At 71.2% G+C, this 57,671-nt stretch carries 47 protein-coding genes (1 of these 47 running past the window's edge); 20 read left to right on the forward strand and 27 right to left on the reverse strand.

From position 1 onward, the window contains the following. Positions 1-74: 74 nt before the first annotated feature. From erm to metH, 5 genes are all read right to left on the reverse strand, one after another. A complete protein-coding gene (gene erm / locus ABEB28_RS36485; RefSeq protein ID WP_345732852.1) occupies positions 75-830 on the reverse strand; it encodes a 23S ribosomal RNA methyltransferase Erm in 756 nt (251 codons plus the stop codon). Positions 831-1,197: 367 nt separating this feature from the next. Beyond that, on the reverse strand, positions 1,198-2,871 hold the full coding sequence (locus tag ABEB28_RS36490) for a peroxidase family protein (RefSeq protein ID WP_345732853.1): 1,674 nt from the start codon (positions 2,869-2,871) through the stop codon (positions 1,198-1,200). Positions 2,872-3,155: 284 nt separating this feature from the next. Continuing rightward, a complete protein-coding gene (locus ABEB28_RS36495; RefSeq protein ID WP_345732854.1) occupies positions 3,156-3,920 on the reverse strand; it encodes a hypothetical protein in 765 nt (254 codons plus the stop codon). Positions 3,921-4,539: 619 nt separating this feature from the next. Next, the gene (locus ABEB28_RS36500; protein ID WP_345732855.1) at positions 4,540-5,238 is read right to left on the reverse strand and encodes an HAD family hydrolase; all 699 of its coding nucleotides are present in this window, start codon (positions 5,236-5,238) and stop codon (positions 4,540-4,542) included. Then, positions 5,235-8,798, reverse strand: coding sequence for a methionine synthase (metH, locus tag ABEB28_RS36505; protein ID WP_345732856.1), 3,564 nt, complete (start codon positions 8,796-8,798; stop codon positions 5,235-5,237). The genes ABEB28_RS36500 and metH overlap by 4 nt, the downstream gene beginning before the upstream one ends. A 381-nt stretch (positions 8,799-9,179) precedes the next feature. On the opposite strand from metH, the gene ABEB28_RS36510 reads away from it, so the two are divergent. Both ABEB28_RS36510 and ABEB28_RS36515 read left to right on the forward strand, forming a co-directional pair. Beyond that, positions 9,180-10,052 carry a PAC2 family protein gene (locus ABEB28_RS36510; protein WP_345732857.1) on the forward strand — a complete coding sequence of 291 codons (873 nt, stop codon included), beginning with the start codon at positions 9,180-9,182 and terminating at the stop codon, positions 10,050-10,052. A 234-nt stretch (positions 10,053-10,286) separates the two neighbouring features. Beyond that, complete coding sequence (locus tag ABEB28_RS36515; RefSeq protein WP_345732858.1) at positions 10,287-10,481, forward strand: DUF397 domain-containing protein; 195 nt, start codon at positions 10,287-10,289, stop codon at positions 10,479-10,481. A 10-nt stretch (positions 10,482-10,491) separates the two neighbouring features. On the opposite strand, the gene ABEB28_RS36520 is transcribed toward ABEB28_RS36515, so the two are convergent. Further along, on the reverse strand, positions 10,492-11,382 hold the full coding sequence (locus ABEB28_RS36520) for a helix-turn-helix domain-containing protein (RefSeq protein WP_345732859.1): 891 nt from the start codon (positions 11,380-11,382) through the stop codon (positions 10,492-10,494). 342 nt (positions 11,383-11,724) lie between these two features. Here ABEB28_RS36520 and ABEB28_RS36525 point away from each other — a divergent pair, with 342 nt between their 5' ends. From ABEB28_RS36525 to ABEB28_RS36545, 5 genes are all read left to right on the forward strand, one after another. After that, positions 11,725-11,967, forward strand: coding sequence for a hypothetical protein (locus ABEB28_RS36525; RefSeq protein WP_345732860.1), 243 nt, complete (start codon positions 11,725-11,727; stop codon positions 11,965-11,967). A 65-nt stretch (positions 11,968-12,032) separates the two neighbouring features. Then, positions 12,033-13,262 carry a sensor histidine kinase gene (locus tag ABEB28_RS36530; RefSeq protein ID WP_345732861.1) on the forward strand — a complete coding sequence of 410 codons (1,230 nt, stop codon included), beginning with the start codon at positions 12,033-12,035 and terminating at the stop codon, positions 13,260-13,262. Positions 13,263-13,333: 71 nt separating this feature from the next. Further along, positions 13,334-13,993 carry a response regulator gene (locus tag ABEB28_RS36535; protein ID WP_345732862.1) on the forward strand — a complete coding sequence of 220 codons (660 nt, stop codon included), beginning with the start codon at positions 13,334-13,336 and terminating at the stop codon, positions 13,991-13,993. Positions 13,994-14,106: 113 nt separating this feature from the next. Then, positions 14,107-14,850, forward strand: a complete 744-nt coding sequence (locus ABEB28_RS36540; RefSeq protein ID WP_345732863.1) for an ABC transporter ATP-binding protein — start codon at positions 14,107-14,109, stop codon at positions 14,848-14,850. Beyond that, complete coding sequence (locus ABEB28_RS36545) at positions 14,850-17,369, forward strand: FtsX-like permease family protein (RefSeq protein ID WP_345732864.1); 2,520 nt, start codon at positions 14,850-14,852, stop codon at positions 17,367-17,369. Before ABEB28_RS36540 ends, ABEB28_RS36545 begins: the two co-directional genes overlap by 1 nt. A 434-nt stretch (positions 17,370-17,803) precedes the next feature. On the opposite strand, the gene mshC is transcribed toward ABEB28_RS36545, so the two are convergent. Continuing rightward, positions 17,804-19,042: a cysteine--1-D-myo-inosityl 2-amino-2-deoxy-alpha-D-glucopyranoside ligase gene (mshC, locus tag ABEB28_RS36550; RefSeq protein WP_345732865.1), complete on the reverse strand. Its 1,239-nt coding sequence runs from the start codon at positions 19,040-19,042 to the stop codon at positions 17,804-17,806. 276 nt (positions 19,043-19,318) lie between these two features. On the opposite strand from mshC, the gene ABEB28_RS36555 reads away from it, so the two are divergent. Further along, entirely contained in the window at positions 19,319-20,788 is a 1,470-nt protein-coding gene (locus ABEB28_RS36555) for an amidohydrolase family protein (protein WP_345732866.1), read from the forward strand. Positions 20,789-21,017: 229 nt separating this feature from the next. Here the strand turns inward: ABEB28_RS36555 and ABEB28_RS36560 are convergent, their stop codons facing one another. The 5 genes from ABEB28_RS36560 to ABEB28_RS36580 form a co-directional block, all read right to left on the reverse strand. Next, positions 21,018-21,836, reverse strand: a complete 819-nt coding sequence (locus ABEB28_RS36560) for an SCO1664 family protein (protein WP_345732904.1) — start codon at positions 21,834-21,836, stop codon at positions 21,018-21,020. Then, positions 21,833-22,360, reverse strand: coding sequence for a DUF3090 family protein (locus ABEB28_RS36565; protein WP_345732867.1), 528 nt, complete (start codon positions 22,358-22,360; stop codon positions 21,833-21,835). Before ABEB28_RS36565 ends, ABEB28_RS36560 begins: the two co-directional genes overlap by 4 nt. A gap of 51 nt (positions 22,361-22,411) precedes the next feature. Further along, complete coding sequence (locus tag ABEB28_RS36570; RefSeq protein ID WP_345732868.1) at positions 22,412-23,134, reverse strand: histidine phosphatase family protein; 723 nt, start codon at positions 23,132-23,134, stop codon at positions 22,412-22,414. 201 nt (positions 23,135-23,335) lie between these two features. Continuing rightward, positions 23,336-24,172, reverse strand: coding sequence for an undecaprenyl-diphosphate phosphatase (locus tag ABEB28_RS36575; RefSeq protein ID WP_345732869.1), 837 nt, complete (start codon positions 24,170-24,172; stop codon positions 23,336-23,338). After that, positions 24,169-25,233 (reverse strand): LLM class F420-dependent oxidoreductase, encoded by a 1,065-nt coding sequence (locus ABEB28_RS36580; RefSeq protein WP_345732870.1) that lies wholly within the window; start codon positions 25,231-25,233, stop codon positions 24,169-24,171. Before ABEB28_RS36580 ends, ABEB28_RS36575 begins: the two co-directional genes overlap by 4 nt. A 123-nt stretch (positions 25,234-25,356) precedes the next feature. Here ABEB28_RS36580 and ABEB28_RS36585 point away from each other — a divergent pair, with 123 nt between their 5' ends. The 3 genes from ABEB28_RS36585 to ABEB28_RS36595 all read left to right on the forward strand — a co-directional run bounded on the left by ABEB28_RS36585 (position 25,357) and on the right by ABEB28_RS36595 (position 27,676). Beyond that, positions 25,357-26,325, forward strand: a complete 969-nt coding sequence (locus tag ABEB28_RS36585) for an aldo/keto reductase (RefSeq protein WP_345732871.1) — start codon at positions 25,357-25,359, stop codon at positions 26,323-26,325. 103 nt (positions 26,326-26,428) lie between these two features. Next, positions 26,429-26,629 (forward strand): DUF5703 family protein, encoded by a 201-nt coding sequence (locus ABEB28_RS36590; protein WP_345732872.1) that lies wholly within the window; start codon positions 26,429-26,431, stop codon positions 26,627-26,629. Positions 26,630-26,680: 51 nt separating this feature from the next. Further along, a complete protein-coding gene (locus ABEB28_RS36595; protein ID WP_345732873.1) occupies positions 26,681-27,676 on the forward strand; it encodes a M48 family metallopeptidase in 996 nt (331 codons plus the stop codon). A gap of 76 nt (positions 27,677-27,752) precedes the next feature. Here the strand turns inward: ABEB28_RS36595 and ABEB28_RS36600 are convergent, their stop codons facing one another. Next, positions 27,753-28,448, reverse strand: a complete 696-nt coding sequence (locus ABEB28_RS36600; RefSeq protein WP_345732874.1) for a hypothetical protein — start codon at positions 28,446-28,448, stop codon at positions 27,753-27,755. A 38-nt stretch (positions 28,449-28,486) separates the two neighbouring features. Next, entirely contained in the window at positions 28,487-29,821 is a 1,335-nt protein-coding gene (locus ABEB28_RS36605) for a M20/M25/M40 family metallo-hydrolase (protein WP_345732875.1), read from the reverse strand. Between the two features lie 271 nt (positions 29,822-30,092). Here ABEB28_RS36605 and ABEB28_RS36610 point away from each other — a divergent pair, with 271 nt between their 5' ends. Next, positions 30,093-31,016 (forward strand): hypothetical protein, encoded by a 924-nt coding sequence (locus ABEB28_RS36610; protein WP_345732876.1) that lies wholly within the window; start codon positions 30,093-30,095, stop codon positions 31,014-31,016. On the opposite strand, the gene ABEB28_RS36615 is transcribed toward ABEB28_RS36610, so the two are convergent. Next, positions 31,009-32,637, reverse strand: a complete 1,629-nt coding sequence (locus tag ABEB28_RS36615) for a flavin-containing monooxygenase (RefSeq protein ID WP_345732877.1) — start codon at positions 32,635-32,637, stop codon at positions 31,009-31,011. The two genes, ABEB28_RS36610 and ABEB28_RS36615, sit on opposite strands and share 8 nt — an antisense overlap. A gap of 117 nt (positions 32,638-32,754) precedes the next feature. Here ABEB28_RS36615 and ABEB28_RS36620 point away from each other — a divergent pair, with 117 nt between their 5' ends. Together ABEB28_RS36620 and ABEB28_RS36625 are read left to right on the forward strand one after the other, a co-directional pair. Beyond that, entirely contained in the window at positions 32,755-34,797 is a 2,043-nt protein-coding gene (locus ABEB28_RS36620; RefSeq protein WP_345732878.1) for an NAD(+) synthase, read from the forward strand. A gap of 1,767 nt (positions 34,798-36,564) precedes the next feature. Continuing rightward, positions 36,565-39,414 carry a helix-turn-helix transcriptional regulator gene (locus ABEB28_RS36625; RefSeq protein WP_345732879.1) on the forward strand — a complete coding sequence of 950 codons (2,850 nt, stop codon included), beginning with the start codon at positions 36,565-36,567 and terminating at the stop codon, positions 39,412-39,414. A 185-nt stretch (positions 39,415-39,599) separates the two neighbouring features. On the opposite strand, the gene ABEB28_RS36630 is transcribed toward ABEB28_RS36625, so the two are convergent. From ABEB28_RS36630 to ABEB28_RS36645, 4 genes are all read right to left on the reverse strand, one after another. After that, a complete protein-coding gene (locus ABEB28_RS36630) occupies positions 39,600-41,519 on the reverse strand; it encodes a DUF6328 family protein (RefSeq protein ID WP_345732880.1) in 1,920 nt (639 codons plus the stop codon). A gap of 338 nt (positions 41,520-41,857) precedes the next feature. After that, positions 41,858-42,832, reverse strand: coding sequence for a nitric oxide synthase oxygenase (locus ABEB28_RS36635; RefSeq protein WP_345732881.1), 975 nt, complete (start codon positions 42,830-42,832; stop codon positions 41,858-41,860). Between the two features lie 62 nt (positions 42,833-42,894). Continuing rightward, complete coding sequence (locus ABEB28_RS36640; RefSeq protein WP_345732882.1) at positions 42,895-44,448, reverse strand: aminotransferase class I/II-fold pyridoxal phosphate-dependent enzyme; 1,554 nt, start codon at positions 44,446-44,448, stop codon at positions 42,895-42,897. Continuing rightward, positions 44,445-45,005, reverse strand: a complete 561-nt coding sequence (locus tag ABEB28_RS36645; RefSeq protein ID WP_345732883.1) for a hypothetical protein — start codon at positions 45,003-45,005, stop codon at positions 44,445-44,447. The genes ABEB28_RS36640 and ABEB28_RS36645 overlap by 4 nt, the downstream gene beginning before the upstream one ends. A gap of 306 nt (positions 45,006-45,311) precedes the next feature. Between ABEB28_RS36645 and ABEB28_RS36650 the strand changes: the two genes are divergently transcribed. Beyond that, on the forward strand, positions 45,312-45,860 hold the full coding sequence (locus tag ABEB28_RS36650) for a hypothetical protein (RefSeq protein ID WP_345732884.1): 549 nt from the start codon (positions 45,312-45,314) through the stop codon (positions 45,858-45,860). A gap of 85 nt (positions 45,861-45,945) precedes the next feature. Next, positions 45,946-46,701, forward strand: coding sequence for an AAA family ATPase (locus ABEB28_RS36655; RefSeq protein ID WP_345732885.1), 756 nt, complete (start codon positions 45,946-45,948; stop codon positions 46,699-46,701). Here the strand turns inward: ABEB28_RS36655 and ABEB28_RS36660 are convergent. Further along, positions 46,677-47,717, reverse strand: a complete 1,041-nt coding sequence (locus ABEB28_RS36660) for a hypothetical protein (protein WP_345732886.1) — start codon at positions 47,715-47,717, stop codon at positions 46,677-46,679. The two genes, ABEB28_RS36655 and ABEB28_RS36660, sit on opposite strands and share 25 nt — an antisense overlap. A gap of 205 nt (positions 47,718-47,922) precedes the next feature. Here ABEB28_RS36660 and ABEB28_RS36665 point away from each other — a divergent pair, with 205 nt between their 5' ends. After that, entirely contained in the window at positions 47,923-49,380 is a 1,458-nt protein-coding gene (locus tag ABEB28_RS36665; RefSeq protein WP_345732887.1) for a glycosyltransferase family 2 protein, read from the forward strand. A gap of 144 nt (positions 49,381-49,524) precedes the next feature. Here ABEB28_RS36665 and ABEB28_RS36670 read toward each other — a convergent pair whose 3' ends face one another. From ABEB28_RS36670 to ABEB28_RS36680, 3 genes are all read right to left on the reverse strand, one after another. Beyond that, on the reverse strand, positions 49,525-50,031 hold the full coding sequence (locus ABEB28_RS36670; protein WP_345732888.1) for an RICIN domain-containing protein: 507 nt from the start codon (positions 50,029-50,031) through the stop codon (positions 49,525-49,527). A gap of 183 nt (positions 50,032-50,214) precedes the next feature. Then, on the reverse strand, positions 50,215-51,090 hold the full coding sequence (locus tag ABEB28_RS36675) for an NAD(+)/NADH kinase (RefSeq protein ID WP_345732889.1): 876 nt from the start codon (positions 51,088-51,090) through the stop codon (positions 50,215-50,217). 4 nt (positions 51,091-51,094) lie between these two features. Next, on the reverse strand, positions 51,095-51,895 hold the full coding sequence (locus tag ABEB28_RS36680; protein ID WP_345732890.1) for a methyltransferase domain-containing protein: 801 nt from the start codon (positions 51,893-51,895) through the stop codon (positions 51,095-51,097). A gap of 34 nt (positions 51,896-51,929) precedes the next feature. On the opposite strand from ABEB28_RS36680, the gene ABEB28_RS36685 reads away from it, so the two are divergent. Then, a complete protein-coding gene (locus ABEB28_RS36685) occupies positions 51,930-52,814 on the forward strand; it encodes a hypothetical protein (RefSeq protein WP_345732891.1) in 885 nt (294 codons plus the stop codon). A 122-nt stretch (positions 52,815-52,936) separates the two neighbouring features. Here the strand turns inward: ABEB28_RS36685 and ABEB28_RS36690 are convergent, their stop codons facing one another. Next, complete coding sequence (locus ABEB28_RS36690; RefSeq protein WP_345732892.1) at positions 52,937-53,596, reverse strand: FMN-dependent NADH-azoreductase; 660 nt, start codon at positions 53,594-53,596, stop codon at positions 52,937-52,939. Positions 53,597-53,723: 127 nt separating this feature from the next. Between ABEB28_RS36690 and ABEB28_RS36695 the strand changes: the two genes are divergently transcribed. Then, the gene (locus ABEB28_RS36695) at positions 53,724-54,230 is read left to right on the forward strand and encodes a MarR family winged helix-turn-helix transcriptional regulator (RefSeq protein ID WP_345732893.1); all 507 of its coding nucleotides are present in this window, start codon (positions 53,724-53,726) and stop codon (positions 54,228-54,230) included. Between the two features lie 21 nt (positions 54,231-54,251). Here ABEB28_RS36695 and ABEB28_RS36700 read toward each other — a convergent pair whose 3' ends face one another. From ABEB28_RS36700 to ABEB28_RS36710, 3 genes are read right to left on the reverse strand one after another with little or no spacing between them, the layout of a single operon-like run. Then, a complete protein-coding gene (locus ABEB28_RS36700) occupies positions 54,252-54,968 on the reverse strand; it encodes a thymidine kinase (RefSeq protein ID WP_345732894.1) in 717 nt (238 codons plus the stop codon). Between the two features lie 22 nt (positions 54,969-54,990). Further along, complete coding sequence (locus ABEB28_RS36705; RefSeq protein WP_376981331.1) at positions 54,991-56,346, reverse strand: MFS transporter; 1,356 nt, start codon at positions 56,344-56,346, stop codon at positions 54,991-54,993. Between the two features lie 15 nt (positions 56,347-56,361). Beyond that, the gene (locus ABEB28_RS36710) at positions 56,362-57,123 is read right to left on the reverse strand and encodes a glycerophosphodiester phosphodiesterase family protein (protein WP_345732896.1); all 762 of its coding nucleotides are present in this window, start codon (positions 57,121-57,123) and stop codon (positions 56,362-56,364) included. A gap of 147 nt (positions 57,124-57,270) precedes the next feature. On the opposite strand from ABEB28_RS36710, the gene ABEB28_RS36715 reads away from it, so the two are divergent. Beyond that, positions 57,271-57,671 carry the beginning of an Hsp70 family protein gene (locus ABEB28_RS36715; protein WP_345732897.1) on the forward strand. Its footprint extends 1,135 nt past the window's final position, so 401 of the gene's 1,536 nt are visible here — the first part of the coding sequence; it begins with the start codon at positions 57,271-57,273; its stop codon lies off the right edge, out of view.

Raw genomic sequence — 57,671 nt, forward strand, 5'->3', positions numbered from 1 at the left:
CCACCAGCAACGGCATATGGACGCTATCCACTCGCGGATAGCGTCCATTTGCCGTTCTGCACCCCCGTGCGGTGTCAGCTCAACGTGCGGTAGAGCGCCGCCCACTCCTGAGCGGTGAGCCGCCCGGGCAGGGTCGTCGGCAAAACCCCGTGCGCATCCAGCCAGCGCGTGACCACCCGTCCGGGGGCCATCCCGCGCAGAATCGCACCGACCCCGGCACCGCGGCCGGTGAACACCCGCCGCACCAGGGCCTGGTAGGCGGCTCGCTCCGCGTACTCCACCAGCGGGGTACCCCGCCGCTGCAGCACGAGCACTCCCCCGTCGACGCTGGGCACCGGTCGGAAGGCGCGGGCGGGCACGCGTCCGGCGAGCGTGAACGTGTACCAGGGCCACCAGGTCGCGGTGAGCATCGTGGTCGCCCCGGCGGCGGCGCGCTTGCGCGCCACCTCCCACTGGACGAGGAGCACCGCGGTACCCCACGCCCGCTGGCCCAGCAGGTGGCGCAGCAGCGGAGTGGTGATCCCGAACGGCACGTTGGAGACCACGTGGTGCGGCTCCGGCTCGCGGAACCGGAGCAGGTCGCCGCGGACGACCTCGACCCGATCGCCGAACCGCCGCTGGAGCGTGGCGGCCCGGCGCGGGTCCAGTTCGACCGCGACGACCCGGTGCCCGGCGTCGACGAGCGCGGCGGTCAGCGCACCGGCACCGGCACCGAGTTCGACGACCCGGCCGGCGCCGCGGGGCACCAGGTCGACGAGGTTCCGAACGACGCGGGGGTCGACGAGAAAGTTCTGGCCCAGCTCGTGCGGGCCGGCAAAAGATCGAGACATGGAACGTCCTGCGCATCGGCGGAAGGGGGCAGCTCCGTCGACGGCGGTACGCACAAGGCGTCCACAGGAATGGCGCGTTACCGGTCGGGGCCTGAACCAGCCACCGACCGGGGTGCGAGCACCGCCGTCAGGCGGTGCGCAGCCGAAGCGCCTGCGTATGCATGGCCGCACGCTAACCCAGCGGGCCGACGCACGGCGAAGGAATATCGCGACGGCCGTCCGGACACCCCTCGCCCCCGGACGGCCGCCGCGGGCTCACCCTCCCCCGTCGGTCACCCCGTGTCGAGCAACTCAGAGCCACCCGCCGTAAGTCAACCGCCCCCGTCGGGCACCCCGTGTCGAGCAACTCAGAGCGACCGCCCGGGAGTCAACCGCCCAGCGGGTTGAGCAGCTCGGGCCGACTGTCGAACGCGTACCGGAGCAGTTCGACCATCGTGAACGTCCCGGGGTTCGGGCCGAGCGTCGGCCGCCAGAACGGATCCCGGACGATCGAGATCTTGCTGCCCTCGATGGCGCGGTGGAAGACCTCGGCGACGATCCGCCCGCCGACGCCGGTCAGCCGTCCGCCGTTGAGCTCGGACTCGCGCAGCACGTAGAACCAGAGCGGCGTGCGCGTGGTCAGCTCGGTCTCCTCCTCCGGCGTGAGGTCGGTGAGCACCGCACCCCCGTTGCCGGTGAGCAGGGCGGCCGGCTTCAGCGGCTCGATCCCGAACAGCTCCGCCATCTGCTGCCCGCTGGCCAGCCGCAGCCCGGTGGCCCGGAGCAGGTTGCGGAACGCGAGGTTGCGGTGGTCGTCCTGGATCGGACCGGTGCCCCGCTGGCCGAACGACCCGGACGGGAGCCGCTTCAGCGGATCGACCAGCAGCGTGTCGATCGGCCGCGCGAGGTTGAACTCCTCCGGCGGCACGATCAGCCCGGGAATTCCCGCGTCGCTGAAGTCGAAGAGCCGGCGGAAGTCCGCGATCCAGTTGGTCGGCAGCCGGTCGAACCGTCCGGAGTTCGGGTCGTCCAGGTCCTCGAGCGACGCTCCGCCGGTGAAGTTCCCGCTGACACCGCTGAAGGTGAACAACAGGAACAGCGTGCCGGGTCCGAATCCGCCCACCCGGAAGATCCGGTTCCACTGGTAGGCGTCGCGGATCATGCTGTGCCCGAAGCGGTACGCGGCGACCGAGAACTCGATCGGCATCGTCGGCCGGTCACCCGAGATCGCCTCGGAGCCGACGTCCGCGTACGGGTCCTCGCTCCCGGCGACCTCGAAGAACCGCCGCCCGTTGGTGAAGACGTCCTCGACGATCTCGGCGTCGACGACACGCGGCAGGAAGTCCGTGCGGACCATCCACTGGTAGTGCCGTACGACCCGCTCGCGGGCCATCTCGAACAGCCGCCCGGTCGGCACGCCGTCGTCGGCCAGGTCGCTGACCACTCGATTGTGGAACCGCAGGAACGCGAGGTGGGTCTGCGCGATCGCGAGGTTCTCGTCGTTGCGCTCGTCCGGGATCAACGGTTGGCGTCGCTCCTTGCGGGTGGCGCCGATGCCGACCCGCGGCAGGTCGTACCCGTCGAGCGGCACGTTCGTCCCGGGGCCCGGGATCGGCTCGGTCGCGCCCATCTTGAGCGAGACCCCGTCGGAGTCGTAGTAGATCCGGTCGGCGGAGTCGGGTCCGCGCCCGTAGACCGCGTCCAGGTCCAGCGCCGGCGACCGGCCCTGGAGTAACTCCTCCACGGTGACCTCGGTGCCGAGGCCGGTCCGGGTGGCGTCCATCGTGAGGTCGTGGTCGATGAACTGGCCGAGGTACGTGTATCCGGCCGGGATCCGGTTCGCGGTCTGCTCGTCGGACTGCTCGGGACCGGCCGTCATCGCGTTCGCGAGCTTGCCGATCAGCGCCCGGCTGGTCGGCTCACCCGGTGGGCCGAGCCGGGAGAATCGGAACTTGCGCAGCGAGGCGGTGGTGGATGGTCGACGGCAATAAGGCTTGCCGTTCTCGTGGGTGAGGATTCCCTCGCCCAATACGTAAAATTCGTCACGTACGTGTCGCTTCATCCCCGTGAACTTCCTACGCGACAGCTCTGTGGCGTAGCCGCGACCGCTCGATCGCGGTGCTGGGCCGCGGTAACCGGCCCGCCGGGGCACCTGCCACCGGTGCCTCGCAGGGAGCGTGAGCCGGTGACGTACGGACCGCCGCTCCCGAGATCGGCGGCCTCGCCCCGAGGTGCGCCGTGGCTGCGAATGTAGTCCCGGTTCGCAACAAGCGACCCAGCCGACTGCTGTCGGCTTTCCGTCACCGCGTTTCTAGTCGACGCCGGGGAGCGCGCCGTTCGGAGAACTCAGCCCTTGGCCATCTGGATCAGGCCACGGATGACGCCGATGATGCCGAAGAGCATCGGGCCGTACGCGACGACGTAGGAACTGCCCGGGTCGGCGAACGCGTAGGTGCCGACCGTGAGAACGAGGCCGACGAGGAAGAGCACCGCGCTTCCGACGGCGAGCTTCGTGCCGGGACGGTGCCACAGGCCGGACGCGGCTTCGACGGGCGGTGCTCCCTGGACTCCCTGAGCGGCGAACGCCTGCCCGGCCTGGGCGGGGTGCCCCGGGTAGCCGGGGTGGCCCTGCTGGCCGGGGTAGGCGGGGTTGCCGGCCTGCGGCCCGTAGCCGGGCGGGCCGTACGCGGGCTGCCCGGGATATCCGGGGTGGCCCTGCGGACCCGGACCCGGACCCGGCTGACCCGGGTAGCCCTGCGGACCCGGGTAGCCCTGCCCGGGACCCTGCTGGCCTGGGCGCTGCTGACCCGGGTCCTGAGGGCCGGGGTACCCCTGCTGGCCGGGCTGGCCCGGCTGCGGACCGTAACCGGGCTGGGCCGGGTAGGCGGACGCGGGCGGACCGGAGTGGCTCGCCGCCGCCTGAGGCGCGCCCCAGCCCGGCGAGGATGCCCCCTGGTAGCCACCGGACGGGACACCGCTCACGGGGTGACCCTGTCCCTGCTGCGGCGGCCCGTAGCCCTGGTGCGGCGGCTGCCCCGCGCTCGGGTAACCGTTGACCGGCCGCTCGTGGCCCGGTAACGGCGCCTGGCCCCCGTACTCCTGCGGTTGCATCACGTCTCCCCGTTCAGCCGATCTCCGGGGGCACTGTAGTCCTCTCCCGACTCACCAGTCCCGCCCGGTGCCGTCCGCGCACCGACTTCCCGAAAGAGCACCTCATCTGAGGGCCCGAGAGGTGGCCTTCCCGAAAACCCGCCCGCGGGACGGCGCGAGCGGTGTGGCGCGAGCGGTGTGGCGCGAGCGGTGTGGCGCGAGCGGTGTGGCGCGAGCGGTGTGGCGCGAGCGGTGTGGCGCGAGCGGTGTGGCGCGAGCGGTGTGGCGCGAGCGGTGTGGCGCGAGCGGTGTGGCGCGAGCGGTGTGGCGCGAGCGGTGTGGCGCGAGCGGTGTGGCGCGAGCGGTGTGGCGCGAGCGGTGTGGCGCGAGCGGTGTGGCGCGAGCGGTGTGGCGCGAGCGGTGTGGCGCGAGCGGTGTGGCGCGAGCGGTGTGGCGCGAGCGGTGTGGCGCGAGCGGTGTGGCGCGAGCGGTGTGGCGCGAGCGGTGTGGCGCGAGCGGTGTGGCGCGAGCGGTGTGGCGCGAGCGGTGTGGCGCGAGCGGTGTGGCGCGAGCGGTGTGGCGCGAGCGGTGTGGCGCGAGCGGTGTGGCGCGAGCGGTGTGGCGCAGTGCGGACGACGCGTCAGCGCACGGTTCGGAGGACGGCGGCGAGTTCCGGCAGCCCGACGCCGACCAGTGACTCGCGCTGGACCCGGCGCGGCCCCACCGGCACCGGCGCTTCGCTCGGCACCACCAGGACCGGGCAGCCGGCAGCCTCCGCCGAGGCGGTGCCGTTCACCGAGTCCTCGATCGCGACGCAGTCCGCCGGCTCCACGCCGAGCAGCGCGGCCGCCCGCAGGTACGGCTCCGGGTGGGGCTTGGAGTGCGCCACCTCGTCCCCGCACACCACCGCGTCGAAGTTCTCCCGGCCCAGCGTGTCCAGCGCGACCTCGACCAGGTTGCGTCGGGTCGCGGTGACCAGCGCGGTCGGGATCCGCGCGTCCCGGACGGCGGCCAGCAGTTCCCGGGCACCCGGCCGCCAGACCAGCGCGGTCGTGAACAGCTCCCGCATCCGGTTCGACAGCCACGCCCCGCTGGTCTCGATGTCCAGGTCGGGACGGCCCAGGTCGGCGTGCAGGATCTCCATCGACAGCGCGAGCGGCGCCCCGATCATCGTCACTCGCGCGGCGTGCGACAGCTCCCCGCCGAGGTGCCGGGCCAGCTCCTCCAGCCCGATGTCCCACAGCTTCTCGCTGTCGAACAGCGTCCCGTCCATGTCGAACAGGACGCCGTCCGGCAGACGCGAGGCGACGATCTCGGCTTCCGGCAGTGGGGCGCTCACCGGGCGGCGAAGTACTTGGCTTCGGGGTGGTGCACCACGATCGCGGACGTGGACTGCTCCGGGTGCAGCTGGAACTCCTCGGACAGCTTGACCCCGATCTGGTGCGGCTTGACCAGCTCGAACATCTGCTCCTGCTGCTCCAGATCCGGGCAGGCCGGGTAGCCGAACGAGTACCGGGCGCCCCGGTACTGCAGGTCGAAGTAGTCCTCGACCTTCGTCGGGTCCTGTCCGGCGAACCCGAGCTCGGACCGCACCCGCGAGTGCCAGTACTCCGCCAGGGCCTCGGTGAGCTGCACCGACAGGCCGTGCACCTCGAGGTAGTCGCGGTAGTTGTTCGCCGCGAACAGCTCGTTGGCGTACTCGGCGATCCGGTTGCCCATCGTCACGACCTGGAACGCGACGACGTCCGTCCGGCCCTCAGCCGTCGCGGTCTCCCGCGAACGGAAGAAGTCCGACAGGCAGAGCCGCCGGTCGCGGACCTGCCGCGGGAAGCGGAACCGCACGCGCTCGGCCGACGCCGGGTCTTCGGACTCCAGCACGATCAGCTGGTTACCTTCGGAGACCGCCGGAAAGTAGCCGTAGACCACGGCCGCCTCCAGCACCCGGTCGGCCAGCAGCCGGTCGAGCCAGTAGCGCAGCCGCGGCCGCCCCTCGGTCTCCACCAGCTCCTCGTAGGACGGACCCTGGCCTCCGCGGGCGCCACGCAGCCCCCACTGGCCGAGGAACGTGGCGCGCTCGTCGAGCAGCCCCGCGTAGTCGGCGAGCGGAATGCCCTTGACCACCCGGTCGCCCCAGAACGGCGGCGTCGGCACCGGGTTGTCGGTCGCGACGTCCGACCGCACGCTCTCGTCGTCCACCGAGATCTCGGGACCGGCCTTGGCCTTGCGCTCGGCGGCGATCCGGGCCGACCGCTCGTGCCTGGCCTTGCGCTCGGCGGCCTTGCGCGCCTCTTCCTCGCTATCGGCCGGCGCCGTGCCGCCGCGCTTGGCGAGCATCAGCGCGTCCATCAGCCGGAGGCCCTCGAACGCGTCGCGCGCGTACCGCACGTCGCCCGCGTACATCTCGGCCAGGTCGTTCTCGACGTAGGCGCGGGTGAGCGCCGCACCGCCGAGCATCACCGGCCAGCGCGCGGCGACGCCGCGCGTGTTCATCTCGGCGAGGTTCTCCTTCATGACCACCGTGGACTTCACCAGCAGGCCGGACATGCCGATGACGTCGGCCCGGTGCTCCTCCGCGGCGTCGAGGATCGCGTTCACCGGCTGCTTGATGCCGATGTTGACGACGTTGTAGCCGTTGTTGCTCAGGATGATGTCGACGAGGTTCTTGCCGATGTCGTGGACGTCGCCCTTGACCGTGGCGAGCACGATCGTGCCCTTGCCCTCGTCGTCCTCGTGGCGCTCCATGTGCGGCTCGAGGTGGGCGACCGCGGTCTTCATGACCTCGGCCGACTGGAGGACGAACGGCAGCTGCATCTGGCCGGAGCCGAACAGCTCGCCGACCGTCTTCATGCCGGAGAGCAGCGTGTCGTTGATGATGTCGAGCGCCGGCTTCTCCTGCAGCGCGGCGTCCAGATCGGCTTCCAGGCCGTTGCGCTCGCCGTCGACGATCCGGCGCTGCAAGCGCTCCTCGAGCGGCAGGGCCGCGAGTTCCTCGGCGCGCGAGATCGCGCTGGACTTGGCGTCGACGCCGTCGAACAGCTCCAGCAGGTGCTGCAGCGGGTCGTAGCCCTCGCGGCGGCGGTCGTAGATCAGGTCGAGCGCGGTCTCCCGCTGCTCCTCCTGGATCTTCGAGATCGGCAGGATCTTGCTCGCGTGCACGATCGCCGAGTCGAGTCCCGCTTCGCGGCACTCGTGCAGGAAGACCGAGTTGAGCACCTGGCGGGCGGCCGGGTTCAGGCCGAACGAGATGTTCGACAGACCCAGCGTCGTCTGGACCTTCGGGTGGCGACGCTTGAGCTCGCGGATGCCCTCGATCGTCTCCAGGCCGTCGCGGCGGCTCTCCTCCTGGCCGGTCGCGATCGTGAACGTGAGCATGTCGACGACGATGTCCGACTCGGACATGCCCCACTTCTCGGTGAGGTCGGTGATCAGCCGCTCGGCGATCCGGACCTTGTGCTCGGCGGTCCGGGCCTGGCCCTCCTCGTCGATCGTCAGGGCGACGACCGCCGCGCCGTGCTCCTTGATGATCGGCATGATCCGGGCGAACCGGGACTCCGGACCGTCGCCGTCCTCGAAGTTCACCGAGTTGACGATCGACCGGCCGCCGAGCGACTCCAGCCCGGCCTCGATGACGTCGACCTCGGTCGAGTCGAGCATGATCGGCAGCGTGGACGCGGTGGCGAACCGGCCGGCCAGCTCACGCATGTCGGCGGCGCCGTCCCGGCCCACGTAGTCGACGCAGAGGTCGATCAGGTGCGAGCCGTCCCGGGTCGCCTCCCGGGCGATCTCGACGCAGTCCTGCCAACGACCCTCGAGCATCGCCTCGCGGAACTTCTTCGAGCCGTTGGCGTTGGTCCGCTCGCCGATCATCAGGGCGCTGGCGTCCTGCTGGAACGGCACCGACTGGTAGATGCTGGCGACGCTGGGCTCGCTGTCGGGCGTCCGGGTGGCCGGCGTGAGGTCCTTGACCGCCTCCGCGACCTGGCGGATGTGCTCGGGCGTGGTGCCGCAGCAGCCCCCGATGAGCGTCGCGCCGTACTCGGTGACGAACCGGGACAGCGCGGTGGCGAGCTCGGCCGGCTGCAGCGGGTAGACCGCGCCGTTCGGGCCCAGCTCGGGCAGGCCGGCGTTGGGCATCACCGAGAGGCCCACGTGACCGTGCTGGGAGAGGTAGCGGAGGTGCTCGCTCATCTCGGCCGGGCCGGTGGCGCAGTTGAGGCCGAGGTAGTCGACGCCGAGCGGCTCCAGCGCGGTGACCGCGGCGCCGATCTCGCTGCCCAGCAGCATGGTGCCGGTGGTCTCGACCGTGACGTGGCAGATCAGCGGGACCCGCTTGCCGAGCTTGGCCATCGCCCGCTGGGCGCCGACGATCGCGGCCTTGGCCTGGAGCAGGTCCTGGCAGGTCTCGACGATGATCGCGTCGGCGCCGCCGGTGAGCAGGCCCTCGGCCTGGGTCTGGAAGGCGTCGCGGAGCATGGCGTACGGCGCGTGGCCGAGCGTCGGCAGCTTGGTGCCTGGGCCGACCGAGCCGAGCACGAACCGGGGCCGGTCGGGCGTCGAGAAGCCGTCGGCGACCTCCCTGGCCAGCCGCGCGCCCTTCTCGTTCAACTCGAAGATGCGCTCGACGATGTCGTACTCCGCGAAGTTCGCGAAATTGCCGCCGAACGTGTTGGTTTCGACGAGGTCGGCGCCGGCGGCGAAGTACGCCTCGTGGACCGACTTGACGACGTCCGGGCGGGTGGCGTTGAGGACCTCGTTACACCCTTCGAGGCCTTCGAAGTCGTCCAACGTCAGGTCAGCGGCCTGGAGCATCGTGCCCATCGCCCCGTCGGAGACGAGGACCCGCTCGGCGAGGGCGGACGTGAGGGCAGTGGCCGGCGTGTTCCGCAGGATGGACACCATGCTGTCAAGGTTACCGTGACCCGTGTGCACCCTCACCGAGCCACTGCTCTTGCGGCCGGTCTTTCGGTGATTCTTCCGGGCGCACTTCCGACGACGCGGAGGCAGGACCGAGTCGGATTCGGGATAGTTCGGGCGTTGACGTCGATGCTCTGGGCGGCACCGCCCCTCGCGGGTTGCGGGCGTCGTAGGGTGGTTCCGTGACCGTGTACCCCGACCGCTTCCTCTGCTCCGCTCCTCGGTCGCTAGGACTCCCTGCGATGCTCCCCACCGTGGCGGCCAGCGCAGTGGAGGCGGTCTCATGACTGTGTACCCCGCCTGCCTCCTCCGCTCCGCTCCTCGGTCGCTAGGGCTCCCTGCGATGCTCACTGCGGAGGCGGTCTCATGACCGAGTTCGACGGACTACCCGTGCTGCGCTCCCCCGTCGTGATCGCGGCGTTCGAGGGATGGAACGACGCGGGTGACGCGGCGACGGCCGTGGTCGAGCATCTCGAACTGGAGTGGCAGGCCAAGCCGGTCGCCGAGATCGACCCGGACGACTACTACGACTTCCAGGTCAACCGGCCCATGGTGACGATGTCCGAAGAGCCCAGCGGCCGGCGGATCGAGTGGCCGACCACGCGCGTCTCCACGTGCACGCCGCCCGGCGCCGACCGGGACGTCGTCCTGGTCCGCGGCATCGAGCCGAACATGCGCTGGCGGGGCTTCTGCGAGGAGATCCTGGAACTGTTCCACGCGCTCGACGTCGAGCAGGTCGTGCTGCTCGGTGCGCTGCTCGCGGACACTCCGCACTCCCGTCAGTTCCCGGTGACCGGCAGCGCGTCCGACCCCGAGTTGGCCAACCGGTACGACGTCCAGCAGACCAAATACGAGGGGCCGACCGGCATCGTCGGCGTGCTGCACGACGCGTGCGTGCGGGCGGAGATCCCGTCGCTGTCGTACTGGGCGCAGGTGCCGCACTACGTCGCGCAGGCACCGAACCCGAAGGCGACGCTGGCGCTGCTGCACACGCTGGAGAACGTGCTCGACCTGCGGGTGCCGATGGGTGAGCTGGCCGAGCGGGCCGCGGCGTGGGAGTCGCAGGTCAACGAGCTGGCCGCGTCGGATGCGGACATGGCCGAGTACATCCGGACGCTGGAGCAGCGGGACGGGGACGAGGAGATGCCCCAGGCGTCCGGCGAGGACCTCGCGCGGGAGTTCGAGAAGTACCTCCGCCGCCGCGGCGGCACGGCCGGCCCCGGCGGCCCAGCAGTCTGAACCCCCTCGGCCGCAAGGATCCACCGGCAGCACCGCGGTCCCACGGGCCCCGCAGCACGCCGGTCACAGCGGCCCCTGCAACCACACCAGCCCGGGTGGACCGTACTGGTGGACTTCCGCCAAGATAGTCCCGCCACGACCGTGCACTTACGCGGTGCATTTCGTATTATTTCACCACTTGTGCGCGGAAGGCCCGGTGCCCGCGCATCTCGCGGACCCGAGGAGCTCGCCACCGTGACCAGCGCTCGACCCATTTCGTCCTCGTGGCGGAAGAGCAGCTACAGCATCGAGGAGAACTGTGTCGAGGTGGCGGCCGACGGCGTGCTGATCCGAGTGCGCGACTCCAAGCGCCCGGACGGTCATCGCCTGACCCTCACCCGCTCGATGTGGGCCGAGTTCATCGCGACTGTCCGCACTACCGCCCGTTAGTCCCCGCCCGTTAGTCGCCCTCGAGCGCGGCGATCGCTTCGCTGACCAGCGTCTCCGCCGACTGATCGATCGCCAGGTTCTCGGCTTCGAAGAACAGGTCGAGGTGCTTTGTCGTCGGCATGTCCTGGTTCTCTGCGGCAAACTCATCCTCTCGGGTAAGAAGGGCACCCGTGAGCCGCTCGATGTACAGCAGATTCGGTTCGTCCGGATCGTCGAACTCAAGCAGCACCGACGGCCATCGCAGGAGCGGATAGAAGCCGGCGCCGAACGGCACGACGTAAAGCGTGATCGCGTCGGATCTCATAAGTTCGACCAGATGTCGCAGTTGCTCACGCATTACATTCCGACCGCCGACCACTCGGCGAATAACCGCTTCATCGACGATAAAGAACATCCTCGGCCCGTTCCCGCCCAGGAGTAACTCCTGACGATCCAGACGCAGTTCTAGCGTACGCTGCGTCCGGTTGTCATCCGGCGCATTAGACGCCTCCGACACCAGAGCTCTCGCGTACTCCTCTGTTTGCAGCAGTCCGGGAACGACTAAAGGTTCGAAACTTCGGATGATCGCCGCGGACGGCTCGTGGGCCAAATACTCGAGGAACTGGGCTGAGATCACATCGCTGTAAATGGTCCAGTTCGAGCGTCGGCGGGCGGCGCGCGCCATGTCGACCAGCGTCCGGACCCGTTCATCTTCGGTGACCCGATAGAGGGCCGCGAGCGCTCGGAGATCGTTGGTCGAGACCGTGACGACGCCACTCTCGATCCGGATCAGCTTGGACAAAGACCAGTCCATCTCCTGCGCAACGTCGCGCTGGGTCAGGCCCGCCTGCTCCCGCGCCTCGCGTAAGGCTGCGCGGAGCCGGCGCCGCAGGACGACCGGATCGACATCTCGCGAGTCCATAGTGCTCCCCCCGGCAGGGCCAATTGCGAGATGCCACCTCGCTAAGGGCCAGCAGGCGAACAGCCTACAGCCCCAGTTCGGCGACTTTACGACATTCTGCGAATTGTCCCCATCGTCCAGCGTTCGCAAAATGCAGCGAACACGTTGCAGAGGGGAGGTTCCGCAAGGAAGAAGACGACTCGCCAGCTAGCTAATCGATCGCAATCAGGTGCCGGTTTTCCGACCGTCTACGGTTTATCTAGGCCATCGAACTCGGTCGACCGGAGTGATCGGTACGCGGGCCGGACTGTCATTTCGGCCGTACCCCTCATCGCCTGGGTACTTTCGCGCAAGGAGCGAACAGTGGCGATTCGAGAGACCGGGGAAGGCGAGCGGCGGGGAAATACCCCGCCCACCATTCCTCGGTGGATGTTGCTCTTGGTGGCCGTCGAGACCGCTGTGATCATCGGACAGGCGGCTGGCATCCTGGCAGCGATGAGCGGACGGACGGGCCTCGAGGCCGTAACCGTCGGCTTCGTGGTGATCGGCGCCTGCATCCCGCTGCTCCTGGGAGTGATCGGGTTTCTGTCCGAGCACAACGGCTGAGCGGCACGGCCGTCTGCCGCCCGGTCCCGGCCGCACCGCCGGAGGCCTGGGTAGGGTCGGCAAGCATGCGACACGTCCACCTCTGGCTGCGCGCGCACCCGTGGGTGTTCGACGGGCTCGCGGCGATCGTCGTCGTACTGCTCACGCTGATGCTCTTCCCCGCCCTCTCCAATAGCGGCGCGTGGATCGAGGCGTTCTTCCCGTTCGTGTTCGTCGTACCGATCCTGCTCCGCACCCGGTACCCGGTCGCCGCGCTCTACCTCACCGCCGCGCTCGGCCTCGCCGCGCTGGTGACGTTCCGCCTGCCGCACCCCGCGGCGCTGTTCACCGGCATCGTGATGGCCTACTCCGCGGCGGTCTACACGCCGCGGCGCCACTCCTGGGCGGCGCTGGCGCTGTCCCTGGGCGCCGGCCTGATCGGCGGGGTGCGCTGGTCGTACGTGATCGTGCAGCTGACCGGCTCGTCGTACACGCTCGGCGAGCTGACCCTGCGCAACCAGATCATCGCCCTCGGCGCCTCGGTGGTCGTCGCCTGCGCACCGCTGGTCATCGCCTGGCTGTGGGGCGGCGTCGTCCACACCCGCCACGCCTACCTGCAGGAAGCCCTCGACCGCGCCAATCGGCTGGAGCGCGAGCGGGACGCGCTGGCCAGGCTGGCGGTGGTGGAGGAGCGCGGCCGGATCGCCCGGGACCTGCACGACGTCGTCGCCCACAGCCTGTCGGTCGTCGTGCTGCAGGCGGACGGCGCCCGACACGTCCTGGAGACCGACCCGGCTCGCGCCGCCCGCGCGCTGGAGGTCATCGGCCGCACCGGCCGGGAGGCCACCGCCGAGATGCGCCGTCTGCTCGGGGTTCTGCGCAGCCCCGACACGTCCGACGCGCCGGACCGAACGCCTCAGCCGGAGCTGGCCGGGATCGAGCACCTGGTGGACCAGGTCCGTAGCTCGGGACTCCCGGTCACGCTGCACGTGAGGGGCGACCTCGCCGCGGTCCCGGCGAGCGCCGGTCTGTCCGCGTACCGCATCGTCCAGGAGGCTCTGACGAACACGTTGCGACACGGCGGTCCGGGGGCGTCGGCCGAGGTCCGCGCCGAGGTTCGGCCCGAGGGCCTGTCGGTCTGCGTTCTCGACGACGGGCGCGGCGCCGCCGCCGCGAACGACGGTGCCGGGCTCGGGCTGCTCGGCATGCGGGAACGCGCGGCTGCGGTCGGCGGCGAGGTCACCGCCGGGCCCCGTCCGGGCGGCGGATTCGAGGTAACGGCGTGGCTGCCGTACGAGTCGATGGCGGTCGCCTGATGAACCCTTTCCAACCTCCGGGCAGCTCGCAGGTCGAGCGACCTCAGCAGGCACCGGTCGAAAAAAGTTCAATGATCCGCGTCTTGCTCGTCGACGATCAGGAGCTGGTCCGCTCCGGCCTGCGGATGGTGCTGGACGCCCAGGACGGCCTCACCGTGGTCGACGAGGCCGGTGACGGGCTCGCCGCCGTCGAACGCGTGCGCGCCGGTGGGGTCGACGTCGTCGTGATGGACGTGCGGATGCCCCGGCTGGACGGCGTCGGCGCGACCGAGCGGATCGCCACGCTGCCCGATCCGCCGCGGGTGCTGCTGCTGACCACGTTCGACCTGGACGAGTACGCGTTCGCCGGGTTGCGGGCCGGCGCCGCCGGTTTCCTGCTCAAGGACGTTCCGACCACCGAGCTGGTGAGCGCGATCCGATCGGTGCACGACGGGGATGCCGTCGTCGCCCCGTCCACCACCCGGCGGCTGCTCGACCGCTTCCTGCCCCACCTCCCCGGGCCGGAGGCCCCCGCTCCGGACGCGTTCGCCGAGCTCACCGCCCGGGAGCGCGAGGTGCTGGTTCTGATCGCCCAGGGCCTCTCCAACGCGGAGATCTCCGAGGCGCTGTTCCTCAGCGAGGGCACGGTGAAGACCCACGTCAGCCGGGTGCTGACCAAGCTCGGCGTCCGCGACCGGGTGCAGGCCGTGGTGCTCGCGTACCAGTCCGGCCTGGTCGGCCTGGAGCGGTAGCCGGGTACATCGCACGACAGACCCGGCTACGCCGGAAGACCCATCGTCCGACCGACCCGATCCGCGACGGCAGCCAGACGCTTTCCCCGCGCACGATTTCTACCGTCATCGGCATGACTACACCCCCCACCGCGGTGACCGCGACCGAGCTGACGAAGACCTACGGCACCGGCGACACCCGGGTCGCCGCGCTGCGCGGCGTCTCGCTGGTCGTGCCGTCCGGAGAGTTCCTCGCGATCATGGGGCCGTCCGGCTCGGGCAAGTCGACGCTGCTGCACTGCCTCGCCGGTCTGGACACCGCAAGCTCCGGCCGGGTCCGCATCGGGGATAGCGAACTCGGCGGACTCTCCGACGGACGCCTGACCCGCCTGCGCCGGGACGCGGTCGGGTTCGTCTTCCAGTCGTTCAACCTGTTGCCGACGCTGTCCGCGGCGGACAACATCCTGCTTCCGCTGCGGCTGGCCGGGCGCCGTCCGGACCAGGCGTGGCTGGACCGGGTGATCGACCTGCTCGGCCTCGCCGACCGGATGCACCACCGTCCCGCGCAGCTCTCCGGCGGTCAGCAGCAGCGGGTCGCGTGCGCCCGTGCGCTGATCACCCGGCCGCGGGTGATCTTCGCCGACGAACCGACCGGGAACCTGGACTCCCGGGCCGGCGCCGAGGTGCTCAGCCTGCTGCGCGCCAGCGTTCGCGAGCTGGGCCAGACCGTGGTGATGGTGACGCACGATCCGCGCGCGGCGAGCTACGCCGACCGGGTCGTGTTCCTCGCCGACGGCCGGATCGTCGACGAGGTGACCCAGCCGACGCCCGACGTGGTCCTGGACCGGGTCGGCCGGCTCGAGACGCGGGCCGCCTGATGCTGCGCGTCGCCCTCAGCCGGGTGCGGCACCAGTTCGGTTCGCTGCTCCTGCTCTCGCTCGCCGTCGCCGCCGCGGTGGCGTTCCTGGCCAGCGCGTTCACGCTCGGCGACGCGATCCGTGCCGCCGTGTACCGGGAGACCGCGGCGCAGGCCGCGCACGTCGCGGCGCACGTGACGCCGATCGAGGCACTGCTGACCGACGCGGACGTCCGGACGCTCGGCGAGCTGCCGGGGGTGGAGGCTGTCCAGCCCCGGATGGAGTTCGCGACGGTCACGCTCGTCCGGACCGACGGCCGCGTCGTCCGGCTGCCCGGCGTGCCGACGCTGACGGCGTTCGTCGCACCGGTGATCCCCGACCTCACCGACCACGAACTGCTGCGTGGCCGCTTCCCGGCCGCGCCCGGCGAGTTGGTGGTCGGGCAGGACGTCGCCGAGGCGCAGGACTGGCAACCGGGTGCCCGCGTCACCGTCCTGGACACCGCCCGCGGCGAGCATCCGTTCACGATCACCGGCGTCGTCGAACCGAACAACGACGAGGGCGGCGTCGGCCTGCTCCCGGCCGACTACGCGGCGATGCTCCAGACCTCCGACAGCCGGGGCTGGACGGCGCTGGACGTCGCCGGCTCGGTCACGCCCGACGCGGTGGGCACCGCGCTGGGCGGTCGCGCGTCCGTCATCTCCGGCGCCGAGTACGCCGACGAACTGGCCTCCAACGTGCTCGGTGGGTCGATCACCGACATCATCCGCGGCCTCAAGCTGTTCTCCTGGGTCGCCGTCGCGGTGGCGCTGGCGGTCGCGTACAACTCGTTCGGGATCGTGCTGGCGCAGCGTCGACGCGAAGTCGCGCTGGTGCGCTGCGTGGGCGCCGGGCGCGGACAGGTGTTCCGCGCGGTGATCGTCGAGGCCGTGCTGGTCGGCGTCCTCGCCGCGGTCCTCGGTTACGTCGCCGGGCAAGGCTTGGCGATGCTCGCCGCGCTGGGCCTCGGCATGGTCGCCGGCCAGGCGCCCGACGGGCTGAGCGTCGAGTTCTCCGCGGCCGCCGCGGTGGTCGCGCTGCTGGTCGGCGTCGTGGTCTCGGTGCTGGCGGCGGTGCTGCCTGCGCGGGCAGCGACCCGGGTCGCTCCGGTCCGGGCGCTGACCGACCAGGGCGAGCTGGTCGAGGACCGCAGGGTCGGGTGGCTCCGGGCCGGCGTCGGGACGCTGCTGCTCGCGGCTGGGGGCGGGCTCGCCTGGTACGCGGCCGTGGAGCACGATCCCTGGCCCGGCATCGGCGGCGGCTTCCTGGTGATGCTCGCGCTGCTGGCGCTCGGCCCGGTCGTGGTCGGCCCGCTCGTCCGAATCGTCGGATGGCCCGGTCGCCTGGCCGGAGCCGCGGGGCACCTGGCCGCGGCGAACGGCGCGCGGCACCCGCGACGGACCGCCGCCGTGACCAACGCGCTGACGATCGGCATCGGGCTGGTCACCGTCCTGCTGGTCGGCGCGGCGTCGCTGCAGCGAACCGCGACCGAGCAGCTCACCGGCGGTTACCACGCCGACTTCCGCCTCTCCAGCGTGGCTCCGGCCGCCGACGGCTCCGAGTACGCGCCGTTGCCGTCCGGGCTCGCCGACCGCCTGGGCCGCGCGCCCGAGTTGGCGGATCCCGTTCCGATCCGGGAGCGGACCGTCGACCGGATCGTCGCGCCGCGCGGCACGCTCGGCGTCGGGATCGCGGCGGTCGACCCGGACCAGCTGCGTGCGCACCTGTCGCAGAAGTTCGCCGTGTCCGGCGAACTCGAGGACTTCGGGACCGGTTCGGTCGTCCTGACGACCGCGGCCGCCGAGGAATTGGGGGACGTCCGGGCAGGCGAGACCGTGCGGGTGGACGGCGCGTCGCTCCGGGTGGCCGCGGTGGTCAGCGGGGGGTTCGAGTCGCCGTTCGGCGCGATGACGGTCAGCACGGCGGACTTCGCGCGGCTCTACGGGCCCGGTGACCCGACCGGGTTCCTGCTCTGGTCGCAGTCGGGGGTCGACGCGGCAGCGGCGCGCAGCGCGATCGATGCCACGGTCGCCACGCTGCCGGACGTCGACGTCGACGACATCGCCCGAGGGCGGGCGGAGATCACCTCCACGATCGACCAGTTGCTCGCGGCCGGCGGACTCCTGGTCGGGATGGCGATCCTGGTCGCGATCCTCGGCGTGATGATCACGCTGACGCTGTCGGTGCTCGAGCGGCGGCGGGAGATCGCGGTGCTGCGGGCACTGGGGCTGACCCGGCGCCAGCTCTACGCGACGTTGACGCTGGAGGGCGCGATCATGGCGTTGCTCGCGGCCGTCATCGGGTCGGTGCTCGGCATCGCGCTCGGGATCGCGGGGTCGTACGCGGCGTTCGGCGTCGACGAGGACTTCCTGATCGCGGTTCCGGCGGGACGGATCCTGCTGGTGCTGGTGGGGGCCGCGCTGGTCGGCGTCGCGGCGGCGCTACCGCCCGCCCGCCGGGCGTCCAAGACGGCTCCCGTGGCGGCCCTCGCCGCGGCCTGAGGGTTCCGCCCGGACGACCGCCGCTAATGGTTGGCGCGCCGTCCGGGCGGAGCACCGCCCTTTGGGGGTGGCGCACACAGTGGTTGGCGCGCTTTCCGGGTGGCGCACCCAGTGGTTGGCGCCCTTTGCGGCTGGCGCACCCGTGGTTGGCGCGCATTCCGGGTGGCGCACCGAGTGGTTGGCGTGCATTCCGTGCCATGGCACGGAATNCCCCCCGAGATGGTTGTCGACCATTCCGTGCCATGGCACGGAATGGTCGACAACCATCTCGGGGGGACCCGGAAACGGCGACAACCACCCCCTCGACAGCGTGTGTCACCACTTCGCGTCGATCCGTGCAGGACACCTGCGCCGCACCGCGCGGGGGGCCGGCGCACAGCACGGCCAGCGCGAAGAGCCAACGACGCGCGACGCCCGTCAGAACACGACGCCCGTCAGAGCGCGATACCGAGCAGGGCGTCGACGGTGCTGCGCACCAGGGCCGGGGCGGACGGGTCGGACTGCGCGCCGCCGGACAGCGCCTCGTCCGCCCAGCGGTCGACGGCCTGCACCGCGGCCGGGCTGTCCAGGTCGTCCGCGAGTCGTTCCCGGACCCGCGCCAGCAGCTCCACGGCGGACGGACCGGCGGCGAGCGCGGTCGCGTCCCGCCAGCGAGCGAGGCGCGCTTGCGCCTCCTCCAGCACCGCGGGCGTCCACGATCGATCGGTGCGGTAGTGACCGGAGAGCAGCGCCAGCCGGATCGCCATCGGATCCACGCGGTCACCGCGCAGCCGGGAGACGAACACCAGGTTGCCGCGCGACTTCGACATCTTCTCGCCGTCCAGCCCGATCATCCCCGCGTGGACGTAGTGCCGCGCGAACGGCCACTGGTCGGCGGCGGCCTCGGCGTGCAGGGCGGACATCTCGTGGTGCGGGAAGATCAGGTCCGAGCCGCCGCCCTGGACGTCGATGCCCATGCCGAGGCGGTTGACGGCGATCGCCGCGCACTCCACGTGCCAGCCCGGGCGTCCGGGCCCGACCGGCGACGGCCAGCTCGGCTCGCCCTCCCGGGCGCCGCGCCAGAGCAGCGGGTCGAGTGGGTCGCGCTTGCCCGGCCGGTCGGGGTCTCCCCCGCGCTCGGCGAAGAAGCGCGCCATCGTCTCCGCGTCGTAGCCGGACTCGTACCCGAACCGGCCGGCGCCGTGGATGTCCTGGTAGACGTCGCCCGATCCGTCTTCGATCCGGTAGGCGACGCCGATCGAGACGAGCTTCTCGACCAGCTCGGCGATCTCCTCGACGGCTTCGACGACGCCGACGTAGTGCGCCGGCGGGAGCACCCGCAGCGCGGTCATGTCCTCGCGGAACAGCGCGGTCTCCCGCATGCCGAGGACGATCCAGTCCTCGCCGTCCCGGTTGGCGCGCTCGAACAGCGGGTCGTCGACGTCGGTCACGTTCTGGACGTAGTCCACGTCGTGCCCGCCGTCCCGCCAGACCCGGTTCACCAGGTCGAACGTGAGATACGTGGCGGCGTGGCCGAGGTGGGTGGCGTCGTACGGGGTGATGCCGCAGACGTACATCCGGGCGGTCGGCCCCGGTGCGGTCGGCCGGACCTCACGGGTGGCCGAGTCGTACAGCCGCAGCGGGATGCCGGTTCCGGGGAGAAGGGGCACATCGGGGCGCGGCCAGCTCTGCATATCCCGAGCGTATCCGCCCTCCTGTCGGTTTCGAACGAGTGTCCTGCCCGGCGGGCGGCGTCCCGTGCCCGCTGCGTGCCACACACTCGCCGTCCGCTTTACGGACATCCGTCCGCTCAAGCCGTCCACCCGGCTACGAGCTGCCGCAGCACCGCCCCGGGGGTTGACAGCACACGCCGGTCGCACGATCGTTGCCCCAGCGTAGGCGCGATCGCTGTACGGACAGACGTCCGGCATTTCCGCGCAGTCGGGACACGACGAAGGAGTCGAGTACTCATGAGCGATCAGATCTCCGACCAGCTCCGGTCCGGCCGCCCGATCGTGCTGCGCGGCGGCACCGTCCTGCCGATGACCGACGCACCGAACAGCGGCCCCCGATCGGTCCTCCGCGACACCGACGTCCTGATCGTCGGCGAGCGGATCGAAGCGATCGGGCCGGAGCTCGCCGTCCCGGACGGCACCGTGGAGATCGACGCGATCGGCGGCATCGTGCTGCCCGGCATGGTCGACACGCACCGGCACATGTGGCAGACCGCGATGCGCGGCTACGGCGCCGACTGGACGCTCACCCAGTACTTCGTCTTCTACTACCTGCAGCACGGCAAGACGTTCCGGCCGCAGGACATCTACGCGGGCAACCTGCTCTCGGCGATCGAGGCGATCGACGCCGGCGTCACCACGACCGTGGACTGGTCGCACAACAACCACACCACGCAGCACGCCGACGCCGCGGTCGACGCTCTGGAGGCGGTCCCCGGCCGGTTCGTTTTCGCCTACGGCAACATCCAGGCCGGCGCGTGGGAGTGGACCGCGACGCCCGAGTTCCGGGACTTCGTCGAGCGCCGGATGCACCGCGGCGACATGCTCGGCTTCCAGCTGGCGTTCGACGTGACCGGCGACCCGGCGTTCCCGGAGAAGGCGGCGTTCGAGGTCGCCCGCGAGCTCGGCGCGAACGTCACCACGCACGCCGGGGTCTGGGGCGCGACCAACGACGACGGCATCCGCCTGATGTACGAAAACGGCTTCATGACGCCCGGCACCGTCTACGTGCACGCCGCGACGCTGAACGACGACTCGTACCAGCGGATCGCGGCCACCGGCGGCTCGGTGTCGGTCTCCACCGAGAGCGAGCAGAGCTGCGGTCAGGGCTACCCGCCCACCTGGGCGCTGCGCAAGCACGGTATTCCGGTCTCGCTGTCGATGGACACCAGCGTGTGGTGGAGCGGCGACCTGTTCTCAGCCATGCGGGCGACGCTCGGCGCCGACCGGTCGCGCGAGCACCTGGAGGCGCACCGGGCCGGCGAGACCGTGACGCACTCGCACCTGCGCGCCGACCAGGTCGTCGAGTGGGCGACGCGGGGCGGCGCGGCCGCGCTGGGGATCGACCACCTGGTCGGTCGCCTGGCGCCGGGCCTCAAGGCCGACGTCGTGCTGATCAAGAACGACGCGTCACCGGTGATGTTCCCGGTGCTCAACCCCTACGGGCACGTCGCCTTCCAGGCGCAGCGCGCCGACGTGCACACGGTGCTGGTGGACGGCCGGGCCGTGAAGCACGACGGCAAGCTGCTCGGGATCGACCTGGAGACGGCACGCCGGGCGATCACCGAGACCGTCGAGTACCTACAGGGTCAGCTCGGCGAGGAGGCCTGGGCGGCGGGAATGAACCCCGACGTCCCGGAGACCAAGATCCTCGACAACCCGTACACCTACACCCAATACCGCAGCGCCTCGACCCACGAAGCCTGAGCACCCGCATGCTTTGACCTGGAGCCCGCCCAGGACGAGCGCCGCAGGTGCAAGGTTCGAACCTGGAGCCCGTCCAGGACGGCGCTGACTGTCGAGCGCGAGACCGCAGTGAACCACTGATCCGCCGTTGTCAGGCGCCGCGCGAGGCAGCTTCCGCTGGGCTCGACCTTGCGGCGGTCTCAAGGCCTCGCGCTCGCCTGTCAGCGTCGTTCTGGGCGGCCGCCCACACCTAAAAGGGGGGCCAGGGGACTGTGTGGCGAGATCCGGCGGGGCGGGGAAAGCGGCCGGTACGCAGCATGCGGTCGACGCGCGCGACCGTCGCCCGCACCTCGGCGTCGGTCAGGTGGTCCTCCAGCGCCTCGCGGAGCGGTCCGCTCTCGAGCTCGGCGCGGAGCCGGGTCAGCGCTTCGATCTCCTCGGCTTCGAGCGGCTCCCCGCCCCAGCCCCAGAGCAGCGTCCGGAGCTTCGGCTCCTCGTGGAAGCAGAGCCCGTGGTCGACGCCGTACAGGTGACCCTTCGCGGTCAGCAGCAAGTGGCCACCCTTGCGGTCGGCGTTGTTCGCCACCGAGTCGAGCACGGCCAGCCGCCGCAGCCGCGTGTCGTCGGCGTGCGCGACGACGACGTCCCGCCCGCCTCCGTCGACTCCGCCGAACACCGGGAACCAGCCCTTCGGCACCCGCTCGCGCGGCATCAGGTCGACCAGCTCGTCCACCGACTCGGACTCGATCCACAGCTGGCACATCCCGGGCCCGAACGGTCCGTCCCGGAGCAGTGTGGGCGGCACCAGGTCCCAGCCGAGCGTCTGGTCGAGCAGGTACGTCGACACCTCGCGGCCGGCGAGCGTCCCGTCCGGGAAGTCCCAGAGCGGACGTTCGCCGCGGACCGGCTTGTACACGCAGGCGGCGGTGATGCCGTTCGCGCTGACCGCCGCGAGCAGCGTCGCGTTGCTGGCGTCGACCAGCCGCCCTTCGATCTGGAGCTCACCCGTCGCCAGCAGGGTGAGCGCGTCGGCCGGGTCGAGTTCCGGTGGCTGCTCCGCTGCGCTCAGCGCCGGTATCCGTTCTGACGGGGGCAGACGTGCCCGCCGGACTCCAGCGGCAGCCCGCACAGCGGGCACGGCGGACGTCCGGCCGCGACTACCCGCACGGCGCGGGCCACGAAGGCCCGGGTTTCGGTGGCGGTGAGCCGCACGCGGAGGCTGTCGAGCTCCTCCTCCGGCGCCTCTTCGTCCTCCGACTGGGCGGTCGCCTCGACGATGACCGTGGACGACTCGGCGTCCCAGGCGAGCGAGAGCGTGCCGACCCGGAACTCCTCTTCGACCGGCGCGGTGAGCGGCGCGGTGTCGACGTCGTCGGGATCGTTCCCGGTGTCGGCACCGAGCCGACGCTGGGCCTCGTCGAGGAGCTCGACGAGCCGCTCTGCCAGCAGCGCCACCTGAGTCTTCTCGAGCACGACGCTGACGGTGCGGCTCTCATCGGTGGCCTGCAGGTAGAACGTACGGTCGCCGGGTTCCCCGACCGTTCCGGCGACGAACCTCTCTGGGCGTTCGAACGCGTAGACCTGACCTGCCATGCCTCGACCCTACGCGGTCCGGGCTCGGGTCGCCTCTACGAGGTCCCCCGGTCAGACCGCCCCTGCACCGCCGCCGACGACGGCGTCCGAATCGCTCGTCCGGTCTTCGTCACCGGTCGATTTCGGGGGCGGCAGAAGGCCGGTCAGTTCGCCGCCGATGTCGTTCACCCGCACCACGAACGGCCGGGTCTCGGCGTACCGGATGACGCTCACCGAGCACGGGTCGACGACGATCCGCTGGAACAGGTCGAGGTGCATGCCGTAGGCGTCGGCGAGGATGGCCTTGATCACGTCACCGTGGCTGCAGGCCAGCCAGACCGCGTCCGGACCGTGCGACGCCTCGACCCGCGCGTTCCACTCGCGGACGGCGGCGACGGCCCGGGACTGGGTGGCCGCCAGGCCTTCGCCCTCCGGTCCGGGGAACACCGCGGCCGACGGGTGCTGCTGGACGACCTTCCAGAGCGGCTCCTTGACCAGCTCGGTCAGCTTGCGGCCGGTCCAGTCGCCGTACTTGCACTCGCCGAGCCGCTCGTCGATCACCGGGGCGTCGGGGCCGCTCTCGCGATCGACCAGCAACGGCTTGACCGTCTGCTGGCAGCGGTCGAGGGGGCTGGACACGATGGCCGCGAGCGGCACCGGCCGAAGCCGCTCCGCGACCGCGTCGGCCTGCTTCCGGCCGTGGTCGTCCAGGTTGACGCCCGGCGTCCACCCGGCGAGCACCCCGCTGGTGTTCGCGGTACTCCGGCCGTGCCGCAGCAGCACCAGCGTCGGCATGCGTTGTTCCTTCGATCGAGGGTCAGTGCCGCCAACGGTACGTCGGGCCGTTAGGTCGTGTGTCGAAGGTTCAGGCCGCCGTGGGCGTGATCCAGGCGGCGGTCCGTCCGGATACCGCTGTTGTATCCGGACGGACCGACAACGCAGCCGGTCGTCGTCTGGGCCTCGGCCACGGCGGGCTGCTGGCCTTCGATACCCGACCTAAGTCGCGGAGATGGCTCCGGTGCTCACCAGCAGCAGGACGATCGTGCCGAGCACGACGCGGTAGACGATGAAGACCGTGTAGCTGTGCTTGGCGATGAACTTCAGCAGCCAGGACACCGAGAGGTAGCCGACGATGAAGCTGACCACACCGGCCGTGATCGTGGCCGGCCAGCCGACGCCGCTGGAGATCCGGTCGTACTCGGTGACGCCCTGCAGGATGCTGGCGCCGGTCAGGGCGGGGATCGAGAGCAGGAACGACAGCTTGGTGATCGTCACCCGGTCGAAGTCGCGCAGCAGACCCGCCGACATCGTCGCGCCGGACCGGGAGATACCCGGGATCAGTGCCATGCACTGGACCAGGCCGATGATCAGCGTGTCTTTCCAGGTGATGTCCTCTTCGTGCCGCCGCTGGGTGGCCGCGCGGTCGGCGAACCACATCACCCCGCTCCACAGGATCAGCGCGCTGCCGACGAACCAGAGGCTGCGCAGAGTCGTCTCGATCGCATCTTGGAACAGCAGCCCGACGATGATGATCGGGATCGACCCGACGATCACCGCGACGCCGAACCGGAAGTCGGGGTCGGACTTCGGTCGCTTGCCGAACAGGCCGGCGAAGAACCCGACGATGATCCGGTAGATCGTGTCGCGCAGGAAGATGATCGTCGCCAGCACCGCGCCAAACTGGATGATCACCGTGAACGCGGTGATGTCCGGGTCGTCGATCGAGTAGCCGAGCAGCTTCTCGATGATCGTCAGGTGGCCGGTGCTGGAGATGGGCAGGAACTCGGTGAACCCCTCGACCGCGCCGAGGAGGATCGCTTCGAAGATGTTCACCGGCTCGGAACGTCTCCCAATCCGGCGAGGCGGTGCGCCTCGTCCACGGCTCGTAGCGTGTCGATCGGGCCGACCTCCTGGCCGGGGAACGCCGCGACCGCGGCGGTCGTGACGCCGGCGTCGGCCAGCGCGCGGAGCCCGGAGGCGATCCGGTCGACCGGGCCGAGCAGCGCGGTGCGGTCGAGGAACTCGAACGGCAGCGCGGCCATCGCGCCCTCGTAGTCCCGGCGCAGGTATTTCTCCTGCACCTCGGCCGCCGCGTCGGCGTAGCCCATCCGGACGGCGAGCTGGTTGTAGAAGTTCTTGTCCCGGCTGCCCATGCCGCCGACGTACAGCGCCGTGTAGGCCCGGACCGCGTGGGCGCACTGCTCCGGGTCGTCCCCCACGACGACCGGCACGGTGGCGACGACGTCGAAGTCCTCCATCGTCTTCCCGGCCTTCTCCCGGCCCTTGCGCACCAGCTCCAGCTGCTCCGGGCCGAAGTCGGTGGAGAAGAAGATCGCCAGCAGGCCGTCGGCGATCTCGCCGGTCAGCTCCAGGTTCTTCGGGCCGACTGCGGCCAGGTAGGTGGGGATGTAGTCCCGTACCGGGTGGACCGTGAGCATCAGCGCCTTGCCGGGTCCGTCGGGCAGCGGCAGCTGGTAGTGCTCGCCGTCGTACTTCACCCGGCGTTGGCGCGCCAGCGCCAACCGGACGATGTCGACGTACTCCCGCGTCCGCGCCAGCGGCTTGTCGAATCGGACCCCGTGCCAGCCCTCGGAGACCTGCGGGCCCGAGACGCCGAGCCCGAGCCGGAAGCGGCCGCCGGACAGCGTGTCGAGCGTGGCCGCGGTCATCGCGGTCATCGCGGGCGTCCGCCCGGGAATCTGGAAGATCGCCGAGCCGACGTCGATCTGCTCCGTCTGGGCGGCGACCCAGGCCAGCACGGTGGCGGCATCCGAGCCGTAAGCTTCGGCCACCCACACCGACGACCAACCGAGACGATCCGCTTCCCGGGCCAGCTCCAGGTTCGCGGCATCGTTGCCCGCGCCCCAGTACCCGAGGTTCACCCCCAGCTTCACCCTGCTGCTCCCGTCTGACTCGAGCGTTCCGCCACCCCGCCCGGCGGCCGGTGAGGTCACGGCGCAGCGTAACGGCGGGTCGGTGCTCCGGTGTGGGGCGGGGCGACGGTAGCGTCCGCTGCCATGGAACTGCGTGCCCTCGGCCACAGCGGGCTGATGGTGTCCCGGCTCGCGTTGGGAACGATGTCCTGGGGGCGGGACACCGAAGCGGACGACGCCGCCGAGCAGCTCAAGGCATTCACCGACGTCGGCGGCTCGCTCGTCGACACCGCCGACGTCTACGCGGACGGCCGGGCTGAGGAGATCCTCGGCGAGCTGATCGGTTCGGTCGTGCCGCGGTCGGCGGTGCAGATCGCCACCAAGGCGGTCGCGGTGCCTGCCCTCCGGCGGCGGGACGCCTCCCGCGGTCATCTGCTCTCCGCGCTGGACGCCTCGCTCGCGCGGCTGCGCACCGACCACGTCGACCTCTGGCAGCTGCACGCCTGGGATCCGCACACGCCGCTGGAGGAGACGCTCTCCGCCGTCGACATCGCGGTCAGCACCGGACGGGCCCGCTACGTCGGGATGTCGAACTACACCGGCTGGCAGACCGCGAAGGCGGCCACCTGGCAGCTCGCCCACGGCCGGCCGCGGCTCATCTCCACCCAGGTGGAGTACTCGCTGCTCGAACGTGGCGTGGAGCGCGAGGTGGTACCCGCCGCGCTGGATCTGGGCATTGGACTGCTGCCCTGGTCACCGCTGGGCCGCGGAGTGCTCACCGGTAAGTACCGGCACGGGACGCCTGCCGACTCCCGCGGGGCGTCACCGCACTTCGAACGGTTCGTGGGGCGGTTCCTCGACCATCGGTCGGCCCGGGTCGTCGAGGCCGTCGCGACCGCCGCGGACGGCCTGGGTGTCTCACCGCTCACGGTCTCGCTGGCCTGGATCCGCGACCGGCCGGGCGTCACCGCGCCGGTGGTCGGCGCACGGACGGTCGGCCAGCTGATGCAGTCACTGCAGACCGAAGCCCTGACGCTGCCGGCCGAGATCCGCCGCGCGCTCGACGACGTCTCCGCGCCGGAGTTCGGGTACCCGGAGCGGGATGGCGGGTGATTTTGTACCGATATAGTCACGCACCCTGCGCACAACGCGGGTCTTCGCTCGAACTCGGGCCACTTGGCGGGCCTCCGGCCCTAAAAAGAGGCACTATGACGAGGTGCCCCCAGACTACGAGTACGCCCCGCTGAGGTTGCCGCCCGGCACCGATCGGATGAGCGCACAGGTGGAGCTGACGATCCGCGCCGAGTACGGCGGCTGGGAGCTGGCACGGGTCCGGCTCTACGCCGACGGCACTCGCAAGGTCGTGCTCCGCCGCCGCCGGTCCGCCGGGTCGACGTCTTCCGTCCTCGCTACCTGAGAGTTTGCCGTCCGCGCCTAGGGTGGTCCCGACGACCGAGGGAGACCACCGATGACCGTTGAGACCTCCACCGAACGTCGGCGATTCCCCGGAATCAGCCCACGCGCGTACGAACACCCGGCCGACCGCGGTGCGCTGGTCGCGCTGCGCGCGGTACCCGGCCTACCGGCAGTGCTCCGGACGATGTCCGGCGCGCTCGGTGAGCGCCGTGAGCGGCTGTTGCTGCTCGCGTCGGCGGTGCGGGTCGGCCCGCGCCAGTTCGCCGCGCTCGACGACCTACGCCTGGAGTGCGCCGCGACGCTCGACGTCGGCCCGGTGCCCGAGGTGTTCGTGCTGCGCAACCCGGACCCGATCGCGATGACGATCGGCATGGACACGCCGTTCATCGTGCTCAGCACCGGCCTGGTCGACCTGCTCGACACCGACGAGCTCCGGTTCACGATCGGGCACGAGATGGGCCACGTCCTCTCCGGGCACGCGGTCTACCGGACGCTCCTGCTGTACCTGACCAACGCCTCGGTGAACCTGGCCTGGTTCCCGATCGGCTACTGGGGCCTGCGCGCGATCCAGCTCGCACTCGAGGAGTGGTACCGCAAGTCCGAGCTCTCCTGCGACCGGGCCGGTCTGCTCTGCGGACAGGACCCGGCGGCGGCCCTGCGCACCCACGCGCTGCTGGCCGGAGCCACCGGCACCGACCCGGAGGAGCTGGCCGACTTCCTCGCGCAGTCGGAGGAGTACGACGCCGCCGGCGACATCCGGGACAGCATCCTGAAGCTCGGGCACCTGGTCGGGCGGGCACATCCCCTGCCCGCCCTGCGCGCAGCCGAGTTGCAGCGCTGGGCGACCAGCGACGAGTACGCCGCCCGGCTCGCCGGGGAGTACCCGCGCCGGGCGTACGACCCCGAGGCCTCGTTCACCGAGGAGTTCAAGGCGGCAGCCGGCGCCTACCGGGACGCGGTGGCGTCCTCGAACGATCCGCTGGCGAAGCTCGTCACGGCGGCCGGCGGGCGCGTGGCCGAGGGCCTCAGTCGCCTACGCCGCCCCTGACCCGACCGCGCCCGGCGGTTTTCTGGCCAGTTATCGACCTATCGGCGGCTGATGGGTCGATAACTGGCCAGATTTGTCACCAGAGGCTGGCGGCGGGCACGACCGGCTCATCGAGCGTGTCCTCGTCGACGATCTCCTCGTCCATCCGGTAGAGCTGTGCCTCGTCCGGGCCGAGCAGCAGCGGGTCCGGTCCCCCGTTCGCCGGCGCGTCGGCGAACGTGAGCGGCCGGCGCACCGCGTTCACCACGAGGACGCCGTTCCCGGGCACCAGGTCCTCCGGGTAGGCGTCGAGGGCCGCGACCGTGCCGTCACCGGCCTGGACCAGCTCGTTCACCGCCTCGCCGATGTCGGTCACCGGCCGGGCGGCGTGCGTGGCGTCCACCCCGGCCCACGACGTCCGACGCGCCTCGGTGGCCAGCGTGAGCAACCGGGTCGGCTGCGGGATCACGTAGTCACGCCGGTGCCGGACCGAGACCATCAGCGCACCACCGTCCGTGGCGGGGACCTCCGGCAGCGGCGGGAGCAACGGCGGCTCGTCGGGCCCGGGCTCCGGTGCGTCGCTCTCCGCCTCCAGGTACTCGCAGTCCCACGGCGTGACCTCGTCGTACACCTCGCTGATCAGGTCGTCGTACCGCACGGTCGCGTTGTTCAGTGCGACGTACGCACGCCAGATCTGCTCTTCCGGCGCACCGGCCCGCAGCGCCGCACGATGGTGCCGGGCGGCACTGACGACCGCCTCCAGCGCCGCGTCGATCTGAGCTTCCGTAGACATTGCCTGGGCTCCCCGACGGTGGAGGGTGAACGGATGGATCAGCTGCGAGAAAGGAATCGGTCGAGCACACGCACCCCGAAGCGTAGGCCGTCGACGGGGACCCGCTCGTCGACACCGTGGAACAGCGAGGCGAAATCGAGATCAGCGGGCAGGCGGAGCGGTGCGAAGCCGAAGCATCGAATGCCCAGACGCGACAACGCCTTGCCATCGGTACCGCCGGAGAGCATGTACGGGACCGGGCGCGCACCCGGATCCTCGTGGCGCAGAGCGTCGGCCATCGCGTCGACGAGCTCACCGTCGAACGTGGTCTCCAGCGGGACCTGCTCCATCATCGCCTCGACCTCGACGTCGGGCCCGGCGAGCTCACGGATCGTGGCGAGGAACTCCTTCTCCTGCCCAGGGAGCACCCGGCCGTCGATCGCCGCGGTGGCCGACCCCGGGATGACGTTCACCTTGTAGCCGGCGTCGAGCATCGTCGGGTTGGCGGTGTTGCGCAGAGTCGCGCCGATGATCCGGGAGATCGGCCCGAGCTTGGCGATCACCTGCTCCGGCTGGTCCGGGTCGAGCTCGATGCCGAGCGCGTCGCTCGCCTCGTCGAGGAAGCGCCGGACGGTGTCGGTCAGCGTGATCGGGAACCGGTGCCGTCCGATCCGGGCGACCGCCTCGGAGAGCGCGGTGATCGCGTTGTCCTCGTGCGTGAACGAGCCGTGGCCGGCCTTACCGCGGGCCGTCAGCCGCAGCCACTCGATGCCCTTCTCGGCGGTCTCGATCAGGTACAGCCGGAGGTCGTCGGTGACGCTGAGGGAGAAGCCGCCCACCTCGCTGACCGCCTCGGTGGCGCCCTCGAACCACTCGGGGTGGTGGTCGACGAGCCAGTGCGCACCGTGGACGCTGCCGGCCTCCTCGTCGGCGAAGAACGCGAGCGTCATGTCGCGCGGTGGCCGGCGGCCCTCCCGCGCCCACTGGCGGACGACCGCCAGGATCATCGCGTCCATGTCCTTCATGTCGATCGCGCCGCGACCCCAGAGGTAGCCGTCCCGGATCTCGCCGGAGAACGGGTCGACCGTCCAGTCGGCGGCGTTCGCCGGCACCACGTCCAGGTGGCCGTGCAGCACCAGACCGCCGCGGGTGGAGTCGGTGCCCTCCAGCCGGGCGAGCACGCTGGCCCGGCCGCGCTCGCTCTCGTAGATCGTCGCCTCGATGCCGACCTCGTCGAGCTTGGCGGCGACGTACTCGGCCGCGGCCCGCTCCCCCGCGCTGGTCGCGGTCTCCCCGGTGTTCGTGGTGTCGATCCGGATCAGGTCCCGCGCGAGGTCGACGACCTCGTCCTCGGCGGCGGGTCCGGACGGGATCGGGGCGACGGTCGGGCTCATGCGCCCTTGATACCAGCCCGGTCGACCCGACGGTCAGCTCAGGCGGCGGTGACGCGGCGCAACGGCGGGCAGGCCCGACCAGGCGCCTCGGTTGCCGCGATGTCTGAATGCGGATAAGTCTCTATGAATCGCAATTCGCTCGGGATAGACCTCTCGCTGGATCTCCTGCGCCGCGCTCGTCGGGCCCCGCGCTCTGCGACACCGCGCTTCTGCGACACCGCGTTCCTGCGAAACCGTGTCCCTGCGACATCGCTCCCGAGGAGAAGAAGACATGCGCCGAATCCCGCGCCGGTTGGTCGCCGCCGCACTCTGCACGCTCGGACTGGCGACGGCAGTGGCGGCCGCGCCGCCCGCCGCCGTCCCCGCGACCCCGGACGGCCCCAGCGGTCCGGTCATCTACGACCAGGGCCTCTGGTACCTGCGGAACACGCCGACTACCGGCTCCGCGGACACTTCCTTCAGCTTCGGCCGCCGGGGCAGCGCGCTCGACCTGCCGATCGTCGGTGACTGGAACGGGGACGGGTCGGAGACCGTCGGCATCGCCCGGGTCGACCAGTCGGTCCCGTTCCCCTTCCGGTTCCAGTGGTTCCTGCGCAACGCCAACGCCGCCGGCGCGGCCGATGTGTCGTTCACCTTCGGCGTACCCGCGCTCACCGACACGCTGCGCGGCCGCCCGATCGCCGGCAACTTCGACCCGGCCGACGACGCCTACGAGGTCGGTTACGTCTTCCCCACCGACGACGGCGGTCTGAATTGGATCATCCGGCGGGACCTGACCCCCTCCTCGGTGACCGTCACGTTCCGGTACGGCCGCAGCGCCACCGACACCCCGATCGTCGGTGACTGGGACGGCGACGGCATCGACACCGCGGGCATCGTCCGGGGCAAGCAGTGGATGCTCAACAACGACGCGCTGCAGGGCGGTCAGCCGGAGACGAACTTCCCGTTCGGGGCGACCGCGTCACCGATCCGTGAGCTGCCGGTCGTCGGCGACTGGGACGGCGACGGCACCGACACCCCAGGGCTGCTGCGCAACAATCCGGCGACCCAGGTCACCGGCGGTTTCGAGGTGTGGCTCTACCGGAACGAGAACACCACCGGAACCGCGGACGGCAGCTTCGTCTTCGGCAGCGACCAGTTCGCGATCCCGCGCGGCGTGCTGTTCCTCCCGCGGCTGGCGATCGAGGTCAGCTGACCTGCTTCTCCGGAGCACCGGCGGTCGGTGCGTCCGCCGCCGGTGCGTCCGCCGCCGGTGCGTCCGCCGCCGGTCCTTCGGCCGCCGGTTTCCGCGCGGCCGGCGCCCGGTGGAACCGCATCGCCCCGTCGTCGACCCGCCCACGCTTGAGCAGCAACACGTCGCGCGGGTAGTTCTGGTAGAGCCGCCACGGCGCGGCCGGTCCTTGGCGCGGCATGTCCTCGGCGTTGCGCAGCACGTAGCCGGACTTCAGGTCGATCAGCGGCGCGGCGCCCTCGGGAACCTCGGGCCCCTCCGGGACGCAGTACGCGTACCCGTGCTCGTCCAGATACCGCAGCAGCCGGGTGACGTACCGGGCGACCAGGTCGGCCTTGAGCGTCCAGGACGCGTTCGTGTACCCGACGGCCAGCGCGAAGTTCGGTACGCCGGAGAGCATCATGCCCTTGTACGCGAGCGTCTCCGCCGGCACCAGCTCGCGGCCGTCGACGGTGATCGTCGCGCCGCCGAGGAACAGCAGGTTCAGCCCGGTCGCGGTGACGACCACGTCGGCAGGCAGTTCCTGTCCGGACGCCAGCCGGACGCCGTCGGCGGTGAACGTCTCGATCTCCCCGGTCACGATCGACGCCGTGCCGGCGCTCAACGCGGCGAACAGGTCGCCGTCCGGGGAGATGCACAGCCGCTGGTCCCACGGGTCGTAGCGGGGGGCGAAGTGGGTGTCGACGTCGAACCCGGGCGGGAGCTGCCGGATCACGCCCGCACGGAACACCTTCTTCATCAGCTCGGGGCGTCGGCGACAGAGCTGGTACGACAGCTGCTGCAGCAGCACGTTCTTCCACCGCACCACCGACGAGGCCCGCGCCGGCGAGAGCCGCTCGCGCAGCCGGGACGCGATCGGATCGACCGTCGGCAAGGTCGCGACGTACGTCGGTGACCGCTGGAGCATCGTCACGTGCGCGGCGTTCTCGGCGAGCGCGGGGACCAGCGTCACGGCCGTGGCGCCGCTGCCGATCACCACGATGCGCTTGCCGTCGTGGTCGAGGTCCTCCGGCCACTTCTGCGGATGGACGATCCGGCCGGCGAACCGATCGAGGCCGGGGAAGTCCGGGGTGTAACCCTCGTCGTAGGAGTAGTAGCCAGCGCAGAAGTACAGGAACGAGCAGCTGAGCTGCGTCGCCCCGGCGTCCGGGCTCTCCACGGTCACCGTCCACCGCGCGGTCTCCGACGACCACTCGGCCGCCTGGACTCGGTGTCGGAACCGGATCAGCCGATCGACGCCGAACTTCCGGGCCGTCGACCGGATGTAGTCCCGGATCAGGCCGCCCTCGGCGATGCCCTTGTCGCCGGTCCAGGGCCGGAACGAGTACCCGAGCGTGAACATGTCCGAGTCCGAGCGGACACCCGGGTAGCGGAACAGGTCCCAGGTACCGCCGATCGCCTCCCGCGCTTCGAGGATCGCCACGCTCTTGCCGGGGGTGAACGCCTTCAGGTGACAGGCGGCCCCGATCCCGGACAGGCCGGCCCCGACGATGAGAACGTCGACGTGCTCCGATGAACCCTTTTCAACCTCGCGTATCCCCGCAGACTGAACGCCGCTCGCAGGGGTCGGTCGAAAAGAATTCATGCCCGACGGTAGCAACGACCGGTGGCGCGGTGGGCCTGAAAACAGTCAGCGGGCCGTCGTCTGGAAGACTGGGCATTCGAGTTTGAACCATCGCACGAGGGGTCATCGCCACCGCTGATGGACTTCTACAGCGCATACGACCACGGCTTCTTCCGGATCGCCTCGTGCGCCACGCACACCGCGATCGCGGACCCCGCCACGAACGCCGAGACCGTGCTGACCGCCGCCCGCGCGTGCCATGACGACGGCGCGGGGCTCGCGGTCTTCCCGGAACTCACGCTCTCCGGCTACTCGATCGAGGACCTGCTCCTCCAGGACACGCTGCTGGACGCCGTGGAGACCGCGATCGGCACGATCGCGGCCGCCTCCGCCGAGCTGCGTCCGGTCCTGGTGGTCGGCGCCCCGCTGCGGTACCGGAACCGGCTCTACAACACCGCGGTCGTGATCCACCGCGGCCGCGTGCTCGGGGTGGCGCCGAAGTCGTACCTCCCCACCTACCGCGAGTTCTACGAGCGACGGCACTTCGCACCGGGCGACGACGTGCGCGGCGTGATCCGGCTGGGCGGCGTCGACGTTCCGTTCGGCCCCGATCTGCTGTTCACCGCCGTCGACGTGCCGACCTTCGTGCTCCACGTCGAGGTCTGCGAGGACATGTGGGTCCCGATCCCGCCCAGTGCCGAGGCGGCGCTGGCCGGGGCCACCGTGCTGGCCAACCTCTCCGGCAGCCCGATCACGATCGGCCGCGCCGAGGACCGCAAGCTCTACTCGCGCTCGGCGTCGTCCCGCTGTCTCGCCGCGTACGTCTACGCGGCGGCCGGCGAGGGTGAGTCCAGCACCGACCTGTCCTGGGACGGGCAGACGCTGATCTACGAGAACGGTGTGCTGCTCGCGGAGACCGAGCGGTTCCCGCGCGGCGAGCGCCGCGCGGTGGCCGACGTCGACCTCGACCTGATCCGCGCCGAACGCCTGCGAATGGGGACGTTCGACGACAACCGCCGCCACCACGCCGGCCGTCTCGACGCCTACCGCCGGGTCGAGTTCGCGGTCGAGCCCCCGGAGGGCGACATCGGGCTACGGCGGACCCTCGCCCGCTACCCGTTCGTACCGGCGGACGCGTCGCGCCTGGAGCAGGACTGCTACGAGGCCTACAACATCCAGGTGTCCGGACTGGAGCAGCGCCTCCGCGCCATCGGCCAGCCGAAGGTGGTGATCGGCGTGTCCGGCGGCCTGGACTCGACCCACGCGCTGATCGTCGCGGCGAAGGCGATGGACCGGCAGGACCGTCCGCGCAGCGACATCCTGGCGTTCACGATGCCGGGGTTCGCGACCAGCGACCACACCCGGAACAACGCGGTGCGGCTGGCCGAGGCGCTGGGGGTGACCTTCGAGACGCTCGACATCCGGCCGACCGCCAAGCAGATGCTCACCGACCTCGGGCACCCGTTCGGCCGCGGCGAGGAGGTCTACGACGTCACGTTCGAGAACGTCCAGGCCGGGCTGCGCACCGACTACCTGTTCCGGGCCGCCAACCAGCGCAACGGGATCGTGCTCGGCACCGGCGACCTCTCCGAGCTCGCGCTGGGCTGGTCGACGTACGGCGTGGGCGACCAGATGTCGCACTACAACGTCAACGCCGGGGTGCCGAAGACGCTGATGCAGCACCTGATCCGCTGGGTCATCGCGTCCGACCAGTTCGACGACGAGGTCGGCAAGGTCCTGCAGGCCGTCCTGGACACCGAGATCACCCCGGAGCTGGTGCCGACCCGCGAGGGCGAGACGCCGCAGAGCACCGAGGCCAAGATCGGACCGTACGCGCTCCAGGACTTCTCGCTGTTCCACGTCCTGCGCTACGGCTTCGGCCCGGCGAAGATCGCGTTCCTCGCCCTGCACGCCTGGCGGGACGCCGAGGCCGGCGAGTGGCCGCCGAACTACCCGCAGGAGCACCGCAACGCGTACGACCTCGCGCAGATCCGGCACTGGCTCGAGGTGTTCCTCACCCGTTTCTACGCGTTCAGCCAGTTCAAGCGCTCCGCGCTGCCGAACGGGCCGAAGGTGTCCGCGGGCGGATCGCTCTCGCCGCGCGGTGACTGGCGGGCACCGTCGGACGCGTCGGCGCGGACCTGGTTGGACGAGCTGCATCGGGACGTGCCGGAGTCCTGATCGGAGGCCGCCTCCGAGGGCTCAGGCCCTTGATATCGTCACGCTCCGTATCGGCTAGCCTCACGATGAGGCGGAAATGGATCATTCATCGCCTATCATGCTGCCCCGTCCGCTATGTGCTGCGCCACGGTTCACACAGCCGAGCAGCGTTCCCTCACTTGCTGCGCCAAAGTCCAGGCGATTCGATGACGTGAATGCCGTGAACAGGCAATCTGCTGCATATATCGGACTCGGGTCGCGACCTCGGCCGATCCACAAGAGGTGCGCCAATCGTTGAACCGAACCCGCCTTCGATACGTCTTCTACGACCCCCCACAAGATGCCATGGCGCCTGTTTTTTCGAACTCTTTTTTGAATCCTATTTAAAACGAACTGCATTTTGAATTGAATTCAATAATTGCGAGCGAGCCGTGCGCATTAGACTCTCTTAATACGGACGGGATTTGTTTCGCAAACCTTCCCTCAGAAGTCCAGGGCGACTCCGTCCGCACGTACTACCCGGACCTAGCCGAACGGTGGATCAGTTTCGCCAGTCGATCACTGCGAAACCACGTATAGCCGCTCAACGAAAACGCAGTCTCTGCCCGACAGGAACGCCAGCAGGACCATCCAGCTGCGCCGGCAAGAAGCCCTCTCACAGGAGATCGGCGGCACTGGAGAAAAGGCACTGCAACGGCCAGCTTCCCGCTGGGCCAACTCGGGGCGGAAAGGGAGACGCGCGAAAGGAGCTATCGCCGCCGACTGCCGATACCCGCATCCGGCCACGGACCTGCAGAACGGGCAACGGACTTCGATCGCGATTCGAAATCCGTGTTCGCTGCAGGTCCGGAAGCTCACGAGCAGACCAAAGCCCCGGTCGACGACCATACGTCCTGCGGGGAGGACGGGGTCGTCGACCGGGGCCTGGGCCGCGCGCCGAAGCGAGGCGACGAAGGGGTGACCATCGGTGCGCGGTGAGCTGAGGCTTGTGGTGCGATCTGCGCGTTGCCCCTGCCCTCGCCGGGCCGGCCGCCGAACCCGCTGATCAGCAGGCTTGGGGCCGTAGCCCGGCGAGAAGGGACGTCTGCGAACGGCATCGCGGCCGCTCGGACCCGATCCCGCTGGTCTGCGGCGGGCGGGAGCCAACTGTCCTGGCGCACCTAGGCCGCGAGGGGCCGGTCCGGCGCGAACGGGAGGTCAGCGGAATGCCGTCATAGTAGGGATGACTGTCGTCAATTGGACCAGGAATGGTCAGCCGTGCTGCATGGCGCACTCCTCGAAGACGCAGGAATCGTGGACAAAGACAAGGCAAAAGGCCTCAGTACTTCATGAGCGCAGAGGCGAAAGATGCGCCGCCACCAGCAACAAAAGCGACCGCGGCAAGGGTGATCGCAGTGGCTGCCGTGGCGATTAGACGTCCGATCCGCATGATCTCTCCTTGATGGGGAACCGAAATGAATTCGGGTGCCCTAGGGGTTTCGCAAGACTTCGACGCGTCGGGTTCTCGAGCAATTCCGAGGACGGGAGTAACCATTCCACGACTCATCGCAATGGCAACCCTCTTAAGGTAAAAGAAAGGTTGCGCTTAAGGCGGTTCCGGGGCGCACCGCGTCTCGCAGCGGCGCCCGTCGAGCCGTAGTGAGCCAATTAAGCAATGCATTTCCGACAGGCCCGTTCCGCGAGCTCCGTACGGAATGAGGTGAAGTTGAACCGAACGACATCGGTTGTTCACGCACTACGGCGCGTGAGTCACTTGTTCACTCTCCGTCCAACTTGTATCCTGACTTCGTGACGATTTCTCCGGTTCCCGGCTCGCTGATCGGGCGTGACCTGGAGATCGCGAAGTTCGACCGATGGATCACCGGCTGCCTTCGAGGCGACGGCCGGGCGGTTCTCATCGACGGCGAAGCCGGTATCGGCAAATCCACCCTGATGCGAACGGTCTGCCTTCAAGCCGCCGAGGCCGGGTTCACCATCTACCGTGGTGCCGGCGACGAACTGGGGCAGGCACTGCCCCTGCTGCCATTCCTCGACGCGCTCGAGGTCCGCGAGTCCACAGCCGACCCACGTCGGCGCGCGGTGCTCCAGCTGTTGCGCGGCGAATTCTCCGCCGGCGCCGCGGTCGATGCGGCCACCGCTGCCTCCGAGCACCTGTTCGCGTTGATCGAGCAGCTATGCGAGCAGTCACCGACGATGGTCGTGATCGACGATCTGCAGTGGTCCGATCCGACCACTGTCGCGCTCTGGGGTCGGCTCGCCCGGGCGGCCCGGCAGCTGCCCCTCCCGCTGCCACTGTTCCTGCTCGGCCTCGCCCGGCCGACTCCGCAGGGCGACAGCCTGCGAGCGCTGCGGCGAGCGATCGACCCCGGGGAGCTTGTCCGACTCGGACCATTGGACGCACCCGACGTCGCCACGCTGCTCACGAGCCTGACCGGGGCTCGGCCGGGTACAGGGCTTACCCGGCTGGCAAGCGGGGCGGCCGGCAATCCGCTTTACCTGACCGAGCTCGTCGGCGCGCTGAGCCGCGGTTCGTTCCTCGCCGAAACAGAGCCCGGCACCGTCGACGTCGTATCTGGTGCGCCGCCGCGGACACTGTCGGCCGCGATCGCCGACCGTCTCGGCTTCCTGCCGGAGCAGGCGCGCGGCATCCTGCGTACTGCAGCGCTACTCGGGGTTCGATTCGCCGTCGACGACCTCGCGCTGGTCCTCAAGCAGAGCGTCACCGACCTGCTGCCCTCGCTGCAGGAGGCCATCGCCGCCGGCGTCCTCGCCGATACGCCGGAAGGCCTGGGCTTCCGGCATCCGCTGATCCGGACGGCCCTCTACGAGGAGCTCCCCGCGTCGGTCCGCTCCGCGTTGCACCGGGACGCCGGCCGCGCGCTCGCCGCGGCACACGCGCCCGTCGAACGCGTCGCACGGCAGCTTCTCTCGGCCGACGATCCGTCGGGACTGCGCCTCGGCCCCCTTGAGCCCTGGGTGGAGGACTGGTTGGCGGAAGCCGGACCAGCGCTGGTAGCGCAGGCGCCGCAGGCGGCGGTCGACCTGCTCCGCCGCGCCACCACCGGTTGGTCGGTGCGGCCTGCCAGCGAGGTGCTCTCGACGATGCTGGCCGACGCACTCTTCCGCGTCGGCAACATTCCCGATGCGATCGAGGTGGCCACAGCCGCGCTCGACCGGGTCACCGACCCGGACCTACTCGTCGAGCTGAACTGGATCCACAGCCAGGCACAGACGCAGGTCGGTGAGAGCTCGGTCGCCCTGGAAGCCCTGCACAAGGCGCTGGCCAACCCAACGCTCAGTGCGCGTCACCGGGCGCGACTGCTGATTTCGGTCGGACGCGCGCACCGAATGGTCGGCCAGGTCGAGTTGGCGGAGAAGGCTGGTGAGGAAGCCCGGGCGTTCGCCCTCGAGTCCAACGATCGGTGGGCGCTGGCGTGGGCGCTGCACATCCTCTGCATCGCGACCGTGACCCGAGGCGCCGGTGCGGAAAGTATTCCGCTGTTCGACCAAGCCGTCGCGGCTACCGCCGACGAGCTCTCACTAACCGATCTCCGCCTCCTGGTCCAGCTCAACCGCGCGGTCGCGCTCGGCGACTTGGACCGCTATCCGGAAGCACTGGAGGCTGCCCGGGACGTCCGCGACGCGGCGGCCCGCGCTGGCAGTGCGATCCGGCTAGCCCAGGCTTACACGTCGCTCTGCGAGCTGTATTTCGAGAACGGTCAATGGGATGACCTGCTTGCCGACCTTGATGCAGTACCGGACGACGCGCGGGACCAAGCCTCCGCCTGCCAGCACCGGGGCATCGCGGCAACCGTCCTCCTGCACCGGGGCGAGACCGAAGCCGGCCTCCGCAACCTTGAGTTGTCCGAGGCGCACGCGGTGCGAGTCGGGCTGCGGGTCATTGCGGCGCTCGCGCTCGCACGTGCGCTCCGATTCGAGCAGGAGGGCCGGCCGGAGGAAGCGCTCGCCAGTCTGCTCGCCTACCTGACCGGCGACGTCGAGGAACTCGATGAGATGGAAGAGCTCCTTCCGGACGCCATGCGGCTCGCGCTGGAGTGCAACGATCTGAACGGCGCGGCGCACGTGCTCCGGTTGGCGGACGAAGCCGCCGCCCGCGCCGAGATCCCGCACCGGGTAGGCACTGCTGCGTATTGCCGGGGACTGCGAGACGGGAGCCCCCAGTTGCTGCTCCAAGCGGCCGAGCACTATCTAGTCGCCGGTCGTCCGCTCCGCCGGGCCGCCGCGCTAGAAGCCGCCGCTGCCCGATTCGCCGAGGCCGGCGAGCGCACCGAAGCGCGGTCCGCGTTCAGTCGCGCGTTGGATGGCTATCACGCGCTCGAGGCCAGCTGGGACGCCGCCCGGCTGCAGAACCGGTTCCGGGAGTACGGCATCCGGCGGGCTCCGCGAGTCAAGCACCGGCAAGCCCGGTCCGGCTGGGACAGCCTTACCCCGACCGAATCGAAGGTCGCCGAGTTGGTCACGCAAGGGATGTCGAACCCGCAGATCGCTGCCCAGCTGTTCTTGTCGCCGCGGACCGTCAGCACGCACGTCTCGCACATCCTCAGCAAGCTCGACCTGCGCTCCCGGATCGACCTGGCCCGCGAGGCCGCGCGCCGGGCGGAACCTCCCGGCGCCTGACCGGGAGTGTGTGCGATTCGGCAGGTCATCGGCGGCCCGAGTGCACGCGGTTCCGCCGAAGGCATGCCCCAGCAGAGTGACGCGCCGCCGGAGCTGGAGCTCGGGCGGCGCGTCGCGTTGTCCCGGGTAGGACCCGGTCCAGCCGGGGGGCCGCCTCCTCGGCGGGCGCCCAGCTGAACCGCCCCCTACGTCCCCTCGGGTGTCGGGTATCCGTGCCGCGGTGTGAACGTGCTCGGCGGCGTGACCCGCGCACGTCCGATCACCCCTTCCCGGCTGGCGGACTCGCCCCTCGGTCCGGCAGCGGCGTCCGAACCGGACGGCCCCCCGGGAATGACCGGGAGGGAGCCGGTGTCGGTCGGACCGATCGGCCCGTCCGGGTACACGAGGCCGCCCGGATACGGAGGCCCGGCCGGCGCGGGGTCTGCCAGGGCGGGGCCGGCACTGGCAGGACCGGCCGCGCCGGCCGGAGTGGGAGCGGGCTCCCCGCCGGTGGCGGGGAGCCCGGTGGGGGCGGGACCGAGTGGTAATGCGACGCCGAACTGCGTGACGCCGTGCTCCGCGGAGCCGTGTTGCATGCCGTCGCCCGCCTGGCCGCTCTGCATCCCGTCGCCGACCGCACCGCTCGGCGTCCCGTCGTCCGCGTGGAGACGGGGCACTTCGCCGGTAGAGAAGCGGGGCAGGTCTCCGGTCGAGAACCGAGGGATGTCTCCCGTCGAGTACGGAGTCGGCAGGTCCGTGCGGGAGATCCCGTGATGCCGTCCCCGCGGGCCGCGGGCGGCAGCACCGTCGAACGGCGTGGTGTACGAACCGGGCCCGCCGAACGGCGAGGAATCCCCGAGCGGCACCGGACCACCGAGCGGACCCGGACCCGACACCGGGCCCACGGCTCCGAGGGCCAGGGGACCCAGCGGATCCACCGCGGCGTACCGGCCGTTCGGCAGCTCGCTGCCCGTGAGGCCGTCCGCGCCGGTGGGGGCGCCGGTGCCGGAGCGGACGTCGCCGATAGCGCCGACGGGGCCGCTGACAGGGGCGGGGCCGGCGACCGGGACCGGGCCGTTGCGGCCGTTCCGGCCGAAAGCCCCTGCCGGATCCCGGGGCGTCGAGTCCAGGCCGTTCCGGCCGAAAACCCCTGCCGGATCCCGGGGCGTCGAGTCCAGGCCGTTCCGGCCGGGCGCCCAGGAGGGATCGCCGGGTGCACCGGACGGGTCGTGGGGCGGGTACGGGCTGTTCGGGCCCGTCGCCGCACCGGGCTGCGGCGACGGGCGGTCGTAGCCGACGGCCGGCAGCTGGCCACCGGGGTAACCCAGCTGGTCGGAGCCGGCCAGCGACGGGTGCGGCGCGGGCATCATCGGCAGCCGGGGTGCGGGCCACGTCGGACCGGGACGCAGCTGCGGCGGGTGCGGGCCGGGCAGGCCCCGATCGGCACCGGCCACCGGCCGCGTCCCCAACGCGGGGTGGGAGCCCGCCGGCGCCGAGCCGCCGAGCGCGCGCGACGCGTCGCCTCCGTCCGCCTGGTCGTCGCGGAGCCGATCGCTACGCAACTTCTGGCTCGCGACCTCCAGCGCGGCGATCGTGGCCTCTTTCCGCCGTCGTCGTTGCCCGATCCGTGCCCATCCCGGCGCGAGGTACCACCAGGTGAGGAACCAGAGCAGCGATCCGGCGGTGATCCAGAGCGCGTACGTGGTGCCCATCACGACGTCGAGAATCAGCAGCAGCGAGCCGTTGAAGGCGAGCATCAGCAGCGTGACGCCCCAGAGCGCGAACTTGCTGGAGGCCCGGACCAGCTGGGCTTCGAGCCGGCGACGGAACACCAGCCGGTGGAACGGTGCAGGGGCGATCAGCAGGCAGGTGGCGCCGGCGACCAGCACCAGGCTCACCACGTACACGCTGCGCTGGAAGCGCGTCGTGTCCGCGAAGCGACTGGTGAACGCGAGCGTGAGCAGGAACACGAGGAGTAGCTGCGTACCGATCTGCGCCGCCCGGACCTCGTGGAGGATCTCCAGGTAGTTCCGGTTCCAGCGTTGCGTCGGCGTCTCCCGCGTCCGCGGGTCACGCGGCTCCGACCGGCCGGAGACCGCACTCGCTGCGGTCAATTCCCTTGCCATCAGAACACCCACCTTCCGGCGTGGACGGTGCCCGAAGGCGGGTTCCGTCGCTGGTTAAAGACTTGTCCACGTGGCGTCAGAAGACATCGGTCGACTGACGTAGACCGGAAGACCGGTACGGCGGGGACACGACGTACGCGACCGGCTGCTGCGCGAGCCGACCGTCCGCAGAGGACCGTGGCGTACCGCAGACCGGACAGAGCGGCTCCGTCCACGTCGATCCCCAGGACTCCGCGGTCGACGGCGGGCAGCTCGGCAGATGTGACATCCAGTGACGCATGGCGATGCGCCTTCCCGGTAGAGAGGTGGGCGTGGTGACGGGGAGCTCGGGCCGGAGCTCACACCGCTGCTTCGAGCCGATGACGGGCGAACCGTGGATCGGCGGTGATCGGGGTCGCGCCGGACGGCACCGGCGCGTCGATCGGGCGGTACACCGGCCGCGGACCGGCTTTCCGACGCGGCAGGTAACGGTGGTAGATCTCCAGCCGGGCGGAGGCGGTCGGCGGAACCATGCCCGCGCGGCCGAACGAGTGCAGGATCGCCTGGTGCAGGACGCGGGCGGCGTCCTGCCTCGAGACCCCACCCTCGGGCCCCAGGCAGCGCGCGATCATCGGCAGGGCGTTGTACCGGTTCTGATCGGCGAGTTCCCGGCACGCCATCTCGAACGCGACGTAGAAGCCGGAGAACGCCACCGGGTACGCGAGCGTCTCGGTGAAGTGCAGTCGGTGCCGCGACAGCGCGGGCACCGCGTACCAGCGCAGGCCCAGCTCGGCGAACCAGGCGTACCCCGGATGCTCGAGGTTCACCTCCAGCACTCGCTCCGGCGAGAGCTCGTAGGCGATCACCGGCCCGTCGTGCACGCGCAACAGCAGCGGTAGGACGTCGAACGGGCCCGGCAGCAGTCGGCCACCGTCGACCGGCCGCCCGCCCGGCCACCCGGCCCGCAAGGCCAGCGTGGTGAGCTCCAGGTGGCGTGGATCGCCGAGGATCGTGCCGTCGGCCTGCCGGTAGCCGGCGTAGCCGACCAGCTGGTCGTTGAGGATCTCGACGCCCGGATCCAGCACGGTGGCGACCGACCGGATCCGTCCGTCCCGGGTGGCGACCCGGAGGTGCTCGGCCAGCCCGGAGGCCACCGCGTCCGGATCGGTCACCCCCCGCAGGTCCCGCACTTGCAGGCCACGCCAGCGCAGGCGTCCGATGCCTCGGTCGGCGTTCGCCCAGGCGACCCGCGCCGCCCAAGCCAGTTGCTCGGTGGTGGGAATGGTCGGGCCGGCCGGGTTTCTCCGGTCCGCCGCGACGACCTCGATCCTCACTTCGGCACCTCCGTTAGGGGACCTTCCGGCAGGGCTCGTGCACTAGAGGGGTGGGTGGGGTGTCAGTCGCGCAGCACGCAGACCGTGGCGAGCGTCGGGTCGGCGGCACCGTGGATGTGCATGCCGGTGTCGACCGCGCGGGTCAGTGCGGCGACCGTGTCGCGGTCGAGGTACTCACCGGGCATCACGGCCGGGACTCCCGGCGGGTACGGCGTGATCGGCTCCGCGCTCGTTCGTCCGACGGCCCGCGCGAGCGGGACGGCCTCGGTCGCGGCGAAGTGCGCCTCGCGCGGGGTGCAGATCTGCTTGCGAGGGGCGAGCAGCGCGGCGACCAGCTGACCGTCCCAGGCCGGACGCAACCGTCGGCGAGGGCTGCAGGACAGCGTGCGCAGCGCCGTGACGAGGGCGTCCACCACGTCCGGGGAGGTACAGGTGGTGATCGCCACGAACAGGTTGCTCTCGTCGGCGCCCTCGACGGCTACCGCCGGGTGGAGCAGCCCGCTGGTACCGCGGCCGGGGCCGGGCGACCGCAGCAGCCTCTCCAGTTCGAGGCCGGTGACGCCGAGCCCGCGGACGCTGATGACCAGCCGCAGCGGGTCGAAGCGCTCCTGGGGAACGCCGAGGTCCTCGGCCTCGGCGACCCGTACGCCGGGGATCGCGGCGAGCCGCCGCCGCGCGTCGGCGACCAGCTCCAGCGTCCGGTCGAGCAGGACGCGGCCGCGGCTGACCATCGTGCGGCGCGCCTCGTCGATGCTCGCGAGCACCGGTAGCAGCGGGCTGGTCGTCTGGGTCATCTGGACGGTACGGCCGATCCGGCCGGCGTCGACCCGGTCGCCCCGGATCAGGATGATCGCCGCGCCGGACGGCGCCGCCAGCATCTTGTGCGCGGAGGTCACCGCCACGTCGGCGCCGGCCGTGATCGCGTTCTCCGGCAGGTCGGGGTGGAACGGGAGGTGCGCGCCCCAGGCCTCGTCGACGAAGAGCGGCGCGTCGTGCCGGTGTGCGACCGCGGCGAGCGCCCGGACGTCCGAGCAGGCGCCGGCGTATCCGGGGCTGACCATGCTCACCAGGCCCGCGCGGTGTCCCCCGGCGGCCAGGTCGCTGAGGGTGCGGTCCAGGGAGACCGGGTCGATGCCGAGGCTGATCCCGAAGCCGCCCTGGTCGAGCCGGGGCGTGACCCAGTGCGGCGTCGCGCCGGAGAGCACCAGGCCGGCGAGCGTCGACGTGTGGCTGTCCCGTGCGACGACGACGTGGTCGGTGCCCGGCCCGGCGGCTTGCTGGTGCGCCAGGTGGACGGCGCGGTTGCCGCCGGACGAACCGTCGAGCAGGAACAGGGCCTCGTCCGAGCCCCACGCCTTGGCGGCGAGCGCCTCGGCACCGCGGCGGGCGGCGGTCGCGTCCGCGGGCGTCAGCCACACGTCGGACGCGAGGAAGGTGCCGCCGAGCAGCTTGCGGAGGCCCGAGCCGACCGTGCGGCCACCGGCGTGGCCGGGGACGTGCAGGGCGCCGGTGTCGCAGCCGCGGTAGCGGATGATCGCGTCGACCAGCGGTGCCGAGCCGTGCGCGGCGTCGTAGAGAACCGGCCGGTCGCCGGAGGAGAGGGCAACGGCGGTCATCGGTTCGCCGTCCTTTCACCGATGACCGCCGTGCCGCCTACCGCGCCGGACGGACCGGCGGTCGGGGAGGGTGCGATCGAGGCGGATTTGGCGGACTTTCCGTTCGGGGCGAGGATCATGTAGGTCATCAGCGCGAAGATCACGGCCATCGCGGCCCACTTGCCTGCCGGCACCACGACGCCGTTCTCGACCCGGTCCATCACCAGGACGCCTACCTGCAGCAGGACGATCCAGCCGAGGGTCACGGTGCCGAGCTCCGCCCACTGCAGGCTCGCCGCGTACACCCCGAACAGGCCCAGGAACGCGATCGCTCCGGCCGACCACCAGAGCTGGTGACCGTTGTCCATGTAGCGCATCGCGCAGTAGCTGCCGATCAGGTCCAGGCCGGCGAGCGCGACCATGGCGGCGATCCCCATCGGGGAGAACTCGAGACTCTTGCTGGCGACGATCGGTTCGGCCAGCGCCGACGCGACGGTTGGTTCGTGCAGGGACGCGGGGAGACGGAAGACGTCGGCAACAGGTGCCGACGTAGCGTCCACGGTCGTGTAAATGGCCATCAGCGCTCCACCTTCCTCACGGACGGCGCCCCGAGAGGTTCCGTCGCTGAGGGATACGCTCGCCTACGGTGCGTAAGGAGACATCGGTCGACTGACGTAGACGCGAAGCACGCAGCGGGACACCGCCGTACGTCTGCGGGAATTGCATTGCAGGTACGGCGGGTTGGGCGGGTGGTCTTCCGTCGAACGGCTGAGTGGACGGTGGACGCACGGATCGCGGGCCCGAAGAGTTCACGGCTTCGCCCGCGACGAAGTTCACGGGTTCCCGGGGCGGGCGACGCGGCGCCGACCCGATAAGGTCGCCGCGTGTCGGACATCTCCCCCTCGCCCGCGCGGACCACGGTTCGCCAGGTCGCGATCGGGCTCGTCGTCGTCGGCGCGCTCAACCTGGTCCTCGGCCTGCTCGCCTGCTGCGGCCGGGTCGCCCGCCTCGGGCAGAACGACACGTCGACGCTCTCCTCCGACGCGGAGACCGCCGGCTACCTGACCTACGTCGTCCTCGCCCTGCTCTCGTTCCCCCTCGGCGCCGTGACCCTGGCCGCCGGAATCGCCCTGCTGCAGGGAAAGTCCCGGACGTTCGGTGTGGTCGGGGCCGTGGCGGCGGTGATCCCGCTCTCCTGCTGTTTCCTGGTCGGCATCCCGGTCGGGGTGTGGGCGCTGATCGTGCTCAACCGAGAGGACGTCAAGGCCCTGTTCGCCGGGAGTCCGCCGCCCAACGGCTACCCGCCCGGTGGCTTCCCGCCCGCATACCCGCCCCCGCCGCCCGGCCCGACGCAACCCGGCCCGACACCGCCCGGACCGACACCGCCCGGACCGACTCCGCCCGGACCGCCTCCGCCGCCGCCCGGCTGGTGACGCGCACCCCCGCGGGTCGGCACCGGCCCTGAGCCGGTGTGCTGCTGCTCGGTACGGTCGAGCGGAGCGACAGCGAGGGGTGGTCATGGCGAGTGGTCCGCCGTCCGGAGGCGGGTTCCTCCGATGGGTCGAGCTCACCGGGGCGCCGGACGGGCCGCCGCGCTATCCGTTCACGCTGCCGGTCGTCGCCGCGCTGCGGGACGCCGGACGGCTGGAGCTGGACCCGGCGGTGACGTTCCTGATCGGGGACAACGGCACCGGCAAGTCGACGCTGATCGAGGCGATCGCGGTCGCAGCCGGCTTCAACCCCGAGGGCGGTTCACGGAACTTCCGGTTCGCGACCCGGTCCACCGAGTCGCCGCTGGGTGAGCACCTCACGCTGGTCCGTGGGGTGGCCAAGCCGCGCACCGGGTTCTTCCTGCGCGCCGAGTCGTTCTACAACGTCGCCACCGAGATCGAACGGCTCGGTGTCTTCGATGGCTACGGCGGCCAGAGCCTGCACGAGCGCTCGCACGGCGAGTCGTTCCTCGACCTGGCGGCGCACCGGTTCGGGCCGCGGGGCCTGTACCTGCTGGACGAACCGGAGGCCGCGCTCTCGGTGCAGGGCTGCCTCGCGCTGCTCACCCGGATCCGTGACCTGGTGGACGCCGGGTCGCAGTTCGTCATCGCCACCCACTCGCCGATCCTGCTGGCGTCGCCGGACGCCCGGATCCTGCAGATCGAGGACGGTGGCACGATCCGCTCGGTCGGGTACGACGAGGCGCAGCCCGTCGAGTGGACCCGGGAGTTCCTCGCCGACCCGCAGCGCTACCTGCACTACCTGTTCGCCGACCCGGCCTGATCCGGGCGGCCGCGCAGCGCGCGCACAGCGGTGGCGGCAGGCGCGGTGCCCACCAGCACGACGGCGACGACGAGCAGGACGATCGCCGCCGGCAGGCCCGGTCCGGCGGAGTCCGTGCCGCGCGCTCCGGCGAACGCGGCGCCCAGCGCGGCCCCCAGCAGGCCCAGCGTCGTCCCGGCCAGCCACCGCGGCCGGACGCCCGACGGGCCGGCGCACGCGAGCCAGAGACCGATCGCGCCCACCGCGAGCACGACCGTCCCGGCCCACCACGGCGATGCGCTCCACCCCCACACCACCGCCACCTCGATGTCCGCGACGCTGCTCCAGGCCGCCGAGTCGTCGTCGCGGACGACGGTCTCCGTCCGGTCGGTGGTCGTCCGTACCGCCCAGGTCCACGTGCTCACCCAGGCCAGCGCGGCGGCCACCGCGAGCAGCAGAACCTCCCGCACGTCCCAGGTCGGTGACCGGAATCGCGGCGGGAGCCGACCCGCCGCGGCTTCCCGCCCCACCACGCGGAGGCCGATCCCGGCCAGCGCCAGCAGCGCGGCGCCCGCACCGACGACGTCCGGACCGCGGCCGCCGAGCGGCGCGGCGACCGATACCGCCTCGGCCTCGGCCGGTCTATCCAGCTCCGCCTCGCCCGCCCGGTACAGCTCCGCGTCGTAGAACGAATCCGAGTAGGTCGCCCCCGGCAGCGGGATCTCCACGGCCAGCCGCGGCGCGGCGTCGGCGGACGACAGTTCGACTACCGGGGTCAGGTACCAGGAGACACCGCACCAGAGCACCGCCCCGACGAGCACCGGCACCGCGAGCAGCCCGGCCCGGCCCGGCCGGCCGGCCCGCCCCGCCGGGCCCCAGCGGAGCCACATCGCGCAGCCGAGGAGCCCGAGCAGCGCCGGCGACAGCCACCGGTAGGCCACCAGGTCCAGCAGCAGTCCGACGCCGAAAACGAACGCGGCGACCAGGACGATGCGGCGCGACCAGACGGTGCGGCGGTCGGAGGACGGTGCGGTCACGGCAGCGGACTGTAGCGGCCACCGCGGCGCGCGCGCCGTCAGTCGGCCAGACCCGGCCACCCGGCCGCAGAGACCCGGAGGTAGCCCGCGATGTGACCTGGGCCACGCCGTGTATCTCCGGCCCGGTTCGCGGGTCTGTGCCTGTGACAGCGCGCCACGAACCGCAACAACGGAGCGGGCGCACCGCGAAGGAGAGGGGAACTCCGTGCCGACCAAGGAAATCGTCGTCGCACCGAGGCCGGTGCCGTACGGATCCGCGAGCAACGACTTGAACGACGAGTCGGCCGCGATCCGCTGGGCCACCCGCCTCGGCGAGGCCAAGCGCTCGGTCGACCGGTTCGTCCACGAGGTGCGCTACCGTCCGCCGCGCAGCCGCACCGCCCGCATGCTGGTGCTGATCCCGGCGCACAACGAGGAAGCGGTGATCGCGAAGACACTCGACGCGCTGCTCACCCAGTCCCGCGTCCCGGACCGGATCGTCGTCATCGCCGACAACTGCACCGACGACACCGAGAAGATCGCCCGCCGCTACCGCGGGGTCACGGTCATGCGGACGGTCGACAACCACGACCGCAAGGTCGGCGCCCTGAACCAGGCGTGGCGCCGCTGGCAGGCCGGCTACGACTTCATCGCCGGCATCGACGCGGACACCCAGCTCGCCCCCGACTGCCTCCAGCAGCTCGAGGAGGAGCTCGCCAACACCCCGAAGGCGGGCGGCGTGATGGCCCGCTACACGTTCGACCAGCGTCTGGGCGCCACCCCGATGGCCCGCCTGCTGATCCGCCTGCAGCGGCTCGAGTTCGCCAGCTGGACGATGGACGCACTGCAGAAGAACCGGACCACCTACGTCCTCGGCGGCCAGGCGTCGCTTTTCAACGCCGACGCGTTACGGCGGGTCACCGAGCACAACAACACCCCCGGCCCGTGGGACGCCTCGGCGCAGGTCGAGGACATGCAGCTCACCGGTGACCTGCGGGCCATGCGGTACGAGACGCTGGTCTCCCCCTCCGCCCGTGCCCACGCCGGCGCGATGCTCACGGTCCGCTCGCTCTGGGCGCAGCGCCGGAAGTGGGACGAGGGCATGGCTCGCCTGCTCGCGAAGCCGCAGCTGTCCAAGTGGACCGCGACGCTCTGGCGTCAGCAGCTCTCGCTGCTCTCCAACGGCGTCACCCGGGTGCTCTTCCTCTTCCTGCTCACGTTCTCGCTGATGGTGAACCAGTTCGTCTGGTCCTGGTGGTGGCTCACCCCGACGGTGGTCGCGTCGCTGCTCAACGCCCGGGTGGCGTGGCAGGTGCCGAACCGCACGATGGGTGACGTGGTGACCGCGGCGCTGCTCTTCCCGGTCGAGTTCTACCTCTGGTTCCGGCTGGCCTGCACCACCGCGTCCTGGTCGAACGTCCTGGCCGGCATCAAGCGGGACGGCTGGGAAGACCAGGCCCGGGCCGAGCGCGGCGCCTCCAACGGCCCCGGCCGGGTGATCACCGCCGTCGCGATCATCGCGGTGCTCGCCGGTCTCACCGTGTTCGGCTGGCTGAACTCGCCGCTGTGGCTGCAGGAGCGGGTGCTGACCGTCGGCTGGTCGCTGCTCGCGGTGGTCACCGTCCTGCAGACCCTGATGATGCTGATCCGGGTGGTCCGCCCCAGCCGCGGCTACCGTCCGTGACGATCAGCGTCCTCTAGACCACCTCGGCCGGGTCGTCCCCTCCGCGCGGCCGGGGTCGGAAACAGATAGCCCCTGCATCGGCTCCCCGATGCAGGGGCCTTCTGCTGTGCGGATCCGGACGCTGGCCGGCGAACCGCGCGCTGGTCAGATCGCGTCGTGGGGTAGCAGGTGCCACAGCTGGCTCGGGTCGCCGTCGGACGCCGCGGCCACCCGGACCTGCGACGGATGGGTCGGATCGGCGGCCAGCACCGTGCCCGAGCGCCGGTTCAGCAGCCGGTAGACGCCCGGCGAGACCGGCACCCGAATCCAGTCGTTCTCCGGTTCCCGGACGGGATTCGCGGGGTCCTCGCACCGCCGAGCGGTTACCCGGCCGGAGCCGTTGGCGGTGAGGCACGTGCCGAGGTAGTCGGTGAGGCGGAAGTACGGCTCGCCACCGCCCTTGGGAGTCGCGACGGTCGCCGACTCGCTCCAGACCTGGGTTCGGTCGTAGAGGCAGGGTGCGAGCTGAGCCTTGGTCGCGTGCGGGCTGGTGGGGACGGTCCGCGTGAGGCAGCGGCTGTCGGCCTGGTTGACGAGGTAGCCGGCGAACGTCGGTTCCGGGACGGCCTCCGCCGTCGCCGCCGAGCCGGAGACCGCGACGCCGAGGATCACGCCGAGGGTGCAGAAGGTCGCGAAGAATGCTTGTCGGATCGAGATAAGGGCTCCTTCGACGGCTCGCCGGGGAGCGAGAACGTGGGATCGGATGGCCGGTGTGTCACACCGGCACCGAGCCCAGAATCGAAGGAGTTCTGCACGGGGACCGTCCGCGCGCGAACGGCCCGGACGTTCGGTTGCTCATTGATACGACGCGCCGTCGACCAGACCGAGCTTGCGCCGGACACGCTGGTAGAACGTCGCCTCGCCGAGCCGGACGACCCGGGCCGCGTCCGGATCGGTCCGCAGGTCGAGCCTGGTGCCGGGCTCGGCGGTGCCGGCGACCACCCCGTCGACCTCGACGGCGAGCGCTCCGCTGCCCGGCTCGACGGTCAGCGCGAGGCTCTCCGCGCAGTCCAGGACGACCGACCGGTTGAACGCCGAGTGCGGGGCCGCCGGGGTGACGACCAGCCCTTTGACGGTCGGCGAGATGATCGGACCGCCGGCCGAGAAGCTGTACGCGGTCGAGCCGGTGGCGGTGGCCACCACGACGGCGTCCGCGGCGTAGCGCAGGAACGGCTGGCCGCCGACGCTCAGCTCGACCGAGGCCAGCCCGTGGCCCGGCGTCCGGACCAGCGCGACGTCGTTGAACGCGAGCAGCTGCGAGGGGCCGTTCTCCCACGCCGGCACTGATCCGGCCACCGCGGACCGCGGCTCGACCCGGTACTCCCCCGCGTCGATCTGGCCGAGCGCGGCCGCGAGGTCGGGGACGTCGACCTCGGCGAGGAAGCCCAGGCGACCGAGGTTGACCGGCAGGATCGCACCGTGGCGCCGGTGCATCATTCGCATCGCGCGCAGCATCGTGCCGTCGCCACCGAGGCTGATCACCAGTTCGCAGGAGGCCGCCAGCTCCTCCGCGTCGACCGGCACGGCCTCGCAGTTGATCCGCCGGACCTCCTCCTTGAGCCCGAGCACCTCGACACCCTTGCCCCGGGCCCACTCGAGGATGGTGTCGATCGCCTGCTGGGAGTCGCGCGCCGGATGCAGGACCAGGCCGACCTTACGGAGAACGCCCACCCGGTCAGCGTACGGGTGCCTTCTGGGCCACCACGAAGATCCGGCGGAACGGGTACCAGACCCGGCCGTCGGCGACCGGGTACGCGGCGGCGAGCCGGTCCGTCAGCGCCGCGGCGAACCGTCCGTACTCCTCCCGGCCGAGCGCGGCGATGACCGGCCGCAGCGTGGTGCCTTCCAACCAGCCGAGCACGGGATGTCCCCCGGTCTCCTCCCGCAGGTCGTGCAGGTAGGTCGTCTCCCAGACGTCCACCCGGCAGCCGGCCTCGGTCAGCTGGGTGGCGTACCCGACGGGCTCGAGCACCGGCCCGGATTCGCTGGTACCGGCCAGCCGCTCGCTCCACTCCGGGCTCTCGATCAGGTCCCGGACGGCGACGTGCGACGGTGCCTGCTGGTTGCCGGGCACCTGGACGGCGAGCCACGCACCGGGCCGGAGGGCGCCGGCCCAGCGCCGGAGCAGCTCGGGATGACCGTCGATCCAGTGCAGCACCGCGTTGCTGACCAGGACGTCCACGTCCGGCGGCGGGGTCCACTCGCGGACGTCGGCGACGGCGAACCGTAACCCGGCCCTGGCCAGCGGCTGGGCCTCGGTGATCATCGCGGCGGACGAGTCGAGCCCGGTGACGTGTGCCCGCGGGTACCGCTCGGCGAGCGTCGCGGTCAGGTAGCCGGGGCCGCAGCCCGCGTCGACGACGCTCCGCACCTCGTCGGGCACCGCGCCGATCCGGGCGACCAGCTCGGCGAACGGACGGGCACGTTCTGGCCGACGACGGATGTACACCGCCGGATCCCACTGCTCGAATGGCACCGCCGCTCCCCTTTCCCGGTTCTACTCTCGGTACATGGTGCGGGACGATCGATCCCGTTCGCGCCTCCGATGGGGACGGATCCCGCGGGGGCAGGTGGTCGCGCTGGCGATCGGGGTGCTCCTGGGTGCGGTGTTCACGCACGGGTACGAGGCCCGGCTGGACGAACTGGAGCGGCGGGACGCGCTGGCACTCGTCGCGCGGGTGGCCGAGGCGACACCCGGGGGCGGCCGGGTGACGTGGGCCGCGACCGTCGTCGTCGCCAATCCCGGTCCGAGTGACGTACGCGTCCGGGCGGCGCGGCTCGGCGGCGATCGCTTCCGGTCCCGCCTGCGCGGCTCCCGCGGGGTCGTGGTCCCGGCCGGTGCCGAGGTGCGGGTCGTGCTGGAGGTCTCCGGCGGCTGCGCCGCCGGCGGGCCGCGGACGGTGCCGGGCACGCTGGTGGCGACCGTGACGACCGCGCGCCGCGGCGTCCGTCGGTACTCGGCCCCGCTCGCCGACGACGCCGGCCAGCTGCTCGCCGCCGCCCGGCGGACGTGCGCCGACACCGACTTCGACCGCTGGGTCAGCACGGTGGCGGCGGGGGCTCCGTCGGTGACCCGCCGTGGGCTGGTGCAGCCCGTGCGGTTCCTGCTGCACGGCTCCAGCCCCCAGGAGATCGGCGCGGTCCGCAGCGAGACACCCGGCCTCGTCGTGGTCGCGGCGCCCTTACCGGTGCGCTTCACCGACGGATTGACCCCGGTGACGACGCTGCGCTGGGCGCCGTCGGACTGCCTGGAGGCTCGGCGCGCCCCGGACGACGAGGTGCGCCTGCGGGCGACGGTGACGCTCGCGTCCGGCCCGCCCGCCGAAGTCACGACGCTCCTCGACGCCGAATCCCTCCGCGCCGTCAGCACCTTCCGCGCTCAAGCCTGCGCCTAGGTATTCGTTCTGACTGGAGCCCGGTGAGGGCAGCGCTGCCGTCCGTCGCAGAGAGGGCCGTGACCGTTCTGTGGTCACAACCGACCGAGACGGCCGGCAGCGTCGTTCTCACCGGGCCGCGCTCAGCGGGCCGCGCTGAGGAGGCGGGTTGCCAGGGTGCGGCCGGTTTGTTCGGCGCTGGTGTGTGCGGCCTTCAGCGACTCCGCCGCGAGCGGACGCAGCTCCGCCATCGCCGGGTTGACCTCGGCGAGCGTCAGCTCGGCCTCCACCACCTCGAGGTCGAGGCCCCACATGTCGGCGAAAACCCGCCGCAGGTACGGCGTGTTGTGGTCCCAGCCCTCGCGGGGCGTGCCCGGCCCGTACCCGCCGCCGCGGACGCTCACCAGCACGGCCGGTCGGCCGGCGATCGCCGGGGTCGAGCCGGGCGCGAACGCGGACGTCGTGAACAGCGTGTCGATCCAGGACTTCACGTAGTGCGGGATCGCGTAGTTGTAGAGCGGAATCGCGAACAGGAACGCGTCCGCGGCGAGCAGCTCGTCGGCGAGCGACGACGCCATCGCGACCGCCCCGTGCTGGGCCGGCGTCCGGTCCTCGACCGGCGTCGCCTTGGCGCTGACGGCGGTCGTCCAGGTGCTGGCGGGAAGCGGGTCGAACGCGAGGTCGCGGCGGATGACGCGGGCGTCCGGGTGCTCGGCTCGCCAGGTGGCTTGCACGGTGTCGGCCACCGCCCGGCTCACCGAGCCCTCGGTGCGGATGCTGGCGTCAAGGCGGAACAGGGTCACGAGAACTCCCTCGAAACGGCACAGAAGGTTCGCAGGTCGATGTGCTGCGACGGAGATAGTATGTACAGCAGACGATCTGAACGACAACCCTTCTGTGATCTGGTCGAGAGCGCCTACGATGAACGCCATGGCTGCGGTCCCCACCTCCGAGCCCCCCACCATTCCGCTCGGCGACGACCTCGGATGGGCCCTGGGCGTACTGTTCCGCGCCTACGCGAAGGCGGCGAGGGCGGCGATGTCCGACGTTCCCGGCGGGCCGCGCGGCTATCAGGTGCTCGCCACCTCGGTCCGGAACACCCCGGGCACGCAGCTGGCGCTCGCGCACCAGCTCGGCGTCGACCGCACGGTGATGACGTACCTGCTCGACGACATGGAGAAAGCCGGGCTGGTGACCCGGCAGCCCGATCCGGCCGACCGTCGCGCGCGCCGGATCGTCGCCACCGATCAGGGGCGGGCGCTGCTCCACGACCTCGACGCCCGCCTCGTCGAGGCGGAGGACCGCCTGCTCTCCGGTCTCCCGGACGACGACCGGGCGCTGTTCCGCGACTTGCTGCAGCGGCTGGCGGCGAACGTCAACACGTTCGAGCCGATGCACACGTCCTGCCAGGCCGCCGAGGAGATCGACGCCTGCTGACGACGCCCCGCGGGCCGGCGTCTACCAGGCGGAGCCGTTGCGAGCGCTCGGCGTACCGAGCGCGAGCTGTCCCGCGGACGGAACCGCCGGACCGAGATCACCGTCCCGGTAGTGCCGACGGCAGAGCACCTGGTAGCGCACGTCCACCCGCGCGGCGGTGTCCTCCGCCGACGCGGTGTCGGCCACCAGGATCTGGTCCCCGGTGCGGATCACTTCACCGTCGACCACCCGTGCGTTCTGCTGCCCCGGCCGGCCGCACCAGCACAGCACCTCGACCTGCAGCCGAATCAGCTCGTCGGCCAGCTCGAACAGCCGCCGGCTGCCCGGGAACAGCTCGCTGCGGAAGTCGGTGGCCAGCCCGAACGCGTAGACGTCGATCCCGGCCCGGTCGGCGAGGTCGGCGGCCTGCTCGATCTGCGGCGGTGCGTAGAACTGAGCCTCGTCACAGATCAGGTAGTCCACCCGTCGCCCGGCGCGCCACTCGGCCTGTACGACGTCGTGCAGGTCGGTGTCGGCACCCACCTCGGTCGCGTTCGCGGTCAGCCCGACGCGGCTGGAGATCCGGGCGGTGCCGGCCCGGTCGAGCTTGGTGAGCAGCAGCCCGTGCCGCCCCTGGCGCGCGTGGTTGTGGTTGATCTGTAACGCGAGCGTGCTCTTCCCGCAGTCCATCGGTCCGTAGAAGAACCGGAGCATCCCTGGCGTACTGGTCGGGATCCGAACGGATCGTGCAGCTGCCATCAGGTGAGTGTCGTCCGGAGCATCAGAGCAGCTTAGGCGGGGTGTTGCCGGCCGCGACAATCGCCTGGCGGATCGGGACGGCGAGCAGCAGCAGGAACCCGATGACGAAGAACACGACCAGTGACAGGATCGACACCCGATAGGAGTCGGTCAGCTGGTACGCCAGGCCGAACAGCAGCGGTCCCAGCCAGCTCGTGCCCTTGTCGCTGATCTCGTAGAGCCCGTAGTACTCCGCCTCCTTACCGGCCGGGATCAGCTGGCTGAACAGCGACCGGGACAGCGCCTGGCTCCCGCCGAGCACCAGGCCGATGGCCGCGCCCAGCGCGACGAACGGCAGCGGCTCGCGGGCCGGCACGAAGTACGCCGCGGCGAGGACGACGGTCCAAAGCGCGAGGCTGAGCAGGATGGATTTCCAGGCCCCGATCCGGCGGGCGAGCCCTCCGAGCAGCAGCGCGCCGCCGAAGGCCAGGAACTGGATCATCAGGATCGTCGGGACCAGCGCGGTCTGTTCGAGCTCCAGCTCCTCGGTCGCGTACGTGGCCGAGAGCGTGATCACGGTCTGGATGCCGTCGTTGTAGATGAGGTAGGCGGCGAGGAAGAGCAGCGTCAGCGGCAACCGTCCGAGCTCCTGCAGCGTCCGCTTCAGCTGGGCGAAGCCCGCGAACACCGAGCGGCTCCGGTCGGTCTCGACCGGCGGGCGATCCCGCAGCGGCCGGATCGCGAACACCGCGAACACCGCCCACCACAGCCCGGCCGAGACGATGCTCCAGCGGGCGATGTCGCCGGTCGACCAGCCCAGGCCGTCCCCGGCCAGCACGGCGATCACGTTGAAGAGCAGCAGGAGCCCGCCACCGAGGTAGCCGATCGCCCATCCGCGGCTGCTCACCGCGTCCCGTTCGTCCGGATCGGCGAGCTGCGGCAGGTACGAGTAGTAGACGACCTGCGCCGCGCCGAACAGCACGTTCGAGACGACCAGCAGGGCGCCGCCGAGCAGGTAACGCTCGCCGGTGACGAACAGCATCGCGAACGTGGCGAGCGCACCGAACGCCGCGAGCCAGGCCAGCAGCCGCTTCTTGTGCCAGGACCGGTCGGCGTAGGCCCCCACGATCGGGAAGAAGAGCACCTGGGCGACGACCGACACCGAGAGCGCGTAGGCGAAGAACGAGCCGGGCGCGACCGGGATGCCTAGCGGCGTCAGGTCCGCACACGTCTGACCTTCCTCGGCGCAGCCGGCCGCCCGCTCGGCGACCGACGTCAGGTACGGCCCGAGGAAGACCGTGATGACCGTGGTGTTGTAGGCCGAGGCCGCCCAGTCGTAGAAGTACCAGCCGCGGCGTTCCTGCAGGGTGGATCTTCCGACCGTCTCGGTGGTCACGATGCGCGTCCTGATCGGTCAGGCGGCCCAGCGGCCGCGGTCGGTGAGGACGCCGCGGAGTACGTCGATCCGGTCGGTCATGATGCCATCCACGTCGAGATCGAGCAGCCGGTGCATGGTGGCCGGGTCGTCGATCGTCCAGACGTGGACCTGCAGGCCGAGGCGGTGTGCGGTGGCGACGAAACGGGCGTCCGTGACCCGGACCCCCCGGAACCGGATCGGCACCTGCGCCGCGCACACGCCGGGCGCGAACCGCGGCCGCGCGCCGGTCAGCGACGCGACCCGCAGCCGGGCGACGTCCCGGGGGCCGAGGCTGGTCGCCACCGCGGGGCCGAACGCGGCGCGGATCCGGGCGAGCCGGGCGTCGGAGAACGACCCGATGCACACGCGGTCGAGCGCGTCGTGCTTCCGGAGTGCGGTGATCAGCGGCTCGACGGTGTCATCCGCCTTCACGTCGATGTTGATCCGCAGCTCCGGCCAGGTGTCGAGCAGCTCGTCGAAGAGCGGGACCCGCTCGCTGTCGCCGATCCGGGCGGCCCGGACCTCGCGCAGCGGAAGGGCGGAGATCCGGCCGGTGCGGTCGGTCACCCGATCGAGCGTCCGGTCGTGGAACGCGACCAGCACACCGTCGGAAGTGGCGTGGACGTCGGTCTCCACGTACCGGTAGCCGGCGTCCACGGCGCGGGCGAACGCGGTCATCGTGTTCTCGTAGCCGTTCGCGGCGCCGCCGCGGTGGGCGAAAGCGAGCGGGCGTGGAGCGTCCAGGAACGGGGGTCGCACGCGGTCCAGTATCACCGTCGGTGCTGCACCGGTACCACGGGTGGTACCCAGCCACCCAGCTCACCCTGCGTCGCGTCGGGGAACCGACGATGCGGATCCGTCCTGTCGGACGGCCCCGATAAGGTGACCGGCGAAAGGGGGAGCCTCATGCGCGTGCTGGGTATCGACTTCGGCACGTCGAACACGGTGGCGATGCTCCGCACACCCGACGGTCGGGTTCGGCCACTGTTGTTCGACGGTTCACCGTTGCTGCCGTCTGCGGTATATCTCGGGACGGACGGCCGAATGGTGGTGGGCCGAGACGCCGAGCGAAACGCGCGGGTCGACCCCTCGCGGTTCGAACCGAACCCGAAACGACGAGTCGACGACGGGACGATCTTCCTCGGCGACCGCGAGCTACCGGTGCCGGAGGTGTTCGCGACCGTGCTCGGCACCGTCGCCACCGAGGCCCGCCGGCAGATGGGCTCCCTGCCCGACGAGGTGCGGATGACGCACCCGGCGCGCTGGGCCGAGCGGCGCCGCAACGCGCTGATCGAGGGTGCGGTGCG

Origin of the sequence: Cryptosporangium minutisporangium (genome assembly GCF_039536245.1) — a bacterium.
In the GTDB taxonomy this organism is placed as follows: Bacteria; Actinomycetota; Actinomycetes; order Mycobacteriales; family Cryptosporangiaceae; genus Cryptosporangium; species Cryptosporangium minutisporangium.

What these genes read in the sequence shown, in the direction of transcription:
- ABEB28_RS36615 (WP_345732877.1), bottom strand. Translation starts at nt 32,637, where the DNA reads ATGAATTCTTTTCGACCGACCCCTGCGAGCGGCGTTCAGTCTGCGGGG.
- ABEB28_RS36640 (WP_345732882.1), bottom strand. Translation starts at nt 44,448, where the DNA reads ATGACCGCCGTTGCCCTCTCCTCCGGCGACCGGCCGGTTCTCTACGAC.
- ABEB28_RS36535 (WP_345732862.1), top strand. Translation starts at nt 13,334, where the DNA reads ATGATCCGCGTCTTGCTCGTCGACGATCAGGAGCTGGTCCGCTCCGGC.
- ABEB28_RS36655 (WP_345732885.1), top strand. Translation starts at nt 45,946, where the DNA reads ATGGCGAGTGGTCCGCCGTCCGGAGGCGGGTTCCTCCGATGGGTCGAG.
- ABEB28_RS36530 (WP_345732861.1), top strand. Translation starts at nt 12,033, where the DNA reads ATGCGACACGTCCACCTCTGGCTGCGCGCGCACCCGTGGGTGTTCGAC.
- metH (WP_345732856.1), bottom strand. Translation starts at nt 8,798, where the DNA reads ATGGTGTCCATCCTGCGGAACACGCCGGCCACTGCCCTCACGTCCGCC.
- ABEB28_RS36490 (WP_345732853.1), bottom strand. Translation starts at nt 2,871, where the DNA reads ATGAAGCGACACGTACGTGACGAATTTTACGTATTGGGCGAGGGAATC.
- erm (WP_345732852.1), bottom strand. Translation starts at nt 830, where the DNA reads ATGTCTCGATCTTTTGCCGGCCCGCACGAGCTGGGCCAGAACTTTCTC.
- ABEB28_RS36610 (WP_345732876.1), top strand. Translation starts at nt 30,093, where the DNA reads ATGCGCCGAATCCCGCGCCGGTTGGTCGCCGCCGCACTCTGCACGCTC.
- mshC (WP_345732865.1), bottom strand. Translation starts at nt 19,042, where the DNA reads ATGCAGAGCTGGCCGCGCCCCGATGTGCCCCTTCTCCCCGGAACCGGC.
- ABEB28_RS36645 (WP_345732883.1), bottom strand. Translation starts at nt 45,005, where the DNA reads ATGGCCATTTACACGACCGTGGACGCTACGTCGGCACCTGTTGCCGAC.
- ABEB28_RS36540 (WP_345732863.1), top strand. Translation starts at nt 14,107, where the DNA reads ATGACTACACCCCCCACCGCGGTGACCGCGACCGAGCTGACGAAGACC.
- ABEB28_RS36595 (WP_345732873.1), top strand. Translation starts at nt 26,681, where the DNA reads ATGACCGTTGAGACCTCCACCGAACGTCGGCGATTCCCCGGAATCAGC.
- ABEB28_RS36630 (WP_345732880.1), bottom strand. Translation starts at nt 41,519, where the DNA reads ATGGCAAGGGAATTGACCGCAGCGAGTGCGGTCTCCGGCCGGTCGGAG.
- ABEB28_RS36545 (WP_345732864.1), top strand. Translation starts at nt 14,850, where the DNA reads ATGCTGCGCGTCGCCCTCAGCCGGGTGCGGCACCAGTTCGGTTCGCTG.
- ABEB28_RS36495 (WP_345732854.1), bottom strand. Translation starts at nt 3,920, where the DNA reads ATGCAACCGCAGGAGTACGGGGGCCAGGCGCCGTTACCGGGCCACGAG.
- ABEB28_RS36555 (WP_345732866.1), top strand. Translation starts at nt 19,319, where the DNA reads ATGAGCGATCAGATCTCCGACCAGCTCCGGTCCGGCCGCCCGATCGTG.
- ABEB28_RS36570 (WP_345732868.1), bottom strand. Translation starts at nt 23,134, where the DNA reads ATGCCGACGCTGGTGCTGCTGCGGCACGGCCGGAGTACCGCGAACACC.
- ABEB28_RS36600 (WP_345732874.1), bottom strand. Translation starts at nt 28,448, where the DNA reads ATGTCTACGGAAGCTCAGATCGACGCGGCGCTGGAGGCGGTCGTCAGT.
- ABEB28_RS36685 (WP_345732891.1), top strand. Translation starts at nt 51,930, where the DNA reads ATGGTGCGGGACGATCGATCCCGTTCGCGCCTCCGATGGGGACGGATC.
- ABEB28_RS36605 (WP_345732875.1), bottom strand. Translation starts at nt 29,821, where the DNA reads ATGAGCCCGACCGTCGCCCCGATCCCGTCCGGACCCGCCGCCGAGGAC.
- ABEB28_RS36510 (WP_345732857.1), top strand. Translation starts at nt 9,180, where the DNA reads ATGACCGAGTTCGACGGACTACCCGTGCTGCGCTCCCCCGTCGTGATC.
- ABEB28_RS36520 (WP_345732859.1), bottom strand. Translation starts at nt 11,382, where the DNA reads ATGGACTCGCGAGATGTCGATCCGGTCGTCCTGCGGCGCCGGCTCCGC.
- ABEB28_RS36700 (WP_345732894.1), bottom strand. Translation starts at nt 54,968, where the DNA reads ATGGCAGCTGCACGATCCGTTCGGATCCCGACCAGTACGCCAGGGATG.
- ABEB28_RS36695 (WP_345732893.1), top strand. Translation starts at nt 53,724, where the DNA reads ATGGCTGCGGTCCCCACCTCCGAGCCCCCCACCATTCCGCTCGGCGAC.
- ABEB28_RS36620 (WP_345732878.1), top strand. Translation starts at nt 32,755, where the DNA reads ATGGACTTCTACAGCGCATACGACCACGGCTTCTTCCGGATCGCCTCG.
- ABEB28_RS36565 (WP_345732867.1), bottom strand. Translation starts at nt 22,360, where the DNA reads ATGGCAGGTCAGGTCTACGCGTTCGAACGCCCAGAGAGGTTCGTCGCC.
- ABEB28_RS36585 (WP_345732871.1), top strand. Translation starts at nt 25,357, where the DNA reads ATGGAACTGCGTGCCCTCGGCCACAGCGGGCTGATGGTGTCCCGGCTC.